The organism is Haloferax marisrubri, from assembly GCF_001469875.2.
Lineage (GTDB): Archaea > Halobacteriota > Halobacteria > Halobacteriales > Haloferacaceae > Haloferax > Haloferax marisrubri.
Genome location: NZ_LOPW02000006.1, coordinates 33461 through 89442, shown reverse-complemented (window position 1 = coordinate 89442; position 55982 = coordinate 33461). Strand labels below are relative to the sequence as shown.

Here is a 55982-nt window from a genome sequence, read left to right as displayed (position 1 = left end):
AGTCGTGAATGACCGGATGTTGCTCGCCGCTGATGACGTGGGTGTCCGCCGGGACCGCCCGGGCGAGCGACCGAGCGATGTCCTGTCGTCGCCGGCCGAGCGTGTCGTTGTGGTCGTTTCGGACGTTGGTCAACACGAGCACGTCGGGGTCGACAAACGTCCGGTTGACGAGCCCCGTCGTGTACTCGGTAATCGCCTGGTTCTCGAAGATACCGATGTCGTCTGGGGCGTAAGCGTCGAGTTCGGGGGCGAACTCGCCGATGACGTTGATGTTCTCGTAGAGCGTCGTCCGCGGACCGAGCCGCGAAATGGGGTAGACTTCGCCGTTGTGGATGACGACGGGGTAGTTACCCGTTATCTTGGTGAACGTGTCGTAGCCCCGGCGGTTGAACACGTCGTCGAGGCGGCGGGTCGTCGATGACTTCCCGCGCGACCCGGAGACGACGATACGGGTGTCGAAGCGGTCGAGTGCCTCGCGGTGGCGGCGGCCGCGGGAGAACTCAGAGAGCAGTTCGCGTATCGACGGCAGGCCGACGCTGACCGGGTCGGGGTCGGCCTGCCAGTCGCGCTCCGCGCCGACCATGAACACCGGAAGCGCGCCCTTCGCGGTCGCGGCGAACCGCGCAGTCGACTCGCGGGCGGCGTCCTCGGAGGGGTACTGCTGGGCGCTGTGTGCGAGCGTCTCGTCGTCAGTCTCCAGTCGCCAGACCCAGTCGTGTCCGTCGGCGGCGTACTCGCCGGCGGCGTCGGGGTAGCGCTCGGTCACGAACGCGGCTGACCGAACTGCCGGTCCCGCGAACGTCGCCGCGGCGTCGCCCTCGGCGACGGCGCTTCTGACGCGGTCGACGGCCATCCGGGCGTCTTTCGAGCGGTCGTAGTGGCTCCCGCAGTGGGCGACCGGTTCGCTCCCGTCTCGGAGCCGCCAACACCAACCGAAGCCGCGGCCGTAGACCTCAAAAGCGGTGTCGCTCACGACCCGTCACCTCCCGAGAGCACCGACGCCGAGAGCACGGCGTCGTCGTCCGGTTGCCGCACGGTCTGGACATACGCGAAGGCGAACGCGCCGAGCGTGACGACGACCCCGGCGGTGACCACCGGCACCGAAAGCGCCTGCGGGAAGCCGTTGGGTCCGGGGGCCGCGAGCGCGCGGACGAGAAGCAGCATCGGGACGAACACGGCGAGTTGGAGCGGGGCGACGAGCTGCCGCTCTTTCGGCGCGGTCGCGTGAGCGTTGTACGCCATGACGCCCGCGACGACGCCGACGAAGAACGCCGCGAGGCCGCGCGAGATAGGGAGCAAAACGGTGAACCCGAGAGTAACGACGACGGCGAACGCCGACCCCGCACCCAGGAGCACCCGCCCGTACCGGAGCGTCCGGCGGTGGACGGCCGTGATGAAGAGATACGACAACGCGGCGACGACGACGTAGAGAACGAACAACCAGCGGCTCTCGACCGTGAACACGGCCACGAGTGCGGCGGCGATAACGCCGGTCCGCACGTCGAACTGTGAGCGAAGCCACTCGGCGGCGAGCATCCCGACGACGAGCACGAACACGAGGCTCTGGCGAGGCATGAGCGACGATTCGGGCGAGTCGGGCACGACCGCCCCGCGGAGGACCGCAATTTCTGAAGTCTCGCTGAACAGCACCGCGGGCGTGAGCCCGCCGACGGCCCGCGCGATTCCCGGCGAAACGAGCGCCGCGCCGACGGTCACGAGGCCGGCGAAGACGACGAGCGTCGCGAGCGCGTCGTTCCGGCGGTGGCCCGGTTTCATCTGGTGGTAGTTGTAGGCAGCCAGCCCCGGCAGGATGCTGCCGACGAAGGCAATGTTTCGAACGTCGCCCGAGAACTGAGAGAGCGTCGCCAACAGCGTCACCGGGATGAGCGTCCCGACGAGAATCGCCGCGAGGAGTTCGCTGCGGCCGTAAATGAGCGTCCGGCGCTTCAAGAAGTCGAGACCGACGTAGGCGAGCAGGGTGCTCAGGAGGAACACCGGGAACATCGCGAAGTTCTTGAGCGTGTAGACGGCGAGCACGCCGAGCGTAATCGTGCCGCCGAGTCGGTAGCCGCGAAGTTGGGTTACGCCGGCGACGATGAGGAAGCCGAACGCAGCGACGAGAGTGGCGATTAGCATGACGAGACACCGTGGTTACGAGCGTGTAGTCGGCTCATGAGAGGATTCGTTCGACGCGGGCGCGCAGTTCGAACGGTCTGAAGGGTTTGGTCACGAAGTCGGTAGCATCGAGGTCGAGCGCCCGGAGCACGTCGGCCTCGCGCCCGCGGGAGGTGAGAACGACGACAGGGAGCGACGCGAGGTCGTCGTCGTCCGCCCCGCGAAGTCGTTCGAGCGTCCCGAACCCGTCGAGTTCGGGCATCATCACGTCGAAGATGGCGAGAGCGGGGTCCGGCGCGTCGTCGTCGGTCAGATACGCCCACGCGGCCTCACCGTCCTCGACGGGCACCACGTCGTACGCCGAGAGCGTCTCGACTATCATCTGTCGCATCGGTTCGTCGTCTTCGGCAATGAGTATCGTGTGTGTCATTCGTCTGGTTTCTCGGAATCAGTCGTCTGCGGCCGTCCCGGCTGCGTCACGAACTCGAACCGCGCGCCGCCCTCGGCCGACTCGGCGAGCGAGACGGACCAGCCGTGGGCGTCGGCGATGTCGCGGACGATGGCGAGGCCGTAGCCGGTTCCCCGCGGCGTCGTGGTGTAGCCGTGGTCGAAGACGCGTTCGCGCGTCTCCTCGGGGATGCCGACGCCGTTGTCCTCGACGTAGAACCCGGTGCGGTCGTCGAGCGCGCCGACGCGGACGGCGAGGGGGTCGTCGGGTGGCCCCGCGTGCTCGACAGCATTCCGAAACAGGTTCTCGAAGAGCCTGAGCAGGCGGCCGTCGTCGCCCTCGACGACGAACAACTCCTCGCGGACGAGCGTCGCGTCGTCGGTGTCGACGAAGCGCCACGCGTGGTCGACGACGCGGGCGAGGTCGACGGGTTTGGCGTCGACCACGGGCGTCCGCTGGCGTGCGAGGTCGAGAACCTCCTCGACCAGTTCGGACATCCGCTCGACCGCGTTGGCGGCGCGTTCGAGATGCGCCCGCTCGCCCGACTCCATCCCGAGGTCGAGGTAGCCGGTGGCGACCGCGAGCGGGTTGCGGAGGTCGTGGGCGACGATGGAGACGAAGTCGTCGAGTCGCTCGTTGGCCGCCGCGAGGTCGGCCTCGCGGTTGCGAAGTTCCTGTTCGCGGACGGTCGCAGAGAGCGCGGTGGCGACCGTGGAGCCGAGGAGTTCGATTAAATCCTCGTCCACGTCGAGGAAGGCGTCGCCGTCGGTCGAAACGACGAGGAGGCCGTGGCTCCCGAGCGGGACGCGCAAGACCGACGACGCCGCCGACCCAGCGGGAAGGAGCCGGTCGTCGACGGCCGCCGCGTCGGCCCGAGTGAGGGCGTCGGACCCGGAATCGACCGACGCGGTCTCGATTCGGCCCGCCGACTCGAACCCCTCGGCAGTCGAAGCGGCCGGCGACAGGCCCCCGCCGTCGTCGGCGAGCCAGATGGCGGCCTCGGTGCCGGGGACGAGTTCGGGGACGACCTCGGCAGCCAGCGTCGCGACCTCCTCGACGCTCTCGGTGAGGATGAGGTCCCGCGTGACCGCCTGTAGCGACCGGAGACCGTCCTCCAACCGGGCGCGGTTGGTGACGTCGATGGCGACGCCGAGGAGCTTCGACACCTCGCCGTCGTCGTCGAAGACGGGACGGTACCACACGTCGTAGACCGCGCCGCGGTACTCGATTCGCGTGTCGACCGCCTCGCCCGACAGGCCGCGGGCGATGGCGTCGGTGGCCGCGGGCGTGTCGTCGTACAGTTCGAAGGCGGACTGCCCGACCACCTGGCCGGGTTCGCGGCCGAGCGACTCCAGTCCGGCACCCTCCGACAGGGTGAACACGCCCTCGGAGTCGAACGCCGAGAGGATGACCGGCAGGTTCTGCAGCAGCGTCTCGAGGCGCTGGTTGGTCGATTCGAGGGCTTGGAGGTAGCGCTTCCGCGTCGTCACGTCGCGGAAGTAGACCGACAGCCCCGACGGCGAGGGGTACGCGCGAACCTCGAACCAGCCGTCGTACTGCTCGGCGTAGGTCTCGAACGTCACCGGCTCTTGGGTCCGCATCGCCTCGTGGTACTTTTCGTACAGTTCGGTGTCGGCGACCGACGGGTAGCGGTCCCAGATGCGCTCGCCGAGGACCGGCTCTCGAACCTCGCCGAAGACGGTTCTCGCGCGGTCGTTGAGGTAGACGAAGCGCCAGTCGGTGTCGAGAGCGAAGAAGGCGTCCGTCATGCGTTCGAGCAGTTCGCCCCGCTGGGTGGTGGCGACCTCGCGGTCGGTCACGTCCCGCGGGATGCCGACGACGCCGGTCACCTTCTCGCCGTCGGCGGCCGGCGAAAGCTGGAGTTCGAACAGCCGCGGGTCGCCCTCGGCGTCGACGAACCGAACGTCGAGGCGCTCGGTGGTGCCCTCCGAGAGGACCCGTGAGACGGCGTTCTGGTACCGGTCGTACTCGTCGGCGGGGAACAGGCCGGCGTCGACGAGCGACTCGAACTGCTCGCCACGGAGCGACTCGGAGGCGCGCCCGGTTATCTCCTCAATTCGCGGGTTCACGTATTCGACGCGGCTGTCCGCGTCGAGGACGAACGCGCCGTCTTCCATCGCCTCGGCGATGACGCGGTGGCTCCGTGTGCCGGGGCGCGAGTCGCCGACGTCCGGGTTCACGAGCGACCGGACAGACTCGACGAGTTCCGCGTGAGAGTCGTCGGCGTCGTCGCGGACCAGATAGTCGTTGACGCCGAGCGAGACGGCGCGGGCGGCGAAGGCCTCGTCGCCGGCGGCGGCGTAGACGACCACCGGGTACTCGGCGCGAGCGTCGTCGGGAGAGACGAGCGTGTCCAAGTCGGTTCCGTCGGGGAGAGCGGCGGCGGCGACGAGGCAGGAGACGGGTCGGTCGGCGAGCGCCGAGCGCGCGGCGTCGGCGCTCTCGGCGCGCGTGACCGGACGCTCGAAGGCGTCTCGGAGCGCTGAGACGACCGAATCGGAGACAACGCCGTCGGCCGCGACGTAGAGAATCGCGCCGGCGGAGGCGTCTCCTGAACTCGGGAGACACATCTTAGATACGATATATTCGGAGAGTCAATAATATCTTGCGGACGAACGGTCGAATTATCGAGAGATAGCAGTCGAAAATGACCGACTAGTCGGTGGTCAAACCGCCGTCGCCGCTTACCCCTGTCCGACCATCCGCTCTTCGTCGTCCCACTCGCGCTTGCGGAGTTCGTACTTCTGAATCTTGCCGGTCGCGGTCTTGGGAATCTCCTCGACGAACTCGAACTCGCGGATGGCCTTGTAGCCGGCGAGGCGGTCGCGGGTGTACTCGGTCAACTCCTCGGCGGTGACGCCGGGGTTCTCCACGTCGCCGTTCGCGGGGACGACGAACGCCTTCGGCGTCTCGCCCCACTTCTCGGACGGCGCGGGGATGACCGCCACGTCGCCGACGGCGTCGTGGTCGAACAGCGTGTCCTCCAGTTCGACCGAGGAGATGTTCTCGCCGCCGGAGATGATGATGTCCTTCTTGCGGTCCTGAATCGCTATCATGCCGTCCTCGTTGACGACGGCGAGGTCGCCGGTGTGGTACCAGCCTTCGAGGCGGTCGTTGAACGCGTCGTGGGTCTCGTCGGGCTTGTTCCAGTACTTCTCCATCACCTGATTGCCGCGGACGACCACCTCGCCGATGGTGGCGTCGTCGCGCGGGACCCGCTCGCCGTCCTCGTCGACGACGCGCAGGTCGGTCCCGAGCGGGGCGACGCCCTGCCGCTGTTTGAGCGAGAAGCGCAGGCCGCCCTCGTCGGGAATGAGGCGGTTCGCGTCCGAGGTCGCGATGAGCGGGCCGGTCTCGGTCGCGCCGTAGAGTTGGGTGAACTCCCAGCCGAACTCGGACTCGGTGTGGCGAATCGTCGCGCTCGGCGCGGCGCTGCCGGCGGCGGTCACGCGGACCGGGTTGTCGCCGGTGTAGGCCGGGTCGTGCTCCTCGGCGTACTCGCGCAGGATGGACAGCACGGTCGGCGCACAGCAGAAGAAGGACACGTCCTCGGTGGCGATGGCGTCGAACACCTGCTCGGCGTCGACCCCGCGGGTGCAGACGTGTTTCGCGCCGCGGCCGGTGACGGCGTAGATGTGGCCCCAGCCGTTGACGTGGAACATCGGGAGCGTCCAGAGGTAGACGTCGTCGTCGGCGATGTGGTGGTGAATCGTCACCAGTTGGGCGTGGAGCGACTCGGTGCGGTGGGTTCGGCAGACGCCCTTCGGGTCGCCGGTCGTCCCCGACGTGTAGTTGATGGTGATGAGTTCGTCCTCGGACATCTCGGGGCGCTCGTAGTCGTCGGCGTCGGCCTCGTCGAGGAACGCCTCGAAGTCGAGCCAGTCGCCGTCGACGGCGGTGGGGTCGTTCGTCACGAACACCTCGGCGGGCACGTCGTCGCGGACGGCCTCGATTTTCCCCGCGTACTGGTAGTCGGCGTAGACCACGCTCGCGCCGGAGTCCGAGAGCAGGTACTCGTAGTCCTCGGTCGTGAGCCGGTAGTTCAGCGGGACGTGGAGCGCGCCGCACTGCATCGCGCCGAAGGCCGCTTCGAGGTGGTAGTGCGTGTTAGGGTCGAGCACCGCGACCCGGTCGCCCTTCTCGACGCCGCGCGATTGTAACGCCGCTGAAAACCTGTCCACCCGCTCGCCGAACTCCGCGTAGGTGAATCGCTCACCGTCGACGCCGACGACAGCCTCGTAATCGCCGTAGTACGTCCGGGCCCGGTCGAGGAAGTCCGTCACGAGTAACTGTTTCTTCATTCATGATAGACCGAGCGGGCGAGCGAACTAAACGCATCACTTCCGGCAACATTTCACAGAATCGACGTGACCACCACAGTATGGCGGGGAACGTCGTCGGCGAGTGGTTCGGACCTTCCGCCGAAGGAGGCGCGGACTCCCCTTCGCGCCTGCGAAACGAACACCTTTGAACCGCGCGGCCCTGACTCCCGGCAGATGACGACGCCGACCCTCCTCGTCGCGGGGACCGCGAGCCACGTGGGCAAGAGCACCGTCGCGGCCGGACTCTGCCGCCTGTTCGCCGACCGCGACCTCTCGGTCGCGCCGTTCAAGGCGCAGAACATGAGCAACAACGCCCGCGCGGTCGCGACCGCCGACGGCGACGACTTCGGCGAAATCGGCGTCTCGCAGTACGTGCAGGCCCGCGCCGCGCGGGTCGCGCCGACGACCGACCACAACCCGGTCCTGCTCAAGCCCCACGGCGACGGCACCTCGCAACTGGTCGTCCACGGCCGAGCGGTCGGTCTCAACTCCGCGGGCGACTACTACGCGACCCACTGGGAGGACGCCCGCAAGGCGGCGGTCGAATCGCATCGTCGGCTGGCGACCGAGTCGGACGTGGTCGTCGCCGAGGGGGCCGGCTCGATTGCCGAGATAAACCTCCACGACCGCGATTTGGCCAACATCGAGACCGCCCGCTTCGCCGACGCCGACATCCTCATCGCGGCCGATATCGAACGCGGCGGCGTCTTCGCCAGCCTGCTCGGGACGCTCGAACTACTCCCCGAGGACGTGCGCGAGCGGGTCGTCGGCGCGGTCATCACGAAGTTCCGCGGCGACCCGAGCCTCCTCGAACCGGGGCTCGACGAAATCGAGGAGCGCACCGGCGTGCCCGTCCTCGGGGTGCTTCCCTACGACGACCCCGGTCTCCCGGAGGAAGACAGCCTCGCGCTCCCCGCGGAGGGCGAGCGCGCCACCGTCGGCGACGACGACGGCATCGCGGCCGAGCACGCGGTCACCATCGGCGTGCCGCGACTCCCGCGCATCTCGAACGCGACGGACTTCGGCCCGCTGGCCGAGACGCCGGGCGTCCGGGTCGCCTACCTCCCGCTCGACGCGACGCTGGACGGCATCGACGGGGTGGTCCTCCCCGGCAGCAAGAACACGGTCGACGACCTGCTCGCGCTCCGTGACGCCGGCTTCGACGGCGAACTCGCCGGCTTCGACGGCCCGGTCGTCGGCATCTGCGGCGGCTACCAACTGCTCGGCGAGACCATCGAGAACGCCGACATCGAGGGGACGGCGGCCGACGAGACGGTCGAGGGGTTCGGCCTCCTACCGATAGTCACGCGCTTTTCCCGCGACAAGCGGGTCGAACCCGTCTCCGTCGAGTTCGACGGCGCGGGACCGCTGGCCGGCGCGACGGGGACCATCGACGGCTACGAGATACACATGGGCGACAGCCGAATCGTCGGCGACGCGACCCCCGTTTCGGGCGACGGCGCGGCGCTCGGGCGGGTCGCGGGGACGTACATCCACGACCTGTTCGCCAACGACTCGCCGCGGAACGCGTTCGTGGACGCCGTGTACGAGTCGGCCGGGCGCGACCGGCCGGCGTCGGAGACGGCCGAAGCCGACGCGGACGCCGGCGCATCGAGCGACCCCTACGACCGCGCCGCCGCGCTCGTCGCCGACAATCTCGACGTGGCGGCGCTCTGCGACGTGCTCGGGCTAGAGTAAGGGGAGTCGCCGGTAGTCGCCGGAAGGGCAGTCACCGCATCGGCGACCTGTCCCCAACGAGCCCGGTAACACGTCTGTAACCACCTGACACCACCGTCAGCGAGCGTTTAACACCCGATAGGCGCTACACACGTTCGTCGGAGCACCCACCGACTCCACCACCACACTCACACATGTCTCAGCAGAAATCTGACTACGCAGACGACGCCGATATCGACGCCGACCTCGACCAGCTCCCCGACGACGAGGTCGTCGAAGCCACCGTCGAGAACCTCGAAGCGAGCGGGTTCGACGTCGTCGTCGTCGATACGGCCGACGAGGCGCTCGAAACCCTGCAGTCGCACATCCCCGCCGGCGTCTCCGTGATGAACGGCCACTCGACCACCCTCGAAGAAATCGGGTTCGACGACTACCTGAGCGAGGGCGACCACGAGTGGGAGAGCCTGCCGGACCAGATTTGGAGCATCGACGACGACGCGGAGCGACAGGCCGCCCGCCGCGACTCCCAGACCGCCGACTACTTCCTCGGCGGCATCAACGCCATCGCCCAGACGGGCGAACTCGTCGCCGCGGACCTCTCCGGGAGCCGCATCGGCGCGTACCCCTTCGCCGCCAGCAACGTCGTCATCGTCAGCGGCGTCAACAAAATCGTGCCGACGCTTCAGGACGCGCTCGACCGCCTCGAGTCCGTCGCGTACCCCCTCGAAAACGAGCGCGCGAAGGAGGCCTACGGCGTCGAGTCGATGATTGCGAAGCAGCTCATCTTCCGGCAGGAAGTCGAGGAGGGCCGCACCACCGTCGTCCTCATCCGCGAGCAACTGGGCTACTAAGTCTGACTCGCCGTTCCCTCGACACGTTCCCACGCTCCTCCGGGGAGCTTCCTGCGCCCGGACAATCCATCACCACCACACCGGGCACCCCACCACAATTCCCCCGGAATCCACCGTTTTGCGGTCCCGCATCGTGAGCCGCATCTGTTGCCGGCGAAACGCTGGCTCGAACTGAATATTCTCGTAGTAGAGTGGCAGTGGCCGTTCGGGTCGCTATGTGATGTACTCGTGTGTCCTGTTTGTACGCCGGATTCAGCACGCTCGCTGAGACCGACTCAAGACCCGAAACCGGTGGCTGAGAGTGATACCACGGTGAAAATCAGGAATGTTCGTCTATCCATTCACAGAAAGCATCGAAATCGTGTGCTCCGGCACTCTCAGCGATGCTTCGGAGCGTCCCGGTACGTAACTCGCTATGCAGCGGGACGGTTACCTGTCGGCGGTCTGCTTCGTTCGTCGGGTGTTCGTAGTACAGTTGAGCGTGGTCACCAGTCGTTCGTCGCCACTCGAATCCGCCGACGTTGACCAGCACTTTCACGACCTCCACCCCTGAAAACGTTCGCCGCCCCATCGATTAGTCGAGGACGTCCGGTGGTTCCTGGTCGCCTGTGGTGTTGTTCGCGGGGTCGATTCCCAGCGCGCGAAGTTCTTCGTCCGTCGGTTCGCGGCCCCGTTCGCCAGTATGGACTGCGACAGCATCGTCGAGGTTGTCCAGGGCTTCTTCTCTGGACTCTCCCTGCGTGGTCACGCCCGTATCGACGTCCCTCGCAATCCACCAGCCATCCTCTTGCCAGAGACGAATCTCGCCTTCGTTGTAATCGCCGTTACGAGTCGAACTGGCCATCTTACCTCTAGTTGCCGGATGAACTGTATAAGCATTCGGCATACCGCTCTCACGGCGAAAATGAAAACGTGATTTGTTCGGGCACCGGTGAGCGTGATGACCGACTTGCGCGCTGTATTCAGCACGGTCTCACAAACTATCTGTGACTGAGGATTTCAACAGAGCCGTTCTCGGGAGTGTCACGGACCGCGATATATCGAACCGTAGAAATGTTCTTACGACTGGAGCCGAATCGTCGGATATGGCCGAATCCACGCATCTGCTCGAATCGTTCGACGAAGAGGACTGCACCTACTGCGAGGGCGACCTCGTGACGGGGAGCTACAAGGACAACGACGCCATCGTCTGCGACGACTGCGGGACGCCCGCGGTCCAACTCTGGTAAGCGGCCGAGCAGACCGAGCGAGGCGGAAGAACCGCCCGTCGGAATCGAGCGGGAGGGAGACAGTCGTCGGGAAGACGAGTCGGCTTAGTTGCCGCTGACGATGTCGGCGACGCGCTCGCGGTCGAACAGTTGCTCGTCTTCGGGGATTTCGGGATAGGCACCGCCGGTGTACTCCGGCCACGCGCCGAACTGGTCGGGGTGGAGCTGTTTGGCCGTCATCTCGGTCTGGAACAGGTTCATAATCGGCCCCTGAACCGGCGTCCCCGAGGGGTAGACGCGGTCGTTCTGGACCGCGCTGAGTTCGCTTCCGACGGGGTGGTCTTCGAGAGTCTCCTGAATCGACGCCACGTCGTAGTAGGAGTCGATACCGTAGCTGTGGAGCAGTACGTCGGGGTCGATTTCGAGCATCGTCTCGAAGTCGTAGGAGGTCTCGAACGTCACGTCGCCGGCCGCGAAGGCGTCGGTGACGCCGAGCGGGCGGATGTGCGAGGTCGCGAAGCCGGGGGCGTTGATTTTCGTCGGGTAGAACGTCTCGTCCATGTAGATGACGACGCCGACGGTCGGCCGCTCCGACTCGGACGGGAGGTCCGACTGAATCGTGTCGAGGAGGTCGCTGTGGACCGCTTCGAGCGCCGCGTAGCGGTCTTCCTCCTGGAACACCTGTCCGACTTTCTCGACGATTTCCCAGAGCGTGTAGTACTGGTAGTCGGCGGCGTACGGCTCGGGCGGCTGGGCGTGCGTGCGACTGTAGGCGTTGCCGAACCACGGCGCGACCTGCTCGCGAATCTCCTCGACGTCCGACTGGTCCCACCCGTCGAAGCCTGCCACGAGCGCCGGGTCGACGAGGTGGAGGTCGGAGTCCAGTTCGTAGACGAGTTCCTTGTCGATGTTGACGCTCCCGGACCCCGAGTTGAGTTGCGCGAGGTCGCTCCGGTCGAACGAGACGCCGTCGAGGCGCTCGTAGTAGGCGTCGAGCGTCCGGCCGCCGGCGTCGCTGTCGAAGCCGAGGGAGTTCACCGCGTCGCCGTGGCCGAAGGCGACCGCCGCGTCGGCGTAGACGAGGTTGTACACCATCACGTCCTCCGGGACCGACTCGAACGTCACGTCGCCGGCCGGGGACATCGACACCGTGTACCCGGTCTGTTCGGCCTCCGTCTCTGTCTCGGTAGACGCTTCGGTCGCATCCGTCGCCGCGGCCGTCTCGGTCGCGTCCGGCGATGATTCCGCGTCGTTCTGTCCGGCACAGCCGGCCAGCAAGCCGCCCGCGAGAAGCGCGCCGCCGCCCTTGAGGTACGCTCTGCGCGTGCGCGTCGCCTGGTCGACGAGGTCTTGGTCCATGGTTTTAGCCAATCCCAGACGGATAAATCCGTTTCGTAATTTCGGCCGGCCTAAATCGGTACGCCTATATGTATTAGGCCGGCCTAAAAATACGATGGCAGACAGCGACGGACCAACGCGCAGGAAGTTCTTGACCTACGGCGGCTCGGTCGCCGCCGGCGGACTGCTCGCCGGCTGTACCGGTTCGTCCGAGTCGGACGCGACGGCGACGGACGCGGCCGCGACGGACACCACCACGACCGCCGAATCGACGGCAACGAGCGAGTCGACCGCGGAGTCGACGGCCGAAGGCGACTCGTACACGGTGTCGATGGCCCCGATGGGCGACGTGACGTTCGAATCGGTCCCCGAGAGCATCTTCACGCGGCTGACCCACCACGCGGGGATGGCGTTCGCGCTCGGCCACGGCGACGCCGTCAACTCGATGCACGCCCCGGACTACTACGACGCGCTGTGGAACCAGTTCACGCCGCGACTCCCCGGCGTCGAACTCGACTGGACCGGCCTGTACTCGTCGTGGGAGCCGTCGAAAGAGCGGCTCTACGAACTCGACAGCGACGTGCACCTCGCCGACCCCGCCAGCGTCTCCGCGCTCGGCAGTTGGAGCCAAGACGACCTCGACGAAATCGAGGAGAACATCGGTCCGTGGTTCGGCAACAGTTTCAGCGCGCGGCATCAAACGCCGCCGACCGAGTGGGCCGACGCCTACGAGTACTACGGCCTCTGGGAGATATTCGCCAAGGTCGCGCAGGTGCTGCAGGAGGAGGCGAAGTACGAGGCGCTCACCGCGGTCCGCGAGGAGCTTCTCGCGGCGATTTCGGCGGACCTCCCCGCGGAGGCCGACCGGCCGACCGCGGTGCTCCTCGGCCCGAGCGACCTCGAATCAATCTACGCCTACAACCTGAGCACGCCGGGCTTCCTGACCGCCCACACCCGCCCGCTGAAGCCGGTCAGCGCGTTCGGCGACGACGTGGAATCCGGCTCGACCGTCGACTTCGAGACGCTCCTCGAAGCCGACCCCGACGTGATTCTTACGCTCGGCGGGATGCACCCGAACACGAGCATGCCCGACATCCGCGCGGGCCTCCGCGACGACCCCGTCGGTGCCGAGATTTCGGCCGTGAAGAACGACCGCGTCTACGCGCAGGGCGGCCGCTATCAGGGGCCGATACTCAACCTGTTCCAGTTGGAGATGACCGCCAAACAGCTCTACCCCGACCGGTTCGGCGCGTGGCCTCAGTACAGCGAGGGACCGTACCCCGAGATACCGGAAGACGAACAGCTGTTCGACCGACAGCGCGTCGCGGACATCATCAACGGGAACCTCTGAGCCGGCGACCGGCGGTTCCGGTACCACCGTCGGCATCGGCGACGCGGTACGCGATGGTTGTTTTTTGCAGTCGGGGACGACGGTCGCCCGTCGGCCTCGGATTCGACGCCCGCAGTTCCGTCTAATGACAGACGAGAGCGCGCCCGTTCAGCCGGAGAGCCCGGCGTCCGCGATGGCCGCGCGAATCGCGCCGAACCGGACGAGGTCGGCCGCGGTCTCCAGTTCGCCGTCGAGGCGACGGTCCTCGTCCAGCGGCGGAACCACGGACCGAATCGCGTCGCGGACGGCCCCCGTGCCGGTCCCGAGTTCGAGGCTCTCGTCGAGGAACTCCGCCGCCTGCGAGCCGCAGAGGAGTTCGACGCCGACGATGGTCGCGACGTTCTCGGCGACCGTGCGGGCGTTGAGGGCGCTCTGGCCGCTCATACTCACGTGGTCTTCCTGCCCGCCGCTGACGGGCGTCGAGTCGATGGAGGGGCGACCGAGCGACCGGCACTCGTTGAGGAGCGCCGCGGCGGTGTACTGCGCAATCATGTAGCCGGAGCGGAGGCCGCTGTGCTCGGTCAGGAACGGCGGGAGGTACGACTCCTGTACGTCCGGGTTGAGCAGCCGGTCGGTCCGGCGCTCGGAGATGGCCGCGAGTTCGGTCAGCGCGCCGGCGGCGTAGTCGAGGCGGAGCGCCAGCGGTTCGCCGTGGAAGTTGCCGGCGGAGACGACGGCGGCCACGTCGGTGCCGGGTGCACGCTCGTCCACCGCGCCCGCCGGGAAGACGAGCGGGTTGTCCGTGACGCTGTTGAGTTCGACCTCGACGGCCTCGCGGAGGTGCGAGACGGCGTCTCTGACCGCGCCGTGGACCTGCGGGAGACAGCGAATCGAGTAGGCGTCCTGCACGCGCTCGCAGTCCTTGTGCGATTCGAGGACGGTCGAGCCGTCGGTGAGGCGGCGAATCGCGGCCGCGCTCTCCTGCTGGCCGGGATGGGGGCGGACCTCGTGGATGGCGGGGTCGCAGTTCGCCGTGGTGCCCATCGTGACTTCGGTGGTGAGCGCGCCCGCGGCGTCGGCCGCCTCGACGGTTCGCTCGGCGTCGACGACGAACAGCGCGGCGAGGCCGACCGTGAGTTGCGTCCCGTTGATGAGCGCGAGACCTTCTTTGGAGGCGAGCGTCACCGGCTCCAAGCCGGCGGCGCGGAGGGCTTCGTCGCCCGGCAGTCGCTCGCCGTCGACGCGGGCCTCGCCCTCGCCGATGAGGACGAGCGCCATGTGCGCGAGGGGTGCGAGGTCGCCGCTCGCGCCGAGGCTCCCGCGGGAACGGACGACCGGCTGGACGCCCTCGTTGAGCATCGAGACGAGCAGGTCGACCACCGAGGGTCGGATGCCCGAAAATCCCTTGGCGAGCGTGTTAGCCCGGCTGACCATCATCGACCGGACCTCCTCGCGGGTGAGTTCGCGGCCCGCGCCGGCGGCGTGGCTGCGGACGAGGTTCGTCTGGAGGCGCTCGATGTCCTCGCGGTCGATGTGCGTCTCCACGAGGTGGCCGAAGCCGGTGTTGACGCCGTACACCGGTTCGCCGGAGTCGAGGACGGATTCGACGCGCTCGCGCGACTCGCGCATCCGCTCGCGCGACTCGGCGGCGAGTTCGACCGGGGCGTCGTGGCGGGCGACAGCCGCCACGTCTTCCGGCGTCAGCGACGCGCCGTCAAGCGTGACCGACTCGGGGAGCGACCCGGCGTCACTCACGGACGACCACCCCCGATTTCAGCACGGTCGAAACGGGGTTCGTGTCGAACCGGTACGAGAGGTGCGTCGCGGTCGGCACGTCGAGGACGACGGCGTCGGCCGGAGCGCCGGTGCGGAGCGTTCCCGTACCGTCGTCGAGGTCGAGCGCGCCCGCGGCGGCGCTCGTGACGCCCCGAATCGCTTCGTGAGGTGTCATTCGCATGCCGACGCTGGCGAGGGTGGCGACGAATCCCATGCTTCGAGCAAAGCAGTTCGGGTTGAAATCGGTGGCGAGCGCGACCTCGTGGCCCGCGTCGAGGAAGGCACGGGCGTCGGCGTAGTCGGCTCCGAGACCGAACGCCGTGCCCGGGAGCATCACGGGGGTCACGCCGGCTTCGACGAGCGTCTCGCGGCCCGCGCCGCCGGTGTGAAGCAAGTGATCCGCGCTGGCCGCGCCGACCGCGGCCGCCACGTCGGTGCCGCCGATGGCGGCGAACTCGTCGGCGTGAATCTTCGGCGTGAGGCCGTGGTCGCGGCCCACGTCCAGAATCCGGCGGGACTGCTCGGCGGTGAACACGCCGCGCTCGCAGAACACGTCGCAGAACTCCGCGAGGCCCTGTTCGGCGACCGCCGGGAGTTGGTCGGAAACGACCGACTCGGTGTACTCCTCGGCGTCCATGCCGCGCGGGACGGCGTGCGCGCCCATGAACGTCGGAATCACGTCCACCGGGTGGTCCGAGCCGGCCGCGTCGATGGCCGAGAGCATCCGCAGTTCGGTCTCGGTGTCGAGGCCGTAGCCGGTCTTCACCTCGACCGTCGTCGTCCCGTGGGCGAGCATCGCGTCGAGGTGTTCCGCGAGGTTCGCCGCCAACTCGTCGTCGGAGGCCTCGCGGACCGCGTCGACGGTGCGGAGGATGCCGCCGCCGTCGGCGAGAATCTCCTCGTAGGTCGCGCCGCGGAGCTTCGCCACGAACTCGTCGGAGCGGTCACCCGCGAACAGCGCGTGGGTGTGCGGGTCGACGAACCCCGGCAGGACCGTCTTGCCGGTCGCGTCGATGGCCGTCTCGGCGTCTTCGACCGGGTAGTCCGCGAGCACTTCGGCCGTGGGGCCGACGGCGACGACCTCGCCGTCGAGCGCGGCGAACGCGGCGTCTTCGAGGACGACGACGCCGGTTCCCTCGTCGGGGCCGACGACCAGTTCGGCCGCGTCGTGGACGACTGTGAGGCCGGCCGTGGAACCCGCGTCAGTCACGGGACGTCACCCCCGCGAGGAAGTGGGCGACCGCACGGGCGGCCGCGCTGACGGTCCGACCGTCCTCGTCGTCCAGCGGCGGCGCGCACTCCACGACCTCGAAGCCGACGACGCGGGGGTCGGCCGCGACGCGGCGAAGCATCGAGAACAGTTCGCGGGTGGTGACGCCGCCGGGGGTCGGCGCGCTCGCGCCCGGCGCGGCCGTCTGGTCCAACACGTCCACGTCGAGGCTGACGAAGACGCGGTCGCAGGCGGCGACGGCGTCGAGGGCGAAGTCCGCCGTCTCGACGGGGCCGCGGCCGACCTCGTCGGCGGTGAGGATGGTGCCACCCGAGTCGCGCAGGAAGTCGGCGTAGGCCGTCGAGGTCTCGAAGTGTCGCGCGCCGACCACGGCGAGGCGGTCGAGACCGGCGTCGAACAGTTGGCGGTAGGGCGTCCCACTCGTCGGCCCGTCGGCGGGGTCGCGGCAGTCGAGGTGGGCGTCGAAGCTCACGACCCCGACCGAGTCGTCGCCGCCGAGAAGCGGCGTGACGTTCCCGACGGTCAGGGAGTTGTCGCCGCCGAGGAAGACCGGGAGCGCGCCGCGCTCGTAGACGGCCGCGGCCTCGTCGGCGACGATGGCCTGTACGTCCGCGACGTGGTTCTCGGGGTCCTCCCCGTCGTTGTACGCCTCGATTGGGAGGTCGCCGAGGTCGGCGACGCCGGCGACCGGCCCCTCGTCGAAGTGGTGGGTCTTGACGCCGGCGAGGGCGCGCCGAATCGCGGCGGGGCCCTCGCGGGCACCGCGCCGACCGATGACTGCCCCGTCGTAGGGTTCGCCCACGAGGACGGCGCGGAAGTCGCCCGCGTCCTCGATTTCGGTCGGGGAGACGACGTGGCCGAACTGCTCGTCGTTCGGGTCCGACGACGTTCCCTCCCACGCGGGCGGGGCGGTTCGGGTCATTCGTCACCTCGGTCGGCGGATTCGCCGGTCTCGGTCGCGTGGCCGCCGTCTTCGGCCGCGCAGTCGGCGCGGTCGGCCGCGTCGTGGTCCCGCATCGGGATGCGGACGTTCGACCGAGTCGCCTCGTCTAGTGCGTCCTCGTAGCCGGCGTCGGCGTGGCGGATGACGCCCATGCCGGGGTCGGTCGTGAAGACGGCGCGGGCCTTCTTCGCCGCGAGGTCCGAACCGTCGAGGACGACGTGGTTGTTCGTGTGCAGCGAGTTGCCGATACCGACGCCGCCGCCGTCGTGGACGCTCACGATGTCCGCGCCCGCGGCGGTGTTGAGGAGCGCGTTCAGGATGGGCCAGTCGGCGACCGCGTCGGTGCCGTCGCGCATCGCCTCGGTCTCTCGGTACGGGCTGGCGACCGACCCGGCGTCGAGGTGGTCGCGGGTGACCACGACCGGCGCGGAGATCTCGCCCGAGGCGACGAGGTCGTTGATTTTCAGGGCGAAGCGGGCGCGCTCCGTGAGCCCCTCGTCGTCGGTGGTGTAACCGAGCCAGCAGACGCGCGAGGGGAGCCCCTGGAACGACACCTGCTCCTGTGCGAGGTCTATCCAGCGCATGAGCGACTCGTGGTCGGGGAACAGCTCTCGAATCGCCTCGTCGGTGCGGTGGATGTCGGCGGGGTCGCCGGAGAGCGCGGCCCACCGGAACGGCCCGCGCCCGCGGCAGAACATCGGGCGGATGTACGCCGGGACGAAGCCCGGGAAGTCGAAGGCGGTCGTCATTCCGCGGTGGTTCTGGACCTGTCCGCGGATGTTGTTGCCGTACTCGAAGGCGATTGCGCCCGCGTCCTGCAGGTCGAGGATGGCCTGCACGTGGCGCTCCATCGTGTCGAGGCTGGCGTCGACGTAGGCCTCGGGGTCGTCCTCGCGGAGTCGGTCGGCCTCCGCGACGGTGTAGCCGCTCGGGTAGTAGCCTTCGAGTTCGTCGTGGGCGCTGGTCTGGTCGGTGACCACGTCCGGAATCTCGTCGCGCGCGAGCAGTTCTTCGAGCATGTCGGCGGCGTTCATCTGGACGCCGACGCTGTAGGGTTCGCCCGCGTCGATGGCTGCCTTCGCGTTTTCGAGCGCCTCGTCCAGCGAGTCGGCGAACTCCATCAGGTAGTCCGTCTCGACCCGGCGCTCGATGCGGTCGGCCTGCACCTCGGCGGCGATGCAGACCCCGTGATTCATCGTCACCGCGAGGGGCTGTGCGCCGCTCATGCCGCCGAGGCCGCCGGTGACGACGAGTTTGCCCCGCAGGTCGGCGTCGTAGTGCTGTCGGGCGAGTTCGGCCAGCGTCTCGTAGGTGCCCTGAATGATGCCCTGCGTGCCGATGTACGCCCACGACCCGGCGGTCATCTGGCCGTACATGATTTTCCCCTCGGCCTCCAGTTCGTGGAAGTGCTCCCAGTCGTCCCAGCGGCCGACGAGATTGGAGTTGGCGATGAGGACGCGCGGGGCGCGTTCGTGGGTCGGGAACTTCCCGACCGGCTTGCCCGACTGGACGAGGAGCGTCTCGTCGTCGTCGAGGTCGCGGAGTTCGGCGAGAATCGCGTCGTAGGCGTCCCACGAGCGGGCGGCGCGGCCGGTTCCGCCGTAAACGACGAGGTCCTCGGGGCGCTCGGCCACCTCGGGGTCGAGGTTGTTGTTGAGCATCCGGAGCGCCGCCTCCTGTCGCCACCCCTTGCACTCGATGTCCGTCCCGGTGGGCGCGCCCTGATACGCGCGCCACTCGTCGCTCGGGTCGCCGAGTCGGTCCCGACGCGCCGACGATTGCTGGTCGTGCATACCACAGACTTCGGGCGCGACACGGGTAGCAATTCCCCCACCGTGTGGTGTGGTGTTTATATATTGTCGGCGAACCACGGTCCGCGTATGTACGAGGCGAGCCTCCGAATCAGGGACGACAGCGCCTACGCGGCGGCGACGGCGGGCAACGCCGCGAGCGTCGAACTGTGGTGCAACGAGCACTGCGACATGCTCCACGTGAGCGGCGGGGTCGGAAGCGACGTGCTCGACCGCGTCGGCGACACCGTCGGCGTGGCGGCGTCGGTCGAGCGCGGCGACGAGTTGGTCGTCGTCACCGCCGACTGTCTCCGAGACCACGAGATAGACCACATCGAAGGCTACGTGCGGAGACACGGCCTGCTCCTCGTGCCGCCGCTTCGCTACCGCGATGGAGCCAAAGTGTGCCGCCTGCTCGCCGTCTCCGCCGACGACCTGACGGCGTGCTTCCGCGACCTCGTGGACAGCGGCTTCGACGTGAGCGTCGAGTCCAAACGCGCGGTGTCGTTCGCCAGCGGGAGCGGCCCGCTTTTGGCCCCCGCCGACGCGATGCCCGCGCTCACCGGCCGCCAGCGCGAGGCGCTCCGACTGGCCCACGCCGGCGGCTACTACGACCTCCCGCGCGGCATCGAGACCGCGACCATCGCCGACGAGATGGGCGTCTCGCGGCGCACCGCCGAGGAACACCTGCGCCGGGCGGAGCGAAAAGTGATGGACTCGGTCGCGCAGTACGTGCTGTGAGGCTCAGTCGCCGTCGGGCGCGGCTTTCAGTTCCAGCGTGTAGCCGAACGGGTCGGTGACGTACACCGCGGGCGCGACGCCCGTCGCCCCGAGAGGTTCGAGTTGGCGGTCGATTTCGACGCCCGCGGCTTCGAGGTGGTCCCGGAGTTCGTCGATGTCGTGGGCGAACTCGATGGCGACGTGGTCGAAGGCGGTCTCAGCCGGCGGTTCGAAGTCCTCGGCTGGGCGGAGGTGGATGACGCTCGCCGGGGTGAGTCGCACGGAGAAGAAGGGCTTTTCGCCCGACTCGAACAGGTCGCGGTTCTCGATGTCGAAGCCGAGCGCGTCGCGGTAGAACCCGACGGCGGCGTCGAGGCCGTCGGCGGGGATGCGGAGGTTCACGTGGTCGATTGCCGTCGCGTCCATGCCCGCACCGTCGCGGCCGCGGGTGGTAAAAATTTGTGCGGCGGCCATCGAGGTCAGAGGGAGCTCCGAACCGAATTGGATAAACTAAATTATGTTTAAAATATTTGGAAACTTTAGAAATTGTAAAATTTGTAAAAATTGTATATTCTGAGTTAGTTTTGTAGCCATTTCACAGCATAGTTCCGTCTCCACGAAATCCGGTAGTAAACTTTATAGAGTTTATTTGCTCCTGGAATCGGCCTTCAGAACCGCGACACCGACAACCGGAACCGACGTTCCGCAATCGTAACCCATTGGTAGCAGGTCGGTGTACGGAGGATGTGAACCAACAGCCGACATCCGACGAGCGCTTGCTTGCGGGCTACCCGGGTCGGATGTTAGTCACCGTGTCGCTGGCGTGGGCGGTCCTCCAGACGGGTCGGTTTCTCCTGTCGCCGCTGCTGCCGACCATCATCGAGGAGCTCCAGATAACGGAGGCGACCGCCGGCATCGCGCTGGCGCTGTTTCAGGGCGTCTACGCCATCACCCAGTACCCCGGCGGCGAGTACTCCGACCGGTGGACGCGGACGACGCTCATCGTCCCCGGACTGGGCATCCTCGTCCTCGGCTTCGCCACGTTCGGCCTCGCCGGCGGACTCGCGGGCTTCGTCGCCGCCGCCGTCGTCACGGGGCTCGGGAAGGGACTGTTCGCCATCCCCTCGCGGGCGCTCCTATCAGACCTGTTCGTCGAACGCCGCGGCCGGGCGCTCGGCCTCTACGCCGCCGGCACCGACCTCGGCGGCCTCGTCTCGTCGGGACTCGCCATCCTCGCGTTGACCTACGCGACGTGGCGGACGCCGTTCCTCCCCGTCGCCGTCGCCCTCGCCGGACTCACCCTCCTCTACGCGTTCTGGTCGAGAGACGGCTACGCCGTGGGGTCGCCCGAACTCCACGTCTCGGGGACGCTCCGACGCCTCTTCGCCAGCGCAGAACAGCGCCGGACGCTCCTCGCGTTCGGGCTGTTTTACTTCATGGTCGGCGGCGTCATCAACTTCTTTCCGACCTACCTCATCGAGGCGAAGGGCTTCGACCAGCAGTTGGCGAGCGCGACGTTCGCCATCGTCTTCGCCGTCGGCATCACCATCAAACCCGTCGCCGGCAGCCTGAGCGACCGGTTCCGCCGCGAGTCGATTGCCGTCGTCGGGATGCTCGTGGCCGCGGCGGCGCTCGCCGTCCTCTCGGCCGTGGAGGCGCGCCCGCTCATCTACGTCTCCGTCGTCGCGCTCGCGGCCGGCTACAAGACGGAGTTCCCCCTCGCGGACGCCATCATCATGGACAACGCGCCCGACGCCGACCGCGGGGCCGACCTCGGGGCCGCGCGGGCGCTGTTCCTCGGCGCGAACGCGATTGGCCCGGCCTACGTCGGCATCGTCGCCACCTACGTGAGCTACGTCGCCGCGTTCGCGGGGCTGGCGGTCTGTCTCGTCGTCGCCGCCGGACTCCTCTACTGGGACGCGCGCAAGCGGTAGCCGGTCGTTCGGAGCGCGAAAATCGTGGAAAACAGCCGTCTCGGAACGGCGTTCGCGGGTGCCTCTGTGCGGTCGTCGGTCGATGCGGCGGAAGCGGTATGACGTGAGCCGAGTGCCCGCTCAGCCGTCGAGTTTCGCCTTCGTGTAGGCTTTCAGTCCTCCCTGTTCGACGAGCGACTGGAGGAACTCGGGGAGCGCCTCCGCCTCGTAGGTCTCGTCTCGCGTGTGATTCGTCACGACGCCCGCGTCGAGGTCGACGTGAATCTCGTCGCCGTCCTCGATGGCGTCCGCGCCGGGGCAGATGAGCACCGGCAGGCCGAGGTTGATGGCGTTGCGGAAGAAGATGCGCGCGAACGACTGCGCGACGACCGCCGAGACGCCCGCGCCGACGAGCGACAGCGGCGAGTGCTCCCGCGACGACCCGCTCCCGAAGTTCTCGCCGGCGACGACGAAGTCGCCGGACTCGACCGACTCGGAGAACTCGGGCCTGAGGTCCTCGAAGGCGTGGCTGGCGAGTTCGTCGGGGTCCGACGAGACGATGAAGCGCGACGGGGTTATCTGGTCGGTGTCGATGTTGTCGCCGAAGACCCACGCGCGACCGGGTTCGGCCGGGTCCGGGCGGCCGCCGTCGCCGGCGAACGCGTCCGTCATGGTAGCACCTCCGCGAAGACCGTGTCGTCGTAGCGTTTCGTCTCGACCTCGCGGGGGTCGGTGATTTCGCCGTACAGCGCGCTCGCGCCGACGGTCGCCGGACTCGACAGGTAGACCGACGACTCCATCGACCCCTCGCGGCCGGGGAAGTTCCGGTTCGCCGTGGCGAGACAGACGTCGCCGTCGCCGAGGACGCCCTGATGATAGCCCGCACAGGGGCCACAGCCGGCGCTCTGGATGACCGCGCCGGCGTCGGTGAGCGTCTGGAAGACGCCCGTCTGGAGCATGTGCTGGTAGACGGACTTCGAGGCGGGGACGACGACCATCCGGACGTTCGGGGCGATGGTCTCGCCCGCGAGGATGTCCGCGACGATTTTGATGTCCTCGTACCGGCCGTTCGTGCAGGTGCCGACGAACAGCTGGTCGACTTCGGTGCCCGCGACCTCGGTCACGTCCACCGCATTCTCGGGGTTCGACGGCTTCGAGACCTGCGGGGCGAGGTCGGCCGCGTCGTAGCTGTGGACCGCCTCGTAGTCGGCGTCGTCGTCGGAGACGAACGCGTCCGCGAGGTCGATTTCGTTCCCGGTCTGGCGTTCGAGGTACGACTCGGTCCGCTCGTCGGGCGCGACGAGGCCCGTCTTACCGCCCATCTCGATGGCCATGTTCGACAGGACGAGGCGCTCGTGAATCGGGAGCGACTCGATGGTGCTCCCGGCGTACTCGGCGGCCATGTAGGTACAGCCGTCGAAGCCCACGTCGCCGATGAATCGAAGGATGAGGTCCTTCGCGTAGACGCCGTCTTGGAGGTCGCCGTCGACCTCGAAGCGCAGCGTCTTCGGGACACGGAACCAGAGTTCGCCCGTCGCGAGCGCGGTTCCGAGGTCGGTCGAGCCGACGCCGGTCCCGAACGCGCCGATGCCGCCGTAGGTCGTCGAGTGGGAGTCCGCCCCGATGACGAGGTCGCCGGGGCCGACGAAGCCCTCCTCGACGAGGACGGCGTGGCAGATGCCGTCGCCCACGTCGAACTGGTTCGCGCCGTGTTCCGCCGCGAACTCGCGGACCGCGTTGTGGTTGTTCGCGGCCTGCACCCCGTCCGCGGGAGCGTGGTGGTCGATGGTAAAGACGGTCCGGTCGGGCGCGAACAGCTCGCCGTCGTCGCCCGTCACCTCGTCGAACGTCTGGAACGCGAGCGGCCCGGTGATGTCGTGGGCCATCGCCACGTCCACGTCGGCTTCGACGTAGTCGCCGGCGCGGGCGTCGGTGCCCGATTTCTCCGAGAGCAGTTTCTCCGCGAGGGTCTTGCCGGACATCTCAGTCCTCCTCCCCGTCGGCCGCGACGGTGTCGAGGACGCCCTCGACGGTGCCGCCCGCGAGGACGTGACTCGTCAGGCCGAGGCCCAGTCGGTCGGACACGTCGTGGGCGGCCGCCTCGATGCGGCCGAAGTCGACGCCGTGGCCGACGCCCATGCGTTCGAGCATCTGGACGAGGTCCTCGGTCGGCGTGTTGCCGACGCCCGACATGTCGCCGGGGAGGACGACGCCGCCGCCGAGCCCGCAGACCGAGGCGTCGAAGCGGTCGACGCCGACGGCCATCGCGGCCAGCGTGTTAGCGAGGCTCATCCCGTTCGTGTCGTGGAGATGTAGGCCCATGTCGAGGCCCGGATGGGCTTCGAACGCGGCGGTGAAGCGCTCCGTGATTTCGACCGGGTTGGCGAGGCCCATCGTCGTCGCCAGCGTCACCTCGTCGACGCCGGATTCGACGACGCTGTCGACGACCGCGAGGGTCTCCGCGGGGTCGATTGCGCCCTCGTAGGGGCAGTAGAAACTCGTCCCCATCCCGGCTTCGACCTCGATGCCGTGGTCGTGGGCGAGTTCGACGATGTCGTCCATCTCCGCGAGCACCTCCTCGCGGGTGCGGTTCTGGTTTTTCCTCGTGTAGGTCTCGCTCACCGTGACGAGCGCGTTCACCTTGTCAACCTCGGCCTCGACGGCGCGCTCCATGCCCCGGAGGTTGGGGACGAGCGCCCGGTAGGTCACGCCGTCGCGGCGGGTGATTCGCTTCGCCACCTCGTCGGCGTCCCGCAGGGTCGGGACGGCCTTCGGGTGGGTGAACGACGAAATCTCGATTTCGTCCACGCCGGTGTCCGAGAGGGCGTCGATTATCTCGACTTTCTCGTCGGTCGGGACGAACTCGTCGAGGCGCTGGAACCCGTCGCGGGGCAGCATCTCGACGACGTGGACGCGCTCCGGAATCGAGTCGAGGAGGCTCATATCACGTCCTCCGCTTCGAGGTCCGAAAGCACCGACTCGTCGTAGCCGAGTCGGTCGCGATAGACCGCGTCGTTGTGTTCACCGAGCGACGGCCCGAGGTGGTCCACCCGCCCCGGCGTCTCCGAGAACTTCGGGAAGGCGTTCTGGACGACCGCCTCGCCGAGGTCCGGGTCGTCGACCGTCAGGAACGCCTCGCGCGCCGCGTAGTGCTCGTCGTTGAGGATGTCCTCGACGTTGTACACCGGCGCGAGCGTCGCGTCGGCCTCCTCGAACGCCGCGAGCACCTCCTCGCGGCTGTGGTCGTCCATCCAGTCTTGGATGATGGCGTCGAGTTCGTCGACGTGTTCCAGTCGGTCCTCGTTGGTCTCGAACCGCGGGTCGTCTTTCAGGTCGGGGCGGCCGATGGCGTCGAACGTCCGTTCCGCGAGCGGTTGCGCGCTCGCGGAGATGGCGACCCAGCGGTCGTCGCCCGTCCGGTAGACGTTCCGCGGGGCCGACGAGGTCGAGCGGTTGCCCGACCGCGACTCGATTTCGCCGAGTTGGTCGTAGCGGAGCGGTTGCGGGCCGAGCAGGCCGAAGATGGGTTCGATGAGGCTCGTGTCGATGTACTGGCCGCCGCCGCCGTGGACGTCGCGGTGATAGAGCGCGAACATCACCGCGAACGTCGAAAACAGCGCCGCGATGTTGTCAGCGAGGCCGGTCGGCGGGAGCAACGGGGGCGAGTCGGGGAAGCCGTTGAGGTAAGCAAAGCCGGACATCGCCTCCGCGAGCGTCCCGAAGCCGGGGCGCTCGGAATACGGGCCGGTCTGTCCGAAGCCGGACATCCGAAGCATCACGAGGTCGTCGTTGACCTCGGAGAGTCGCTCCCAGCCGACGTTCCAGCGTTCGAGCGTGCCGGGTCGGAAGTTCTCGATGAGGAGGTCGGCCTCGCTCACGAGGTCCTCGAACACCGCCGCGCCCTCGTCGGTGGAGATGTTCAGGGTGACAGACTGCTTGTTCCGCGAGAGGTACTTGTGCCAGAGGCCGACGCCGTCTTTCTGTGGACCGAAGCGGCGGATGTGGTCGCCGAACGCCGGGTGTTCGATTTTGATGACCGTCGCCCCGAAGTCGGCCATGAAGCGGCCGACGGTCGGGCCGGATATCATCGACCCGGCTTCGAGGACGACGAGGCCGTCGAGTGGTCCGTTCGTGTCGTTCGTCATGTCGTGTGTGTCTTCTCGTTCTGTGTCGCGTGTGGTGGTCGTCTGGTGGTGCGTGTGGGTGGCCGTGTGCCCGGTCGGCTGTGGCCGGTCAGTCCGCGTTGTTAGTGGGGCGGCGGGTCGGGTCGCTGGCTCACACCGGGCGGTCGATGTGGGTTCCGTGCCCTTTCGTGCCGACTATCTCGCCGTCGTCGTAGGCGAGTTCGCCCTTCACGACGGTCTGAGTCGGCCAGCCGGTGACGTCTCGGCCCTCGTAGGGGGAGTAGCCGCTGACGCTGTGTAACAGTTCCGGCGTCACCGTCTTCGTCTCGTCGAGGTCGACGACGGCGAGGTCGGCGTCGCTGCCGACTCTGACCGTCCCCTTCTTGGGGTAGAGATTGAACGCCTTCGCCGCGTTGGTGCTCGTCACCTCGACGGCGCGTTCGAGCGAGATGCGGCCCTCGTTGACGCCCTCCGAGAGGATGAGCGGGAGCATCACGGGCGTCGAGGGGAACCCGAGCAGGCTGTCGCGGATGCCGTCGCCGAACTTGTTCTCCGCGAGGTTGGCGCAGTGGTCGGTGCCGATAGTCGAGATGGTGCCGTCGGCGAGGCGCTCCCAGAGCGTCTCTTGGTCTTCTTTCGACCGGACCGGCGGGTTGACTTTCATGCGCTCGTCGCACTCCTCGGTGGTGAGCGCGAGGTAGTGGATGCACGTCTCGCCCCACGCCCGGTAGCCCGCGTCGTGGAGCGCGGCGAGTTCGTCGGCCGTCCCCCCGGCGGAGATGTGGACCGCGTAGAAGCGGTCGTCGTAGCCGTGGACCTTGGCGAGCGCGGCCCCGGCGACCATGCTCTGCGTCTCGGCGTAGCCGGGGAACTCCTCGACCATCACCTCGTAGCCCTCGTCGGCGTCGGCGTCGGTGTCGTCGGACTCGGAGGTGACGTAGACGTTGCCGCCGGCGAGCGCGTTCGTGATTTCGACGTTCTCGGAGTGGTAGCCGAGCGTCGTCGGCACGTCCTGTTCGGCGAGTTTCCGGACGAACGCGTCGCCGAAGTCGTCGTGCATGTCGCAGTCGACGCCGAACTTCTCGCGGGCGGCGTCCTTGTAGTTCATGTACCACTTGAACGTCGTGATGCCGAACTCCTCGATGATGGTCGGAATCTCCTCAATATGCTCCATCGAGAGCAGGCCGAGCGAGAAGAAGTAATCGTGGTAGTAGTTCGGCTCCGCCTCGTCGAAGTAGCCCGGCATAATCTCCTCGTAGGCCCCGGCCCGCCGGAAGTAGTTCCCGATGGTGGTCACGCCGCCGACGAGGTCGGACTTGGACTCGGACTCGGCGTCGGCCTCCAGTCCGCGGTAGATGCCGTGGTGGGTGTGCGGGTCGATTGCGCCCGGGAGCACGTGCTTGCCCGTCGCGTCGATTTCCGTCTCGCCCGAGAGCGTGCCGGGCGAGGCGATGGCCGAGATGGTCTCGCCGTCGGCCGCCACGTCGGCCTCGAAGGTGCCGTGTTCGGGGGTGACGACGGTGCCGTTCGAGATGACGAGGTCGTGGGTCATAGCGTCTCGACCCACTCCTCGACCGCCTCGGTCTCCAGTACCTCGGCGTACTTCATCCACAGGTCGAGGAGGCCGATCTTGTGCGACGCCTCGATGCGGTCGAAGATGCACTCCTGCGGCAGAATGACGCTGAAGCCGTTCTGCTTTGCGTCCACCGCGGTGGCACGGACGCACCCGCTCGTGGAGTTGCCGACGATGATGACCGAGTCGTGGTCGCCGCGGACGAGCCGCGAGAGCAGGTCGGTCCCGTAGAACGCCGACGCGTAGGACTTGTCGACGACGGCGTCGCCCTCCTCGGGCGCGACCGGGTCGACGATGTCGAGGTCGGGGTGGTCGGGGTCGTCGTAGCTCGACGGGACGACCCGCGTGTACGTCACCGGAAGCCCCTGCTCCCGCGCGAAGTCGAGGAACGGGTCGATGTGTTCGATGGCGTCCCACGCGATGTCGCCCATCGCGGTGCGATACTCCTCGATGGCGTCGAGGATGGGGGCGTTCTCGCCGACGATGAGCCGCTGCATGTCGATGACGAGAACCATCGGGTTCTCGCCCATGCCGCGGGACTCCCACGACGAGGCGCCCTCCTTGTCGTAACCAGCCTTCGTGATGACCTGTTTATCCTGTTCAGATAGCAGGTCCTCCCAGATACGGTCTGTCATGACTCGCTTCGCTTGAGATGCGGTGGCATCCAGCATAAAAGTACGGCACGGTTCGGCGAGGTCATGTTACGGGGCGAACACCTCCAGCGTCCGCGCCACCCACTCGCGGTCGACGCCAGCGGGCGCGCGGACGACCGGCAGGTCGACGCCCATCTCGCGGAGTTCGCCGAGTCGCCCCCGCACGTCGTCGGGTGTGCCGACCAGCGCCACGAGGTCGAGGAAGTCGGCCGAGAGTTCGCGCGCCCCGGCCTCCGTCGTCGGCGCGGCCCGAACCGCTTCGACTTCGTCGCCGAAGCCGGCCTGCTCGGCCGCGCGGTCGTAGTAGCCCGGCACGTCGCGCAGGTAGTAGGCGACGTGTTCGGCCGCCGCCCGGCGCGCCTCGTCGGCGTCGTCGTGGACGGCGGTGAGGACGTACATCGCCACGTCCACGTCGCTCGCGTCGCGCCCGGCGCGGTCGGCCCCCGTATCGAGCCACTCCAGCGCCTCCTCGAACTGCGGGCGCGGGTAGAGGTTCGGGAGCCAGCCGTCGGCGACCTGCCCGGTGAGTCGGACGTTCGCCGGGCCGAGCGCGCCGTTGTAGATGGGTATCTCCTCGCGGACGGGTTCGAAGGCGTCCCAGAAACTCGTGCGCTCGGGCGAGAAGAACTCCCCGTCGAAGGAGTCGGCCTCGCCGCGGAGGTAGCGCCGGACGAGTTCGACGTACTCGTGGAGGCGCGAGAGCGGGCGGTCGAAGGGGACGCCGTGGAACGTCTCGACCACGCCGGGGTGGGCGACGCCGAGGCCGAGAATCGCGCGCCCGTCGGAGTGGTCGTCGAGGGTCGCCGCGGCCGCCGCGAGCGCCGCCGGCGTCCGCGAGAACACGTTGACGATGCCGGTCGCGAGGCCGATTTCCTCGGTGTGGACGGCCCAGCGTTCGAGCTTTCCGAAGGCGGTCTTGCCCTGTCCCTCGGCGGCCCACGCCGACTCGTAGCCAAGTTCCTCGGCGCGGACGACGAGCGAGGGGTCGTCGCGGAGCGCGAAGAGGACCGCGGTTCGGTCGCTCATTCCTCCGCCGGGACTGCGGGCGCGTCCTCGACCGGAACGACGCCGTCGACCGCGAGGTCGTTCCAGATGTCGAGGCGCTCGATGAGGCCCCGGCGGACGACGTAGATATCGACGTAGCGAACGTCCGAAAAGTCCGCGCCGTCGTTGTCGGCCCCGTAGAGCGACCCGACGCTCACGACGGTGTCGCCCGCCTCTATCCAGCGGTCGAACTCCTTTGCCGCCCACTCGTAGCGCGGTTCGAGGTGCGCGAGGAAGTCGTAGGCCGCGGTCGGTCCCTCGAAGGTCGCTCCCGGGAGGGTGATGACGGCGTCCTCGGCGAACAGGTCGCCGACGGTGTCCCTGCGGTCGTCTTCCATGCGGTCGAAGAACTCCTCGACGATGTCTCGTGGCGAGTCCATGCGGTATGGGTGTTCTCGACACACATAGTTTTTCACACCGACGTTTCAGACTGTCTGCCGTTCCTGAACGTCCGGGTCGGGACGACGACAGACACGCCCACAGGAGCGACGGGGAATTGTTCTCACGCACGCGCTTCCGAAACCGGCGGACGTGGCGGTGACGCGGAGGGGTCGCGGTGGTGCCGACACCGCCGGATGCGGTAGTTTTACGATAGAGTCTACCTAGCAGAGTGCATGGACGAACTAGCCCGGCGGACGCCGAGCGACGGCGTCGCCGAAGTCGTCTCGGTCGACGACATCGAGTGGGACATCGACACGGACGTGCTCGTCGCGGGCGGCGGCGGCACCGGCCTCGTCGCCGCGCTCGCGGCCAGCGAGAACCCCGACGTTCGCGTGACGGTACTGGAGAAAGCGCCCGAGTGCGGCGGCAACACCTCGCTTTCGACGGGGATGGTCCCCGCGGCGGGGACGCGACTCCAGCGCGAGGCCGGCATCGAGGAGACGCCCGCGGACATGGCCCGCGACATCTTGGAGAAGAACGACTACGAGGCCGACGAGGAGCGCGTGCAGTACCTCTGCGAGGAGAGCACGAACCTCATCCACTGGCTCGTCGACGACTGGGACGTCACGCTCCACATCGTTGACGACTTCAAGTATCCCAAGCACTCCGAGTACCGGATGCACGCGCCGGAGGGTCGAAACGGCGAGAACATCGTCGCCGAGCTGGTCGAGCGCGTCGAGTCGACGCCGAACATCGAACTCCTGACGAACGCGCCCGTGAAGCGACTCGTCGCCGACGACGGCGCGGTTCGGGGCGTCGTCGCCGGCCTCGGCCACGACGAGGCCATCGAGGCCGAGAAGGTCATCCTCGCCACCGACGGCTTCGCCGGCAACCGCGAGATGGTCACCGACTACTGCGAGGAAGACATCGAGCGGGCGCTGTACTTCGGCGCGGACGGCAACACCGGCGACGGCGTCCGCTTCGGCGCGGAACTCGGCGGCGAACTCGCCTGTATGGACGCCTATCAGGGCCACGCGACGGTGGCGAGCCAGACGGGGATGCTCTCGACCTACGCGGTCACGATGAACGGGGGCATCCTCGTGAATCAGGACGGCGAGCGCTTCGGCGACGAGTCCGCGGGCTACAGCGAGTTCGCCATCTCGGTGCTCAAACAGCCCGGCGGGCAGGCGATTCAGCTGTTCGACGAGCGCATCTTCGAGCGGCTTCGCGGGCAGTTCGAGGACTTCGACGAGGCCATCGAGCAGGGGACCTACCACAGCGCCGACTCGGTCGCCGACCTCGCCGAGCGCCTCGGTGCCGACGGCGAGCGCGCCGCGGAGACGGTCGCCGACTACAACGAGGCCGCCACGGCGGGCGACCCCGACGAGGTGGGCCGCGTCGACGGCGCGAACCCGCTGGAAGCGCCCTTCTACGGGACCAAGGTCACCGGCGCGCTCTTCCACACGCAGGGTGGACTCGTCGTCGACGAAGACGGTCGCGTCCTCCGGACCGACGGGAGCATCGTCGAGAACCTCTACGCCGGCGGCGGCACCGCCTGCGGCATCAGCGGCCACGGCGCGGGCGGCTACCTCTCCGGCAACGGGCTGACGACCGCCCTCGGCTACGGCCGCCTCGCCGGCATTCACGCCCGCGAGTCGCTCGACTGACGACGGTGGACTGACGACGGAGAACTCGCCCGTTTCCCGACCGGAGCTATCGTCTCGAACCGGTTCGACGCGGGAATATCTTCGGAACGTGACAACACGAGTACGATAGCATTTATTACAATAGGCACCAACCTCGTGACTGATTGCCATGGGTAAGACTCTCAAGTCTTCGACGAGCAACAGGCGGCGCTTCCTCAAAGCAACGGGCGCGAGCGTCGCGGCATTGACATTAGCTGGCTGTGCGAGCGACGACGCCGGAAACGGCGGCAGCGATTCGGGCGGCGACTCCGGCGGTGACTCGGGTGGCGACTCCGGCGGCGACACGGGTACCACGACGGGGACGCCCGAGCAGTCCGTCGACGAGGTCATCATCGGTTCGAACCACCCGCTTTCGGGCAGTCTCGCCGCGACGGGCGTCGGGATGAGCAACGCCATCAAACTCGCCGCGATGCGGAAAAACGAGGAGGGCGGCATCGAATCGCTCGACGGCGCGGAAGTGACCGTCATCGAGGGCGACAACCAGGGCGCACAGGAACTCGGCGGACAGGTCAGCGAGGAACTGCTCAGCGAGGGCGCGCACGTCCTCACCGGCTGTTACTCCTCGCCGGTGACGACGGCGGCGACGCAGGTCGCGGAACGACAGGGCGTCCCGTTCGTCATCTCCATCGCGGCGGCGGACAACATCCTGCAGGGCCGGGACTTCAACTACGTCTACCGGCCGCAACCCCCGGCGCGCCGACTGGCGAGCGACTACGCGGACCTCGTGCCGACGGTCATCCGCGACGGCGGCGGCACCATCGACACGGCGGGGCTGTTCTACATCAACAACAGCTACGGGCAGGCGATTCGCGACAGCCTCCGCGAGTTCCTCCCCGAGCAGAACGTCGAAATCGTCGAGGAGACGGCCATCGAGTTCGGCGCGTCGAACGCCAACACGCAGGTGTCGCGGCTCCGGAGCGCCGACCCCGACACCATCATCGCCACGACGTACGTCGCCGGCGGCGTCCTGCTCGCGCAGGCGTTGCAGGACCAGGACTACCGGCCGCCGTACCTGACCGCGTCCGCGTCCGCGACGTTCACCGACGACGACGCCGTCAGCGACATCGGCGAGTTCGCGAACGGCGTGCTGGACAACAACTACGCGCTGAACCCGACGGTCGACAAGACCGCCGAGGTCCGCTCGCAGTTCCTCGACAACTACGACCAGGAGTTCTCGGCGTCGGTCGGGATGGCCTACACCGCGGCGGAGGTCATCATCCAGGCGGTCGAGGAGGCCGGTAGCGTCGAACCCGACGACATCAACGAGGCGCTCAAGGGCCTCAGATACGAGGACCACATCTCCGCGATGGGCGCCATCGAGTTCGACGACCAGGGCGAGAACATCAACGCGCTCGGCCCGGTGAACCAGGTCCAAGACCTCTCGGTCAGAGTCGTCTACCCCGAGGAGTACGCGGAGGCCGAACCACAGGTCTAACCGCTACCCGCGTCCGCCGTCACGTCAACGAACCGTCTCGAACGATAGCCACCTTTTATGGGGGTTGCCAACAATTCCCGAGCGTAGAAACCGCATGGGACACCTAGTCACATCGGTCGCGCCGCTGCCGCTGCAGGGCGGTGGCCTCGGCCGATTCATCGACCCGTTCGTACAGTTCCTGACCGACATCACCAATCTGGAGCCCGTCCTCCTGCAGTTGCTCGCGTTCGGCCTCCTGCTCGGGGGCGTCTACGCGCTGACGGCGCTCGGGCTGACGATGATATTCGGCGTGATGGACGTCATCAACTTCGCCCACGGCGTCTTCCTCGTCGTCGGGATGTACTCGGTGTGGTTGGTCTCCGAGATGGCGGGTATCAGCCCGTTCCTCGGCATCCCCATCGCCGCCGCGGTGTTGTTCGTCCTCGGGGTAGTGGTCCACGTGCTCACGGTCGAACCCATCATCGAGGCCCCCCAGCAGAACCAGCTCATCGCCACGCTGGGCGTCCTCTTTATCATCCAGTCGGCCATCGAAATCGTGTTCACGCCCGACCCCCAGCAGGTCGAACTCTCGCTCGGTTCGATACAGGTCGGCGGCGTCTTCATCCCGCTCGGGCAGTTCTACGCGCTCGTCATCGCGCTCGGGACGATGCTCGCCGTGCGGGCGTTCCTGAACCGGACCGACCTCGGCCGGAAGATTCGCGGCACGGCCGACAACCGCGACGGCGCGCGCTACGTCGGCATCAACGTCCGCCGCATCAACTACCTCACCTTCGGCATCGGCGCGGCGCTGGCCGGCGTGGCCGGCGGCTCCATCGCGCTGTTCCAGCGATTCGACCCCTTCACGGGCGAGACGTACCTCATCAACGCCTTCGTCATCGTCATCCTCGGCGGCCTCGGCTCGTTCCCCGGCGCGTTCGTCGGCGGCCTCATCGTCGGGATGATTCAGGTGTTCGGCGGCTACTACCTCCCCGGAACCACCGCGCAGGTGCTCATCTTCCTGCTTTTCATCGGGACGCTCCTCGTCAAGCCCGAGGGACTCTTCGGAGGTGCTGAGGCGTGAGCGCCATCGAGTCCGTCCGCGACCGCTACCGGACGTTCGACGAACAACGGTACGCCCCGCTGGTGAAGGGCGTCGCGCTGTTCGGCCTGCTCGCGGCGCTCCCGGTCATCATCGAAATCGACGTCGCCGGGATGGAACTCGCGGCGCTGTTGAGCCTGAAAGTGCTCATCCTCACGGTCATCTACGCCTACACGGCCCAGTCGTGGAACATCATGTCCGGCTACACCGGGCAGTTCTCCTTCGGGCACGCGGCGTTCTTCGGCATCGGCGCGTACGCGACCCAGAAACTGCTCGTCGACTTCGCGGTCAACCCGTGGGTCGGAATGCTCGTCGCGGGCGTCCTGGCCGCGGGCTACGGCCTCGTCATCGGCGCGCTCTCGTTTCGCTTCAAACTGCAGGGCCACTACTTCGCGCTGGCGACGCTCGCGTTCGCGGAACTGCTCCGCTTCGTCGTCACCAACATGTCGGAACTCCGCGGGGCCAACGGCTACTTCAAGCCGTTCCCGCGGGACTACGGCGCGGAGTACGGCCTCGTGGCCTTCCAGTTCCAGAACGACCTGCCGTACTACTACCTCATCGTCGGCTTCCTGCTCGTCGTGACGCTCGTCTCGTGGGTCATCAAGAACTCGTGGGTCGGGCTGTACTTCTTCGCCATCCGCGAGGACGAGCGGGCCGCCGCCAGCGTCGGCGTGCCGAGCTTCCGGTACAAGCTCATCGGCGTCGCCGTCAGCGCCTTCTTCACCGCCCTCGGCGGTGCCTACTGGTCGATGTACTTCAACACCATCCGCCCGGACACCGTGTTCGCGCTGTTCAAGAACGTCGAACTGCTCCTCCCCGCCGTCGTCGGCGGACCGGGGACGCTTCTGGGGCCCATCGTCGGCTCGTTCATCGTCACGCCCGTCAGCGAAATCGCGCGGACGACGTTCTCCGACATCAACGGCCTCGACCGCATCATCTACGGCGCGTTCCTCGTGGCCATCGTCATCTACTCGCCGCGCGGCGTCGTGAGTTGGCCGAGTCAGGCACGCGCCCTCTGGAAGCGCGTCCGCGGTGACGAGGAGGTGAGCGAGTGATGTCGGCAGACGAGACGAACGCGCCCGACGCCGACGCGGAATCCGCGGACGTGCCGGACGCCGACGCGCCGCGGAGCGACTCGCCCGACGCCGACATCGACCGCGACGGCGAGCAGATTCTGTCGGTCGAAGGCGTCGGCAAGCGCTTCTCCGGCCTGCAGGCGCTCGACGACGTGGATATGACCGTCAACCGCGGCGAGATTATCGGCCTCATCGGGCCGAACGGCGCGGGCAAGACCACGCTGTTCAACTGCATCAGCGGGGCGTTCCCGCCGACGAGCGGGACCGTCAGACTCGACGGCGAGGTCATCTCCGGCCTCCCGGCGCACAAAATCGCGCGGGCGGGGCTGGCGCGGACGTTCCAAATCACACGCCCGCTGGAGGAACTGACCGTCGTCGAGAACGCGATGGTCGGCGCGCACATCCACACGCGCCGCCGGAGCGAGGCGCGCGAAATCGCCATGGAGAACCTCGAATTCGTCGGGCTCGCGGACAAGGCCGAAGAGGAGGCGGGCGAACTCACCGTGGGCGCACAGAAGCGCCTCGAACTCGCTCGCGCCATCTCGACGCGCCCGGAAATCCTGCTCCTCGACGAGATTATGGCGGGGCTCACCCCGTCGGAGTCGAAGCAGATGCTCGACCTGTTCCGCCAACTGCGCGAGCGCGGGACGAGCCTCCTCATCATCGAACACGACATGAAAGCCATCATGAACATCTCGGACTACGTGAAAGTGCTGGACCAAGGGAAGGGCATCGCCTTCGGCGCACCGGAGACGGTGGTCGAAGACGACCGGGTCATCGAGGCCTACATCGGGGGGTTCGACGTCGATGCTTGAACTGAGCGGCGTCCGCGCCGGCTACGACGACATCGAAGTGCTCCACGGCGTCGATATGCACGTCGAAGAGGGCGAAATCGTCGCGCTCATCGGCTCGAACGGCGCGGGCAAGACCACGACGATGCGCACCATCTGCGGCATCCTCTCGCCGAGCCACGGCGAGATTACCTACCGCGACGAGGCGATTCACTCGAAGGCGTCCCACGAAATCGTCGAGCGCGGCATCGTGCAGGTCCCGGAGAACCGCGACCTGTTCACCAACATGACCGTCATCGACAACCTGCTTCTCGGCGCGCAGACCGAGGAGGCGAAGGCGCACCGCGAGGAGAACCTCGACGAGATGCTGGAGCTGTTCCCCCGGCTCGCGGAGCGCAAGAACCAGCGCGCCGGCACCATGTCCGGCGGGGAACAACAGATGCTGACCCTCGCCCGCGCGCTCATGGGCGAACCGGACCTGCTCATCCTCGACGAGCCCTCCATCGGCCTCGCGCCGCACCTCGTCCAAGAGGTGTTCGACGTCATCGAGGACATCCACGCGCAGGGCATGACCGTCCTCATGGTCGAACAGAACGTCCAGCAGACGCTCAAACTGGCCGACCGCGGCTACGTCATGGAGAACGGCCGCATCAGCATGACCGCCGACGGCGACCAACTCCTCGAAGACGAGGGCGTCGTCGAGGCGTACCTCGGGGTCTGAGATGACCGACGAAGCGCTCGCGTCGTTCGTCGCCGACCTCGACCGGGCCGACCTCCCCGCGTCGGTCGCAAACCGCGCGTCCCTCGTCGTCGCCGACACCATCGGGGCGGTGCTGGGCGGCGCGTCGGACCCCGCGGTCACCGCGTTAGCGCGCCGGTGGGCCGACGAGAACGGCGGCGAATCGACCATCATGGGGACCGCGGGCGAGCGGACCACCGCGTACCGCGCCGCGTTCGTCAACGCGGCCGCCGGGAGCGTCCTCGAACTCGACGAGGGCCACCGCTTCGCGGCCGGCCATCCGGCGATTCACGTCCTGCCCGCGCTCCTCGCGGACGGCGAATCGGCCTACCGAAGCGGCGACGAGTTCCTGACGGCGTTCGTCGCCGGCTACGAGGCGGCGGTCCGCACCGCCGAGACGGTGGTCCCGCTCGCCGACGGCCTCCACCCCCACGGCGTGTGGGGCGGCGTCGGAACCGCCGCGGCCGTCTCCCGACTCCGCGGCCTCGACGCCGAGACGACGCTCGACGCGATGCGCATGGCGGCGAACTACGCCCAGCACACCCGGTTCGAGGCGGCCACCGAGGGCGCGACCGTCAGGAACGGCTACGTCGGGATGAGCAACCTCTCGGGCCTGCTCGCGGTCGATCAAGCCGAATCCGGCTTCACCGGCCTCGACGACGGCGTGGCCCGACACCTCGAACCCGTCGCCGCGGACGGTCCCGACCGGAGCGCCCTCGCCGACGGACTCGGCGAGCGCTGGGAAATCGAGCGCGGCTACTTCAAGGTCCACGCGGCCTGCCGCTACACCCACGCCGCCCTCGACGCCGTGGCGCTCCTCGTCGAGGAGACGGGCGTCGGCGCGGCCGACATCGAGTCGGTCACCGTGGAGACGTACCCCGCCGCTGCCGCGCTGTCGGAACCCGCGCCCGAGAACGCCCTGCAGGCGAAGTTCTCGGTTCCCTTCGCCGTCGCCTCGGCGCTGACGGCCGGCGAGACCGGCAAGGACGCGTTCACCGACGAGGCGCTGACGAAGGCCGCCCTCGGGTTCGCCCGCCGCGTGGACGTGGTCGCCACCGAGGAGTTCGCGGCCCGCACACCCGACGAGCGCGGCGCGCGCGTCACCGTCGAGACGACCGACGGCGAGCAGTACGCCCGCGAGGTGCGCGCCGCCCGCGGCGGCGAACACGACCCCTTCACCGAATCGGAACTCAGAGCGAAGTTCGACGGACTCGTCGCGCCCGTCATCGGCGACGGCGGCGTCGACGGACTCTGGACCGCGGCGACCGAACCCGCCGCCCCCCGCGTGCTCTGCGCCCTCACTCGGGCCTGAGCCGCCCTTCGACCACGTATTCAGACCATGATTTCACAGGAACCAGTCCGCGACTGGGAACGACAGGTGTACGGCTTTCTGACCGACGAGCTACCCGACGACGTGCGCGCCGACGGGGAGCGAATCGTCGCGGACGTGCTCGCGGCGACCGTCGCGGGCGCGGCCGCCCCACAACACGCGGGCGTCTTCCGCGACGCGTCGCTCGCCGACGGTCCGGCGTCCGCCCTCGGGACCGACCGCCGCGTCGACCCGGCGCAGGCGGCGCTGTTGAACGCGACGGCGGCGATAACACAGGAGATAGAGGAGGGTCACAACCGCGGCGGCCACGTGGGCGCGAGCATCGTCGCGGGCGCGGTCGGCGTCGCCGAGGCCCACGACATCGACGGCGAGTCGTTCGTGGACGCCTGCGTCCGCTCGTACGAACTCTGCGCGCGCTTCGAGTACGCCATCTTCGCCATGAAGGCGCGGATGAACGAGGCGATTCCGTGGCTCGTTCGCGACCCGCACTCCACGTGGACGACGCTCGGCCCGGCGCTGACCGCCGCCGTCTGTGCGGGGCAGTCGCCCGACGAGGTGCGCGAGACGGTCCGCACCGCGCTGAACCTCGCGGTCGTCTCCATGCACGACCCCTTCGCTGAGGGCGCGCCGTCGCGGAACGTCACCGCCGGGTTCTCCGCGCAGGCCGGCGTAAGCGCCGCGACGCTGGCCGCCGCCGGCCTCCGCGGGTCCCCCGCGGCGATGGAGGCCGTCTACGACCCGTTCGCAACGCTCCTCGGAGACGGCGAGTTCGCCGCCCTGTTCGACTCGCTCGGCGACGACTGGTGGATTACCGAGGCCTACCAGAAGCCGTACCCGTCGTGTCGCTACACCCACGCCCCGCTCGACGCCCTGCGGGACGCCGGCGCGGACGAACTCGCGCCGGACGACGTAGACCGAATCGACGTGTACACCTACCGCAACGGCGTCGATATGAGCCACGCGCGGCCCGAGACGCTCACCGCGGCGAAGTTCTCGACGCCGTACGTCCTCGCCCGCTGGGTCGCGGACGGGAGCGTCGAACTCGGCGACTTCCTCGACGACGCGCTCGGTGACGAGGCCGTGCAGTCGCTCTCGGAGCGCGTCCACCTGCACGCGGACGAGGCGTTCGAGCGGGCCTTCCCTGACGACTGGGGCGCACGCGTCGAAGTGACCGCCCGCGACGGGAGCCGCTACGTCGGCGAGCGCGAGTACCCCCGCGGCGACTACCGCGACCCGCTGTCGGAGTCCGACCTCGCCGCGCGCAACCGCGACCTGCTCGCGTTCGGCCTCGGCGAAGACGCCGCAGATGCGGCGCTCGACGCGCTCTCGTCCGTCGGTTCGAACCCGGTCCGCGAGACCGTCGCCGCGCTGACGCGGCGATAAACCGAACGTTCGTTCGGCCCACCCGAACGAAACGCCAACAATTATTACCTCACTCTCTGATTGATAACTATGAACACGGACGGGAACAATGCGGCGGGAACAATCGGCGCTACGAAAACCTCGTTCGGCATCGTCGAACACATCAGAGACCACGACGCGAGCGGGGTGTCGGAGATAGCGAACGACCTCGGTATCTCGAAGAGCACGGCCCACAACCACCTCAAGACGCTCGCGGAACTCGGCTACGTCGTCAGGCAGGGCGACGAGTACGCGCTGGGTCTGAAGTTCCTCGACCTCGGCGACCACGCCCGGACGCGACACGCGCTGTATCACGCCTCCATCGGCGAGATGGACGACCTCGTCGAGGCTGTCGGCGAGCGCGGGCAGGTGATGGTCGAGGAGAACGGCCGCGGCGTCTACATCTATCAGGTGAAGTCCGAACAGGGCCTCCAGACCGACTCGCACATCGGCACGACAGTCGACCTCCACACCACGTCGGTCGGCAAGTCCTACCTCGCGTTCTGCGACGAGGAGCGCCGAAACGAGATTCTCGACGGCGAGCTGACGCGCCTGACGACGAAGACGATAGACGACCGCGACGCCCTCGAAGCCGAGTTGGCGACGATTCGCGAGCGCGGCTACGCCTTCAACGACGAAGAACGCATCACCGGCATGCGGGCGGTCGGCGCGCCGATTCTCTCCGACGACGAGACCATCCTCGGTTCGATCAGCGTCTCGGGGCCGACCACCCGGATGAAAGGCGAGTGGTACCACACGGAGGTCCCGGAGATGGTGACGCAGGCCGCCCGCGTCATCGGCATCCGCGCGACCTACTCGTGAGCGTCTCGTCGTGAAGAACGCTCGTTCGGCTGTGCTGGATTTCAGGTGATATTTGACGACTCGCGTCCCGCTCTCGAAGCCATCCGCACTCGAACCGAGTACCGCCAAAAGATGACAAAGATAGATGTGTAATTCTACGTCAGACCGGGGCGAACAGTTCGTGACACAGATATGGCTGTCACGCGATTCGACTGGCTCCGAGCGAGTTCGTCACTAAACCTATCAAAATATTGTATGCACCTTGAAGATTGATAATTCGTCGCCACGGAACCGTACGAGAGAGACGAACCCACTTCGATGGCCGAGGTTTGCCACCCATAGTTCGAACTCGTCGGCGAGGGTCAGAAACAGACGAACGATGCGTTTTCGCGCCGATAACGCGTTCATTCGAGCTAAATACCGGTGTTCGAAGAGACAATCGAGGTCGGCCAGTCGGTCCGTGTCGGGTCCGACGACTGGATATTTCGATTCGTCTCGGGACTATCTATCGGTTGGTCTGAAATGATAGCAATTGTAAATAAGTGTGTAAATACTACTGGATTTGAAATATTATTCGGGCGACGCCGCCGGCGTGTCAGCGCGAACGCCGTCGCTCGGCGAGGACGCGGTCGCCGGCGTGGCGGTCCGCGTCGTCTCGCACCGTGTCGCGTCCGGGGTCGGCTCCCGACTTCCGGAGTCAGTCGGCCATCGGGGCCTGCAACTCGCGTTCGGCCTCCTCGTCGACTTCGACGGGACCCTCGGCGAAGACGACGCCGTGCGCGCCCTCTCGTTCCTTCGCGCTCGCCGCGACGCGGACGAACGAAGCCTTCTCGCGGGCGTCCGCGATGGTGTGGCCGCCGCAGTAGCTCACGCCGGAGCGAATCCCGCCGAGGAACTCCTCGACGAGCGGTTCGACCGGCCCCTTGTAGGGCGTGAGCGCCTCGACGCCCTCGCCGGCGTCCACGTCGCTCTGTTTGTCCCCGCGGTCGTCGGCGGCCTCCGTGGAGGCCATCCCGCGGGAGCGCTTGTACGTCTCGCCGTCGACCTCGACGACCTGACCCGGTGCCTCGTCGGTCCCGGCGAAGAAGCTCCCCATCATGACGGTGTCCGCGCCGGCCATGAGCGCCTTCGCGGCGTCGCCGGAGGTGCGAATCCCCCCGTCGGCCATGACGTGGATACCGAGGTCGTGCGCCCGCTCGGCGCACTCCGAGACGGCCGTGAGCTGTGGGTAGCCCGCGCCCGCGACCTCTCGGGTCGTGCAGTGCGACCCCGGCCCGACGCCGACTTTCACGCAGCCCGCGCCGGCCTCCCAGAGGTCTTCGACGGCCGCCGGCGTGACGACGTTACCCGCGACGATTTCGGGGTCGAACTCGTCGCGAATCCGTTCGACGGCGTCGAGACACCGCTCCATGTGCCCGTGGGCGATGTCCATGACGATAGCGTCCGCGCCGGCGTCGAGGAGCGCCTCGGTCCGGTCGAGGTAGTCTTCGTTGATACCGACCGCGCCCGAGACGGTCCCGCCCGCGTCGGCGACGCGGCGGACCTGTTCGGCCTGCTCGTCCACGTCGAGGAAGCGGTGGACGACGCCGAGGCCGCCGAGGCCGGAGAGCGTCTCCGCGAGGTCCGCTTCGGTGACGGTGTCCATGGCCGCGCTGACGAGCGGCGTATCGAGGCGCAAGCCCGGCGTCACGTTGGTCGAGAGGTCCACGTCGCTCCGGCTGTCGACCGGGGAGCGCTGTGGAACCAGCAATACGTCTCCGTAAGAGAGTCCTGTGCGAATCTCCATCGTAACCCTCCACAGCCGAAGAGTGGGACGGTAATAACGCCGACGAACGCGGTTCCCGTCGCCGCGGAACGAAACTATTACACGCTGGCGTTCGTCCGTTCACTAACACACGGCGCCGCGTCTCGTGCGAATCTCCAACCTATCGTAACCCCAACGCATTCGCCGTTCGCGGGCCGTGTGGTTCGAACCGTCCGCGAGCGACTGTGCCGCGCGGAAGCCAAGTGTCGGACTCGAATCCGGCGCGGAGTTCGCAACCATTTTGTCAGACTGATAGTGACAGACAGATGCCGTACCGACCGTTCCACCTCGAGTCGGTGCCGGTAGGTGGATCAGAGGCAACCCACAACGTCGCGATTGGTCCCCTCCTCGGTACTTCCCGGACCGAAGACATTTCTTCCGCGCAGCCCCTTACAGAGGTATGCAGACCGTCATTCTCGCCGCCGGTCGCGGCACCCGGATGCGTCCGCTCACGGACCGACGACCCAAGCCGATGCTCCCCGTGGCCGACCGACCGCTCGTCGCGCACACCGCCGACGCCGCCGTCGCGGCCGGCGCGACGGACATCACGCTCGTCGTCGGCTACGAGGCCGCTGACGTGCGCGACTACTTCGGCGACGAGCGCGGCGGCGTCCCCGTCGGCTTCGCCGTCCAGTCGGAACAGCGCGGGACGGCCGACGCGGTCCGCGCCGCGGCCCCGCATCTCGACCCCGACGAGCCGTTCGTCGTCCTCAACGGGGACGCGCTGTACGATGTGCCGTCGCTTTCGACGCTGTACGAGGGGACGCCCGCCGTCGGGTCGTTCCGCGTCGCCGACCCGAGTTCCTACGGCGTCCTCGACACCGACGACGAGGGCTTCGTCACCGGCGTCGTCGAGAAGCCCGCGGACCCGCCGTCGGACCTCATCAACGCCGGCGCGTACGTCTTCCCGGCGGAGGCCCACGGCTGGCTCGACGTGGACGAGAGCGACCGCGGCGAACTCGAACTGACCGACGTACTCGCGGCGACCTGCGAGGCCTACGACGTGCGCGGCGTCGCCTTCGACCGCTGGCTCGACGTGGGGCGACCGTGGGAACTCCTCGAAGCCAACGAGTGGAAACTCGGCGAACTCGAACCGCGAATCGATGGCGACGTGTCCGAGCGCGCCGAACTCGACGGGCCGGTCGTCGTCGAGGAGGGTGCGACGGTCCGCTCCGGCGTGGTCATCGAGGGGCCGGTCCTCGTCCGCAGCGGGGCCACCGTCGGACCGAACGCCTACGTCCGCGGGCACACGCTCATCGGCGAGCACGCCAAGGTCGGCCACGCCGTCGAGGTGAAAAACAGCGTCCTGATGGAGGGCGCGACGGTCGGCCACCTCTCGTACGTCGGCGACAGCCTCCTCGGCCGCGACGTGAACTTCGGCGCGGGGACCAAAGTGGCGAACCTCCGCCACGACGGCGAACCGGTCCGACAGATGCTCAAGGGCGAACTCGTCTCCTCGGGCCGTCGGAAGTACGGCGTCGTCCTCGGCGACGAGGTGAAAACCGGCATCAACGCCTCGCTGAACGCGGGCGTCAGAATCCCGACCGGCGGCACGGTCAAGCCCGGCGAGTCCGTCCTCTACGACCGCATCGACGAGCGCGGTACCGCGGACGACGAGGCGAACGGCGACTCCGCAACCGGCGGCGACAACTGACCGAGACGCCGTCAGACCCGCTCGACTCGGCCGGTAATGGCATCTGAAAAACACTTAATCTGCCAAACAGTTATCAAACACAACGTCGAAGTTGTACGAAAGTGCATGGACGAGACCGAGGGGGAGTCGTCGGCGATACGCGTGCTCTACGTCGACGACGACGAGGGGCTGTTGGCGCTGACCAAGCGGTTTCTCGAATCGACGGGTGACGGCGTCGAAGTCGTGACGACCGACTCGCCGAAGCGGGCGCTGATGCTCCTCGCGTCGGGGTCGTTCGACGCGGTCGTCTCGGACTACCAGATGCCGGAGATGTCGGGGCTCGAACTGCTGTCGGTCCTCCGCGACGAGCGCGGCTCCGACATCCCCTTCGTCATCTTCACCGGACGGAGCCGCGAGGAGGTCGCCATCGAGGCGCTGAACCTCGGGGCGGACAGCTACCTCCAGAAGGGCGGCGACCCGTCGGCGCAGTACGGCGTCCTCCTCCAGACGCTCGTCCGCATCACGGAACACCGGCGCGCGGAACAGCGGCTCCGCGAGCGGGAGGCGTACCTCCGCGTCACGCTCGACTCCATCGCCGAGGGCGTCGTCGCCACCGACGCCGACGGGACGGTCGCCCAACTGAACCGGACCGCCGAGGAGATAACCGGCTACGACGCCGACGCCGCCGTCGGCGAACCGCTTTCGGACGTGCTCCACCTCATCGACGGGGAAACCGGGGAACGCATCGACCCGATGCGGCGCGTCGCCGACGCGGGCGAGTCGGTCGAACTCGCCGCGGGGACGAAACTCGTCACGAGCGACGGCGACGAGCGGTACATCGAAGACAGCATGTCGCCCATCAGGACCGACGACGGAACGGTCGAAGGCGTCGTCACCGTGTTCCGCGACGTGACCGAGGCCTACCACGAGCGGGAGCGACGAGAGCGCCAACAGCGGGCGCTCATCGACCTCGCGACCGACGAGGCGGTCATCGGAGGCTCGTTCGAGGACGCCCTTCCGCGAATCACCGAGTCGATGGCGACGGTGTTAGACGTCGAGCGGGCGAGCGTCTGGCTGTTCGACGACGCCGAAACGCTCCGCTGTGTCGACCAGTACGACCGGTCGTCGGGCGAGCACAACGCCGGGACGACGCTGACCGCGTCGAACTACCCGTCGTACTTCGAGGCGCTGGAGACGAATCGGTCGCTCGGCGTCGACGACGTTCAGACCGACCCCGCGACCGCCGAGCTACGGAACGGCTACCTCGAACCGAAGGGTATCACGTCGATGCTCGACGCGACGGTCCGGTCGGGCGGCGAGGTCGTCGGCGTCGTCTGTCACGAACACGTCGGCGAGCCGCGGCAGTGGCGGACCGACGAACTGCGGTTCGCCGCGGAGGTCGCCGACAACGTGGTCATCGCGCTGATGCGGGCGACCGACGTCGAGGCGCTCCCGGCGAGCGCCGACGGGAGCGGAACGGACGAGACGCGGGCGGAACGAAACGAGGAGTGAACCGACCGCCGCGCGAGACGATTCGGTCGGAGCGGTCGGCTCCGGGTCTACTTTTCGTCGGGTCGGAGGCCCAACCGGTCAGTTCTCGTGACCGAATTCGAATATCGAACTACCGATGCGGTTCGGGAGTTGAAAAACGTCGATTCCGCGCCGAATCCGGCGAAATCGGCGCACCACCGTGAAATCTAAAATGCCCGTAGCTCCAAAGAACGTGTATGTCGAACAGCAGCCGATTCGTCGTCGCGACGCACGTGCTGACTAACTTGGCGGTGCAGAGCGACGAGCGGCTGTCTTCCGACCGCCTCGCGTGGAGCGTCAACACGAACCCGGTGGTCATCCGCCAGCTCCTGTGTTCGCTCCGGGAGGCGGACCTCGTCGATTCCAAGCGCGGCCCGACCGGCGGCTTCACGCTGGCCCGCGAGCCGGACGCCATCACGCTTCGCGACATCTACGAGGCGGTGGAGGACGCCGAGCCGTTCTGCTTCCACACGAACGAACCGAACGACGAGTGCACCGTCGGCGAACACATCCAACCGGTCCTCGGCGAACTGCTCGAACCGGCGATTCAGGCGATGCTCGACGAACTCGACTCGGTCACCGTCGCGGAAGTCCACGAGGAGATTTTCGAGACGGCGGAGGGCGACCCGCTCGAAGTGTGAGAAGCGGCGCTCAGGCCGTCGACTGGATCGTCTCGGCCTCGGCCGACTCTTCGTGCTCGTCATCGAGCCACTCGGTGGCCCACTCCTGAATCTCGTCGAACACCGGGCACAGCGAGACGCCCTTGTCGGTCAGCGAGTAGTACGTCGCGACCGGCGCGTCCTCTTCCATCCGGCGGTCGACGAAGCCGTTTTCCTGTAAGTCGTCGAGGACGCGAGAGAGCGTCCGCGAACTCGCACCGGTCGAGCGCTTCAGTTCGTTGAACCGCTTTTCACCGTCTTGGAGGTCGTGGAGGACGATGAGACGCCACTGCGACCCGATTTGCTTCAGCGAGTCGATGATGGGGCAGGGGGCGTCGTCGAGATTCATATCCGTGGCCATACCCCTTCCTCGGTTCCGACCCTCTTTAGCGGTTCGGTTAGTTCACCTGCTTTCGAAACGTTACCTGATTCGCCACCGGACCGACAGACCGACAGACTGACCGACGGCTACCAATCACCGACCGACTGCCCGCTCAGGCGAGCAGTCGGGAGAGGAGGAGGAACACGCGCTTGAGGTTCTTCGAGAGGCTCGACTGGTTCTCCGAGTAGAGTGTCACCTCGTCGTCTAGCGCGTGAATCTGCAGGCACCGGCCCCGGTCGGACAGGTCCTTGAGTTCGACTCCGCGGACCGAGTCGATCGGGACGATGAGGTAGCGGTACTCCTCGTCTTGGATGTCGGCGTTACAGTGGTCGCCGTAGACGTGGATGCTCCGCTCCGTGACCGCGAGTTCGTAGCCGATGTAGCTCATCCCGGCGATTTCGGCCCCGGCGCGACCGCCCTTGACCTTGCCTTTCAGGTGCGAGGCGTCGAGGAGGATTCCGTCAACCATACCGCCCGGTTCCGGGCGGACGTTCCTAAGTATTCGCGCCCAGTTCTCCGAATTGATTCTCGCCGGGGAAGCCGAACCGTCGGAGTCGGATTAACGTCCGTATTTCGGTCTGACGGTTACTTGACGACGGTCGAACCCGTCGCCGCCCGAGCCATCGGATTCGATAATCGAGTACGACGAGACGAGGTGGTTGACGATGTAGTCCACCGTCGAGGGGTCGTACGTCCAGAAGCCGGTGAACCCGAACCCGGGTTCGGTCTCCTCGGCGACGAGGGCGCACTTGTAATCGCCAACGCCGTTGCCGTCGTAGGCGACGAACCAGGAGCGCCGAATCTCGTCGGAGCGCGCGAGGTGCAGTTGGAACTGGTCGGCCTGCGGGACCTCGCCGTTCGGATAGATGTACGCGTGGACCGAGAGGTCGTCGCGGCTACCGAGGCGGCGGTACGTTTCGAGTTGCGGGCGGAGGTTCTCGCCCGACTGGAACCCCGAGTGGAGTTGGCCCGCGCCGACGCGCCACGCGCGGTCCTCGATTTCGCGGGTGGCGTTGAGCATCTGCTGGCGGTCGTAAGAGGTAAACAGCGTCTCGTCGAGGTGGTCGAGGACCGGCGCGTACGAGTCGCGTTCGAAGCCCGGTTTGACGTCCTCGGGGCGCGCGAGGAGGTCGTCGACCGAGACGGCCGTGTGGAACTTATCGCCGGTACCCAGCACCGCGTAGTTCGAAGGACCCTCGTCGGAACTCGCAGACTCCACCGAGACGTTTCGGTCCGCAAAGTGCTCGGCGAGTCGCTCGACGACGCCGGGCGTCGGATTGAACACCGTCAGTGTTCGCTCCGAGGCGGCGACGCCGGAGATGAGTTCGCTGAGAGACATTATCGATTACACAGAACGCTACAACAGGTTATTATTCTTTGCAATAATGTGGTGTGTGAGATTCGACGGTTCAGTACGCAAAACCGAGTGACTCGCGGAGAAGGGAGTCGCTACCGCGACGTAACAGATTCCTAACTATCCCCCACAAGCGTGTACATTCAGTATGATTTCCGACGCGCCCCACTCTCGGTCGTCCGCGGGAGTCGACGACGAACTCGGGACGGAAGATAGCTCGTGGTTCACCGCCGAGGTCCCCGACATCGTGGAAGGTCTCGCGTCCTCGCAGTCTATCGGCCCCCTCACCGCCGCGACCGCCCGCGAACTCATCGCGGTCGGTCGTGCGAAAGACGCGCTCGCGCTCGTCCTCGGCGAGGTCGACGGGTCGTGGCGGCGATAGGACAGCGCGGCGAGCGACCCCGAATCGACGGTCTGCGGACTACTTCTCTCGGGAACTCGTGTCTCTGACGTACAGTTCCACGAGCGAGTCGAGCAGGTGCGGAGCCAGTTGGAACCGAACGTCCACGCTGTTTTGCTCGCGGTCGTACGCGAGCTGTTGAACGTCTACCGCGGCCAGAAGCGTGCGCATCGCGTCGACGACGTAGTTGCTCGACCCCGCCTCGACGCGGAGGCTGTCGCCGAGGTGAATCGAGAGGCCGTCGACGGCCGTCTCGTAGCACGTCTTGCTCGGCGCGTCGACTCGCTGGGTCCGTTCGACCAGTCCGAGACTCGAAAGCGTCTCGAGCCGACGGTAGATGGTCGATTCGGAGACCTCGCAGTTCTCGGCCAGTTCCTCGGCTGTCATCGGCGCGCGGTTGCACGCCAACAGCACGTCCCGGGAGACCTCGTCACCGAGCGCGTCGAGGAGGTCGTCGTCGGACGATCCGGGGGGGACGTCGGTCTCGTCTGTCGCCGCGGCGGCGTCGGTCTCGTCTGTTAGTGGGCCCGCCGGCTCGTCCGAGGCCGAGAGCACGTCGTCCACGAGGTCGCGTCGGGTCATCGCGTGTTACCTGACGCGGGCAGGTAATATGTAATCGGTGCCTACAGTCGAGATAATCTTCGCTTATCACCGAACGTTCGCGGACGCCTGAAAATAGCGGGGCCGACGCCGAAATCGAACGGCGACGGCGGATTAACGGGACCGAAAACCGGAGCTGCGGCGGTGACGCCCGCCGCGACCGCACCGCCGGCTCACTCGACGGTGACGCACTTGGCGAGGTTGCGCGGCTTGTCGATGGGCCGTTCGAGCAGGTCCGCGGCGTGGTACGCGACGAGTTGGAGCTGGACGTTGGCGAGGACGCCGGCGATGTCGGGATGCGTGTCCGGAATCCGGAGCACGTGGTCGGCGAACTCGGTCACCTCGCCCGAGCGGTCGCTCGTGATGGCGATAACGGGCGCGCCGCGAGCTTGGACCTCCTTGACGTTGCTCAGCGTCGCCTCGTCCTCGTGGCCAGTGAAGATGGCGAACACCGGCGACAGCGGCGTGACGAGCGCCAGCGGGCCGTGTTTGAGCTCCGAGGCGGCGAACCCCTCGGCGTGTTCGTAGGATATCTCCTTGAACTTCAGCGCGCCTTCGAGGGCGACGGGGTGGGCGACCCCGCGGCCGATGAAGAAGTACGCGTCGCTGCCCTCGTACTCGATGGCGATTTCGCGGGCCATCGAGGTGTCGAGCACCTCCTGCACGTCGCCGGGGAGCCGCGACAGCGCCTCCATCAGGTCGCGCGCGACGGGCGACTTCGCGCCGGTCACGTCCTCGACGATGCGCTCCGTGAGGAGCGTCAGCGCCGTCACCTGCGACGAGAACGTCTTGGTGGCCGCGACGCCGATTTCCGGACCGGCGCGGATGAGCAGTTCGTCGTCGCACTCGCGGGTTATCGACGAGCCGACGACGTTCGTGACCGCGAGGGTCCGCGCGCCGGAGGCGCGGGCGCGGCGCACGGCGTCGAGGGTGTCGGCGGTCTCACCCGACTGGCTGACGGCGACGACGAGCGTGTCGGGCGTCACCGGTGGCTTGATGACCGAGTACTCGCCGGCCATGAACGCGTAGGCGGGGATGCCCCGGGAGTTGAGTAACGACGCCGCGTACATCCCGGCGTGGTGCGAGGTGCCCATGGCGAGGAGGTGGACCTGCTTCACGTCGGCGAACGACTCCGGCGGGAACTCCTCTAATTCGACGCCGCCGGCGTGGGTGTTCAGCCGGCTCTGGGTGGTCCGCCGGAGCGCGCCGGGCTGTTCGTGAATCTCCTTGTACATGTAGTGCTCGTAGCCGCCCTTCGTCGCCGTCTCGGGGTCCCACTCGACGTGTTCGACGGGGCGGTCGACCGCGCGGCCGGCCGAGTCCGTGATTTCGTAGCCGTCGGACCGGGTGACGACGAAGTCGCCGTCGTGGAGGTAGATGACGCGCGCCGTGTGCTGGATGAACGCGGGCACGTCGCTGGCGAGGTAGTACTCGCCGTCGCCGACGCCGAGGACCAACGGCGACCCGGAGCGGGTCGCGAAGATGGCCTCCTCGTCGCCGATGATGGCCGCGAGGGCGTAGCTCCCCGAGAGGCTGCCGACCGCGGCGCGGAAGGCTTCCTCGGGGGTCGCGCCGTCGCGGAGGTTCTCCTCGATGAGGTGCGGGACGACCTCGGTGTCGGTCTCGCTACTGAAGACGTGCCCGCGGGATTCGAGGTCGCTACGGAGCGACTGGAAGTTCGAGATGATGCCGTTGTGGACGACGGCGATGCGGCCCGACTCGTCGGTGTGCGGGTGGGCGTTGCCGTCGGTGACGCCGCCGTGGGTCGCCCAGCGGGTGTGACCGATGCCGTAGTCGCCGGCGATGGGGTTCCGCTCGACGGCCGCGACGAGTTCGGAGACCTCGCCGACGCGCTTCGTCAGCGAGATGCCCGAGCCGTTTTTCACGGCGATACCGGCCGAGTCGTAGCCGCGGTACTCCAGCCGCTGGAGGCCGTCGACGAGCGAGTCCACGGAGTTGTCCGCGCCGATGCAGGCGGTGATTCCGCACATCAGTGAGTCACCTCCACGCGCTCGCGAACGTCGCCGTGTAAGACCGTGCCGGCCCCGACGACGGCCTCCGCGCCGACGCGACTGCCCGGCGTGAGCGTCACGTTCGCGCCGACCTCGGCGCGGTCGCCGATGATGCTCCCGAGGCGGCGGTCGGTGTAGAGCCGCCCTTCGAGGATGACGTCCGCCCGGCCGCCGGGCGAGACGACGCCGTCGCCGACGGTCGCGCCGGGGCCGACGACGGAGTCACGGAGGACGACGCCCGCGCCGACCCGCGCGTCGGTCGAGAGGATGGAGCGCTCGATGACGCTGTTCGCGCCGACCGAGACGTTGTCTTGGAGGCACGAGCCACCGCTGACGACCGCGCCCGGCCCTACGTCGCAGTCCTCGCCGACGACCACGTGGTCGTCGACGAGCGCGCGCTCGTGGACCCGAGCCGACTCGGCGACGGCGGAGTCGTGTCTGCGCGCGAGGAGCGTCTCGGTCACGGAGAGGAGCCCCCACGGGTGCGAGGGGTCGAGCCAGCCGCCGTTGACGAGGACGGACGTGACGTGCCCGTCGAGGTAGTGAACCACGTCGGGAAGCCGCGTCTCGCCGTCGTGCGGCGGGATGCGCCGGAGCGCCTCGAAGACGGCGTCGTCGAAGACGTAGACGCCCGCGTTGACGAGGTAACCCTCGCTATCGACGGCGTGCTCGTCGATGTCGGCGATGCGGCCGTTGTCCTCGACGACGACGCCGTACTCCTCGGGCGTGTCCGACTCGGCGACCGCGATGGTCGCCACCGAGTCGGTCGTCGAGAAGCGTTCGAGCGCCTTCGAGACGATGTCGGCGTCGACGACGTTGTCGCCGTTGCAGACGACGAACGGGCCGGAGACGAGTTCCTCGGCGAGGAGGAGCGCGTGACCGCTTCCGAGTCGGGTATCCTGGTGGACGAACTCGATGTTCGCGTCGGGGTAGGTCGCAGAGAGGTGTGACTGGATGCGGTCGGCGCGGTGGCCGACGACGACGACGACGCGCTCGATGCCCGACTCGAACAGCGCGTCGAGGACGTACTCGACGACCGGCCGGTTTGCGACCGGGAGCATCGGCTTCGGTTGGAAGGTGGTGAGCGGGCGGAGCCGTCGCCCCTCGCCGGCCGCGAGGACGACCGCCTCGGTGATACGGTGGTTCATTTGCGCCCTCCCGCGAGCGACGGGCGTTCAGAACGTGACCGTGACGGTGAGTAAGTCATGAAAGGAACAGGGAGGGCGATGGGGATTGTTATACAGACGGTTCCTCGAAGCGGTCGCGCGTTAGGGTCGCGTGTGAGACTGTTGCAAACGGCGAAAGCAAGCTTAAATCGGGGGAACGCGGGTTCGGACGCACCTAATCGGTGGCGCGTTCTCCCGGCGGGGTCGCGGCGCGCCGAAGCCGCCACGTCGGTCGCACGGTCTGCGAATCACACCCGCGGGTCGAGAGCGAGAACGTGAGAGCGAGGAGCGAAGCCGAGGCGGGGGAGTAAGAGAGAACCGAGAGTGACGGGAGAACGGCGACCGAACGCTGCGGCTGTTCGAAATCGGAACGAGATAAAATCCGGATGCGTTCGTGAGACCGTTCGGCGGGCGCGCGTGGAGACCGACTCAGAGGTCGAGGCGGTCCTTGTACGACTCCATCGCGGTGATGGCCATGAGCGTCGCGGTGCTCAGCACGGCCCAGCCGGCGGCCGGAACCTGTTCGAGTCCGGGGACGCCGAGCAGTCCGGCGGAGACGGTCGCCGCCACGCCGGCGGCGATAGTGAGGTTCCGCTTCGGCGACGAGACGGGCGACGCCGACTGTTCGGCGTCGTCCTCGGTGCTCACGATGTCGCCGTCGAGGTACTGGTCGAGCTGTTTCGCGGTGTCGAGAAGCGTGATGTCACCGCGGTTCTTCTCGAAGTCGACGATGCCGGCCGAGTCCATCTTCGGGAGGTGACATTGGTACAGACCGATGTACACCCGCTTTCGCTGGCTCGACGACAGCGCCTTGATCTCGATGCCGTTTTCCTTCGCGGCGATGAACTCGGCCATGTCGCCGAGCTTCGCCTCGCCGTCGTTTTCCTTCAGGAACCGGAGCGCGTCACGCCGGCGTTGGTTTTTCAGAATCTCGAAGACGATGTCCTTCGAGAGCGCTTCGATTTCGGGTTGTTGTTGCTGCTGCTCGGAAAGCGCGTGAGAACCACCAGTCTCCGCGAGTTGTTCGTTCGTCGTCTGGTCAACAACATCGGTGTCGGCTTGTAGTGAATCGGTAACCATTGTTCCTTCCTCCCCCACTGTGTAGTCGGGTGCTACCGAATGCCGTGGTCGGTCGAGAGGGGAGACCACGGAGCGTTTGCACAGACCACAACCTTTGGATGCGCCCCACCAAGCGCGCCCCAGATTCAGAGGGTCAGCGAGTTAATAGGTTAAACAAGGATATATACTTGTCTGAGAATCCCACACTCTGATTTCTCCGACTGTTAGGCTCGCAAAATCTGCAAGTAAAGTGGTTGTAACAATCTATACTAACTCAGACTTTCAATATAGTCGACAGTAAGAGAATCCTACCAAAGGACGGAGACGTACGCTGTTTTTCGCCTCGTAGGAGCCGCCTTCGAGGAAGAAATAAAATCAGGATAGCAGTTACATCCGCGAACACGGCCGTTCAGTAGTAGCATCGACTGAGAATGACGCGGGCGGTTCGAAGCGGATATTTCCGCAGTCCTCAGCACCGGGTTTATTCCGTGGTTATTCCACGAGCGCCTCGAAGGCGTCGGCGGAGGTGCCTTCTTGTCTCTCGGAGAGGTACTGCGCGAACACCAACACGAGGAGGGCCGCGGAGACGAACACCGCGACTGCGCTCCACGAGACGAGCACGAACCCGGGGAGGCCGGCCCACAGGCCGAGAATGAGCACCCAACTGAGCACGCCGAGAAGCGCGTAGTACCGACTCCACGACTGGCCCGCGTCGGGTTGCATCCAGAAGAACCCCCGCCTGGCGACGTTCGGGACGAGCTCGACGGAGCGCTCCTCGTCGTCGTAATCGACCAATCCGGCGCTTTCGAGTTTCGGAAGATGCGTCTGGTACAGCGAGATGTACACGCGCTGTCGCTCTTCGTCGGTCACGTCCTCGACCGCCGTCCCGTTCTCGCGAGCCGCGACCATCGCCGCGAGTTCCTTCAACGAGATTGCCTCGCCCGCGCGGTGGAGGAAGTAGAGAATCTGCCTCCGACGCGAGTTACTGAGGATGCGAAATAGCTCGTCTTTTGATAGTGTTGTCATCGTCGTGTGCGGGGGCGGTTCTCGCATGCGATGCGAAAGAAGACCAGGCCCGGTTGAGTCGTAATACACCACAACCAACCTTTGTTATCGTGACGTTTCCGGGAGGCACCGACCGAGTTTCTAACGAGAATTAAGCTCATCTTCACGGGATATTTACTGGGCTACAGACGGTCAGCGGGAGGGAGTTATCTCGGTCTCGGAGATGATTACGTATCTCGGCCATTTCGAGAAAAGTCTCCGCGCCGAAACGGGAGCAAACTCTCGACAACGGCGGTAAGGAACCCAATTGTCCAGTATAGAGGTGGCTAACAATACCCGATGGCGGCGATACTTAGATTCGAGACTACAATGTTCGAATTGACTGGCTTCCAGCGCGACCTGCTGTACGTGATTGCCGGCGCAGAGCGCCCGTCCGGGCAGGAGATTAAAGAGATGATCAGCAAGGACGTCGGGGAGGTGAACCACGGTCGGCTCTACCCGAACCTCGACGCCCTCGTCGAACAGGGGTACGTAAACAAGGGACAGCACGACCGTCGGACGAACTTCTACGAGATGTCCGAGAAGGGTCGCGAGTCCATCGTCGAACGCCGAGACTGGGAAGACCGACACGTCGGATTCCTCGGATAGCACCCCGCCGCCCTCACAGCGGAGAGACGAACCGTCCGTTCGAACACCCGCGGGCGCGAGTGGGACGCTCGCCCCGGAAGAAACCGAAGACGAGAACGGCTCGTCGCTGGTGGCCGCATCGGTCCCCGCGGTCTCGTTGGCCCCCCTCCTCCTCCTTCCGCCGCCGATTCGACCCGAGCGACTGCATCGAGCCGAAGCCGGGAGCTGACCGCACTCGACGACACACCAGTACATGGCGACACACCAACACGTATCGATACGTCGGCGCGTGGCGACAGACCGACACCTAGCAGCGCACCAACACGTATCGATACGTCGGCGCGTGGCGACAGACCGACACCTAGCAGCGCACCAACACGTGGTGACGCGCCAACACCGACGCTCGACCACACCCTCACGACCGACGATGCTCGACGCCGAGCGCCCCGTCCCGCCGGGCCGGGTTTCGGGGTGTGAGGCGACGTGCGGGCCGCGGACAGCCCGGATGCGACGCACACCGTCGAGAATCATATCAGAAGTTAGTACACTCAGGGGTCGCCAAAAATATCAGATATCATATGGTCGAATCGACGCCACGAATTCGAGATTAATGCACCCATAAGAAACGGATTAATTCGAGAATAAATGACCGCTGTCAAGCGTTTTTGGCCGCGATACAAATCGTCGGAACTCGTCGGTGATTCGAACAGTAACGCGACCAAGAATATCATCGGTAGACATTCATGTATTCCTACTAATGTAATTATCGCAACATTTATGGGTGTAATCCGCAACCCCTGAGACATGGTAAGAGAACGGTCCACCGGGCAGGACCCAGAAACGACGACTGACGACGACGTCGGTAGACGCAAATACCTCGCGCTGTGCGGATCGGTATCGACCGCTGGTGCGCTCGCGGGGTTCTCTGGGCTCGGCGCGGCGACAGAAGAGGCAGACGAGACGGCCGACGACGACGGGCACACGCTCGTCGTCGCCGGTACCGGCTCCGTCTCTTCGTTCGAAGTGACGGTCAGCGGCTCCATCTCACCGCTTCAATCGAACGGCGCGCTCAGCACGACCGGAACGGTCGGTCCCGCCGCCGAGGGAACCGTCAGCGACGACTCGCGGCGCTACCAGTTCGCGGGCGACATCACCAACTTCCAGTCGACCGACGCGGTGTCGGTCTACGTCGACGGCGTCCGCGTCCCCGATAACTCGTTCTGAGCGCCGCCGAGCGTTTCGTTGTTTTCCACCCGACCGACAGCGACGGCGCTACGAGCGCATGTAGCCCCGGAGCCACTCGGGCGTCACGTCGTCGAACACCACGGTCTCCCCGCCGTGTTCGGCGACGAACTCGTCGGCGTCCGCGTCGGACGAGAACGGAATCAGGTCCGTACCCATCCCGCCGAGCACCTCGCTTTCGACGACGTAGGTCATCTCGGTGGCGTCGCCGAACGTGTCCGCGCCGGTGTGCGTCGAGATGAACGTGTCGCCGCCCTCGGTCGAGAGCTCGTAGTCGACGGTCGAGTAGTCCGTGACGTACACCGCCGTCGCCTCCCAGCCCTGCTCTCGGTGTTCGAAGTAGTACGGGAACAGCCCCATGCTGAGGGTGTGGAACCACGCCGGGTTGTCGTGGCCCTCGGGCGCGTTGTCGCGGTAGAAAATCTGTCCGTTCGGACCGGCGTGGAGGCCGATGACCATCCCGCCTTGGTCGTCTTCCTTCCCGCCCGAGAGGTCGACCGGTTCGGGGGTCGGCTCCGCGTTCGAACCGCCGCCGAGACAGCCCGCGAGGGCCGCGAGCGCGCCGAGAGAAACGGCTTTCGTCGCGGCACGGCGCGTGAGCGAGCCCATCGAGGAGTCGTGCGGGGGAGAGTCGTCGTGCATCGTCGCTCTGTGCGGAGGTCGGGCGTCACCGTACATAAACCGTGAGAACGGT

Annotated in this window: 52 protein-coding genes (1 of these 52 cut by a window edge); 21 read left to right on the top strand and 31 right to left on the bottom strand. The window is 67.1% G+C overall.

Annotated elements, in window-relative coordinates:
* From AUR65_RS06380 to AUR65_RS06360, 5 genes are all read right to left on the bottom strand, one after another.
* On the bottom strand, positions 1-973 hold the 5' portion of the coding sequence (locus tag AUR65_RS06380) for a folylpolyglutamate synthase/dihydrofolate synthase family protein (protein WP_084816378.1). 665 nt of this gene lie to the left of the window's left edge; the window shows 973 of its 1638 coding nt (coding positions 1-973); its start codon is at positions 971-973; the stop codon falls past the left edge of the window.
* On the bottom strand, positions 970-2136 hold the full coding sequence (locus tag AUR65_RS06375) for a poly-gamma-glutamate biosynthesis protein PgsC/CapC (protein WP_058566049.1): 1167 nt from the start codon (positions 2134-2136) through the stop codon (positions 970-972). The genes AUR65_RS06380 and AUR65_RS06375 overlap by 4 nt, the downstream gene beginning before the upstream one ends.
* 34 nt (positions 2137-2170) lie before the next feature.
* Complete coding sequence (locus AUR65_RS06370; RefSeq protein ID WP_008093966.1) at positions 2171-2545, bottom strand: response regulator transcription factor; 375 nt, start codon at positions 2543-2545, stop codon at positions 2171-2173.
* Positions 2542-5154, bottom strand: a complete 2613-nt coding sequence (locus AUR65_RS06365; protein WP_058566048.1) for a PAS domain-containing protein — start codon at positions 5152-5154, stop codon at positions 2542-2544. The genes AUR65_RS06370 and AUR65_RS06365 overlap by 4 nt, the downstream gene beginning before the upstream one ends.
* 114 nt (positions 5155-5268) lie before the next feature.
* Positions 5269-6885: a long-chain-fatty-acid--CoA ligase gene (locus tag AUR65_RS06360; protein ID WP_058566047.1), complete on the bottom strand. Its 1617-nt coding sequence runs from the start codon at positions 6883-6885 to the stop codon at positions 5269-5271.
* 195 nt (positions 6886-7080) lie between these two features.
* On the opposite strand from AUR65_RS06360, the gene AUR65_RS06355 reads away from it, so the two are divergent.
* Both AUR65_RS06355 and AUR65_RS06350 read left to right on the top strand, forming a co-directional pair.
* Entirely contained in the window at positions 7081-8604 is a 1524-nt protein-coding gene (locus tag AUR65_RS06355; protein WP_058566046.1) for a cobyric acid synthase, read from the top strand.
* A gap of 173 nt (positions 8605-8777) precedes the next feature.
* On the top strand, positions 8778-9434 hold the full coding sequence (locus AUR65_RS06350; RefSeq protein WP_058566045.1) for a lactate utilization protein: 657 nt from the start codon (positions 8778-8780) through the stop codon (positions 9432-9434).
* A gap of 319 nt (positions 9435-9753) precedes the next feature.
* On the opposite strand, the gene AUR65_RS06345 is transcribed toward AUR65_RS06350, so the two are convergent.
* Complete coding sequence (locus AUR65_RS06345) at positions 9754-10005, bottom strand: type II toxin-antitoxin system HicA family toxin (RefSeq protein WP_084816377.1); 252 nt, start codon at positions 10003-10005, stop codon at positions 9754-9756.
* Between the two features lie 3 nt (positions 10006-10008).
* Positions 10009-10278, bottom strand: a complete 270-nt coding sequence (locus AUR65_RS06340; RefSeq protein WP_058566044.1) for a type II toxin-antitoxin system HicB family antitoxin — start codon at positions 10276-10278, stop codon at positions 10009-10011.
* Between the two features lie 241 nt (positions 10279-10519).
* Here AUR65_RS06340 and AUR65_RS19885 point away from each other — a divergent pair, with 241 nt between their 5' ends.
* Positions 10520-10663: an HVO_A0556 family zinc finger protein gene (locus AUR65_RS19885; protein ID WP_199180570.1), complete on the top strand. Its 144-nt coding sequence runs from the start codon at positions 10520-10522 to the stop codon at positions 10661-10663.
* A gap of 84 nt (positions 10664-10747) precedes the next feature.
* Here AUR65_RS19885 and AUR65_RS06335 read toward each other — a convergent pair whose 3' ends face one another.
* On the bottom strand, positions 10748-12001 hold the full coding sequence (locus AUR65_RS06335) for an ABC transporter substrate-binding protein (protein WP_058566043.1): 1254 nt from the start codon (positions 11999-12001) through the stop codon (positions 10748-10750).
* 94 nt (positions 12002-12095) lie between these two features.
* Between AUR65_RS06335 and AUR65_RS06330 the strand changes: the two genes are divergently transcribed.
* Entirely contained in the window at positions 12096-13331 is a 1236-nt protein-coding gene (locus tag AUR65_RS06330) for an ABC transporter substrate-binding protein (RefSeq protein ID WP_058566042.1), read from the top strand.
* A gap of 147 nt (positions 13332-13478) precedes the next feature.
* On the opposite strand, the gene hutH is transcribed toward AUR65_RS06330, so the two are convergent.
* The 4 genes from hutH to hutU are packed head-to-tail and all read right to left on the bottom strand — an operon-like array spanning position 13479 to position 19053.
* Positions 13479-15065, bottom strand: a complete 1587-nt coding sequence (hutH, locus tag AUR65_RS06325) for a histidine ammonia-lyase (protein WP_058566041.1) — start codon at positions 15063-15065, stop codon at positions 13479-13481.
* A complete protein-coding gene (hutI, locus tag AUR65_RS06320) occupies positions 15058-16296 on the bottom strand; it encodes an imidazolonepropionase (protein WP_058566040.1) in 1239 nt (412 codons plus the stop codon). The genes hutH and hutI overlap by 8 nt, the downstream gene beginning before the upstream one ends.
* Positions 16289-17239: a formimidoylglutamase gene (hutG, locus tag AUR65_RS06315; RefSeq protein ID WP_058566039.1), complete on the bottom strand. Its 951-nt coding sequence runs from the start codon at positions 17237-17239 to the stop codon at positions 16289-16291. The genes hutI and hutG overlap by 8 nt, the downstream gene beginning before the upstream one ends.
* Positions 17236-19053 carry a urocanate hydratase gene (gene hutU, locus AUR65_RS06310; protein ID WP_058566038.1) on the bottom strand — a complete coding sequence of 606 codons (1818 nt, stop codon included), beginning with the start codon at positions 19051-19053 and terminating at the stop codon, positions 17236-17238. Before hutU ends, hutG begins: the two co-directional genes overlap by 4 nt.
* An 87-nt stretch (positions 19054-19140) precedes the next feature.
* Here hutU and AUR65_RS06305 point away from each other — a divergent pair, with 87 nt between their 5' ends.
* Positions 19141-19791 carry a helix-turn-helix domain-containing protein gene (locus tag AUR65_RS06305; RefSeq protein WP_058566037.1) on the top strand — a complete coding sequence of 217 codons (651 nt, stop codon included), beginning with the start codon at positions 19141-19143 and terminating at the stop codon, positions 19789-19791.
* 3 nt (positions 19792-19794) lie between these two features.
* Here the strand turns inward: AUR65_RS06305 and AUR65_RS06300 are convergent, their stop codons facing one another.
* On the bottom strand, positions 19795-20196 hold the full coding sequence (locus tag AUR65_RS06300; protein ID WP_058566036.1) for a VOC family protein: 402 nt from the start codon (positions 20194-20196) through the stop codon (positions 19795-19797).
* A 374-nt stretch (positions 20197-20570) separates the two neighbouring features.
* Here AUR65_RS06300 and AUR65_RS06295 point away from each other — a divergent pair, with 374 nt between their 5' ends.
* The gene (locus tag AUR65_RS06295) at positions 20571-21704 is read left to right on the top strand and encodes an MFS transporter (protein WP_058566035.1); all 1134 of its coding nucleotides are present in this window, start codon (positions 20571-20573) and stop codon (positions 21702-21704) included.
* A 120-nt stretch (positions 21705-21824) separates the two neighbouring features.
* Here AUR65_RS06295 and AUR65_RS06290 read toward each other — a convergent pair whose 3' ends face one another.
* The 8 genes from AUR65_RS06290 to AUR65_RS06255 all read right to left on the bottom strand — a co-directional run bounded on the left by AUR65_RS06290 (position 21825) and on the right by AUR65_RS06255 (position 29457).
* Positions 21825-22355 carry a 3-isopropylmalate dehydratase small subunit gene (locus AUR65_RS06290; RefSeq protein ID WP_058566034.1) on the bottom strand — a complete coding sequence of 177 codons (531 nt, stop codon included), beginning with the start codon at positions 22353-22355 and terminating at the stop codon, positions 21825-21827.
* Positions 22352-23665: a 3-isopropylmalate dehydratase large subunit gene (locus AUR65_RS06285; RefSeq protein ID WP_058566033.1), complete on the bottom strand. Its 1314-nt coding sequence runs from the start codon at positions 23663-23665 to the stop codon at positions 22352-22354. Before AUR65_RS06285 ends, AUR65_RS06290 begins: the two co-directional genes overlap by 4 nt.
* 1 nt (position 23666) lies before the next feature.
* A complete protein-coding gene (locus AUR65_RS06280; RefSeq protein ID WP_058566032.1) occupies positions 23667-24626 on the bottom strand; it encodes a hydroxymethylglutaryl-CoA lyase in 960 nt (319 codons plus the stop codon).
* Positions 24623-25828: a CaiB/BaiF CoA transferase family protein gene (locus tag AUR65_RS06275; RefSeq protein WP_058566031.1), complete on the bottom strand. Its 1206-nt coding sequence runs from the start codon at positions 25826-25828 to the stop codon at positions 24623-24625. The genes AUR65_RS06280 and AUR65_RS06275 overlap by 4 nt, the downstream gene beginning before the upstream one ends.
* Positions 25829-25958: 130 nt before the next feature.
* Entirely contained in the window at positions 25959-27359 is a 1401-nt protein-coding gene (locus AUR65_RS06270; protein ID WP_058566030.1) for a dihydroorotase, read from the bottom strand.
* Positions 27356-28015: an isochorismatase family protein gene (locus AUR65_RS06265; RefSeq protein ID WP_058566029.1), complete on the bottom strand. Its 660-nt coding sequence runs from the start codon at positions 28013-28015 to the stop codon at positions 27356-27358. Before AUR65_RS06265 ends, AUR65_RS06270 begins: the two co-directional genes overlap by 4 nt.
* Positions 28016-28081: 66 nt before the next feature.
* Positions 28082-29059, bottom strand: a complete 978-nt coding sequence (locus tag AUR65_RS06260) for an LLM class flavin-dependent oxidoreductase (RefSeq protein WP_058566028.1) — start codon at positions 29057-29059, stop codon at positions 28082-28084.
* On the bottom strand, positions 29056-29457 hold the full coding sequence (locus tag AUR65_RS06255) for a nuclear transport factor 2 family protein (protein ID WP_058566027.1): 402 nt from the start codon (positions 29455-29457) through the stop codon (positions 29056-29058). The genes AUR65_RS06260 and AUR65_RS06255 overlap by 4 nt, the downstream gene beginning before the upstream one ends.
* A 234-nt stretch (positions 29458-29691) precedes the next feature.
* Here AUR65_RS06255 and AUR65_RS06250 point away from each other — a divergent pair, with 234 nt between their 5' ends.
* The 9 genes from AUR65_RS06250 (at position 29692) to AUR65_RS06210 (ending at position 39836) form a co-directional block, all read left to right on the top strand.
* Complete coding sequence (locus AUR65_RS06250) at positions 29692-31125, top strand: FAD-dependent oxidoreductase (RefSeq protein WP_058566026.1); 1434 nt, start codon at positions 29692-29694, stop codon at positions 31123-31125.
* Positions 31126-31273: 148 nt separating this feature from the next.
* Complete coding sequence (locus tag AUR65_RS06245; RefSeq protein ID WP_058566025.1) at positions 31274-32599, top strand: ABC transporter substrate-binding protein; 1326 nt, start codon at positions 31274-31276, stop codon at positions 32597-32599.
* 94 nt (positions 32600-32693) lie between these two features.
* The gene (locus AUR65_RS06240) at positions 32694-33659 is read left to right on the top strand and encodes a branched-chain amino acid ABC transporter permease (protein WP_004978186.1); all 966 of its coding nucleotides are present in this window, start codon (positions 32694-32696) and stop codon (positions 33657-33659) included.
* A complete protein-coding gene (locus AUR65_RS06235) occupies positions 33656-34732 on the top strand; it encodes a branched-chain amino acid ABC transporter permease (RefSeq protein WP_058566024.1) in 1077 nt (358 codons plus the stop codon). The genes AUR65_RS06240 and AUR65_RS06235 overlap by 4 nt, the downstream gene beginning before the upstream one ends.
* Positions 34732-35568, top strand: coding sequence for an ABC transporter ATP-binding protein (locus AUR65_RS06230; RefSeq protein WP_233194323.1), 837 nt, complete (start codon positions 34732-34734; stop codon positions 35566-35568). The genes AUR65_RS06235 and AUR65_RS06230 overlap by 1 nt, the downstream gene beginning before the upstream one ends.
* The gene (locus AUR65_RS06225) at positions 35561-36265 is read left to right on the top strand and encodes an ABC transporter ATP-binding protein (RefSeq protein WP_058566023.1); all 705 of its coding nucleotides are present in this window, start codon (positions 35561-35563) and stop codon (positions 36263-36265) included. Before AUR65_RS06230 ends, AUR65_RS06225 begins: the two co-directional genes overlap by 8 nt.
* A 1-nt stretch (position 36266) precedes the next feature.
* Positions 36267-37595, top strand: coding sequence for an MmgE/PrpD family protein (locus tag AUR65_RS06220; protein ID WP_058566022.1), 1329 nt, complete (start codon positions 36267-36269; stop codon positions 37593-37595).
* Between the two features lie 27 nt (positions 37596-37622).
* Entirely contained in the window at positions 37623-38996 is a 1374-nt protein-coding gene (locus AUR65_RS06215) for an MmgE/PrpD family protein (protein ID WP_058566021.1), read from the top strand.
* A 69-nt stretch (positions 38997-39065) separates the two neighbouring features.
* Positions 39066-39836, top strand: coding sequence for an IclR family transcriptional regulator (locus tag AUR65_RS06210; protein WP_058566020.1), 771 nt, complete (start codon positions 39066-39068; stop codon positions 39834-39836).
* A 676-nt stretch (positions 39837-40512) separates the two neighbouring features.
* Here AUR65_RS06210 and AUR65_RS06205 read toward each other — a convergent pair.
* The gene (locus tag AUR65_RS06205; protein ID WP_058566019.1) at positions 40513-41601 is read right to left on the bottom strand and encodes a guanosine monophosphate reductase; all 1089 of its coding nucleotides are present in this window, start codon (positions 41599-41601) and stop codon (positions 40513-40515) included.
* Between the two features lie 418 nt (positions 41602-42019).
* On the opposite strand from AUR65_RS06205, the gene glmU reads away from it, so the two are divergent.
* The 3 genes from glmU to AUR65_RS06190 all read left to right on the top strand — a co-directional run bounded on the left by glmU (position 42020) and on the right by AUR65_RS06190 (position 45423).
* Entirely contained in the window at positions 42020-43273 is a 1254-nt protein-coding gene (gene glmU / locus AUR65_RS06200; protein ID WP_058566018.1) for a bifunctional sugar-1-phosphate nucleotidylyltransferase/acetyltransferase, read from the top strand.
* Between the two features lie 105 nt (positions 43274-43378).
* The gene (locus tag AUR65_RS06195) at positions 43379-44764 is read left to right on the top strand and encodes a response regulator (protein WP_058566017.1); all 1386 of its coding nucleotides are present in this window, start codon (positions 43379-43381) and stop codon (positions 44762-44764) included.
* Positions 44765-44979: 215 nt separating this feature from the next.
* The gene (locus AUR65_RS06190; RefSeq protein ID WP_058566016.1) at positions 44980-45423 is read left to right on the top strand and encodes an Rrf2 family transcriptional regulator; all 444 of its coding nucleotides are present in this window, start codon (positions 44980-44982) and stop codon (positions 45421-45423) included.
* 10 nt (positions 45424-45433) lie between these two features.
* On the opposite strand, the gene AUR65_RS06185 is transcribed toward AUR65_RS06190, so the two are convergent.
* The 3 genes from AUR65_RS06185 to AUR65_RS06175 all read right to left on the bottom strand — a co-directional run bounded on the left by AUR65_RS06185 (position 45434) and on the right by AUR65_RS06175 (position 47162).
* The gene (locus AUR65_RS06185) at positions 45434-45802 is read right to left on the bottom strand and encodes a winged helix-turn-helix transcriptional regulator (RefSeq protein WP_058566015.1); all 369 of its coding nucleotides are present in this window, start codon (positions 45800-45802) and stop codon (positions 45434-45436) included.
* Between the two features lie 133 nt (positions 45803-45935).
* A complete protein-coding gene (locus AUR65_RS06180) occupies positions 45936-46292 on the bottom strand; it encodes a hypothetical protein (RefSeq protein WP_058566014.1) in 357 nt (118 codons plus the stop codon).
* Between the two features lie 90 nt (positions 46293-46382).
* Positions 46383-47162, bottom strand: coding sequence for a DICT sensory domain-containing protein (locus AUR65_RS06175; RefSeq protein ID WP_058566013.1), 780 nt, complete (start codon positions 47160-47162; stop codon positions 46383-46385).
* A 163-nt stretch (positions 47163-47325) separates the two neighbouring features.
* Between AUR65_RS06175 and AUR65_RS06170 the strand changes: the two genes are divergently transcribed.
* Positions 47326-47559: a hypothetical protein gene (locus AUR65_RS06170; protein WP_058566012.1), complete on the top strand. Its 234-nt coding sequence runs from the start codon at positions 47326-47328 to the stop codon at positions 47557-47559.
* A gap of 39 nt (positions 47560-47598) precedes the next feature.
* Here AUR65_RS06170 and AUR65_RS06165 read toward each other — a convergent pair whose 3' ends face one another.
* From AUR65_RS06165 to AUR65_RS06145, 5 genes are all read right to left on the bottom strand, one after another.
* Positions 47599-48159, bottom strand: coding sequence for a helix-turn-helix domain-containing protein (locus AUR65_RS06165; protein WP_058566011.1), 561 nt, complete (start codon positions 48157-48159; stop codon positions 47599-47601).
* Between the two features lie 191 nt (positions 48160-48350).
* Positions 48351-50168, bottom strand: coding sequence for a glutamine--fructose-6-phosphate transaminase (isomerizing) (gene glmS / locus AUR65_RS06160; protein WP_058566010.1), 1818 nt, complete (start codon positions 50166-50168; stop codon positions 48351-48353).
* Positions 50168-51337, bottom strand: coding sequence for a sugar phosphate nucleotidyltransferase (locus tag AUR65_RS06155; protein WP_058566009.1), 1170 nt, complete (start codon positions 51335-51337; stop codon positions 50168-50170). Before AUR65_RS06155 ends, glmS begins: the two co-directional genes overlap by 1 nt.
* A 447-nt stretch (positions 51338-51784) precedes the next feature.
* Positions 51785-52435 (bottom strand): DUF7344 domain-containing protein, encoded by a 651-nt coding sequence (locus AUR65_RS06150; protein WP_058566008.1) that lies wholly within the window; start codon positions 52433-52435, stop codon positions 51785-51787.
* Positions 52436-52906: 471 nt separating this feature from the next.
* Positions 52907-53440, bottom strand: coding sequence for a DUF7344 domain-containing protein (locus AUR65_RS06145; RefSeq protein WP_058566107.1), 534 nt, complete (start codon positions 53438-53440; stop codon positions 52907-52909).
* 348 nt (positions 53441-53788) lie between these two features.
* Here AUR65_RS06145 and AUR65_RS06140 point away from each other — a divergent pair, with 348 nt between their 5' ends.
* Entirely contained in the window at positions 53789-54067 is a 279-nt protein-coding gene (locus AUR65_RS06140; RefSeq protein ID WP_004978148.1) for a PadR family transcriptional regulator, read from the top strand.
* Positions 54068-54850: 783 nt separating this feature from the next.
* Complete coding sequence (locus AUR65_RS06135; protein ID WP_058566007.1) at positions 54851-55270, top strand: hypothetical protein; 420 nt, start codon at positions 54851-54853, stop codon at positions 55268-55270.
* Between the two features lie 48 nt (positions 55271-55318).
* Here the strand turns inward: AUR65_RS06135 and AUR65_RS06130 are convergent, their stop codons facing one another.
* Positions 55319-55930: a nitrous oxide reductase accessory protein NosL gene (locus AUR65_RS06130; protein ID WP_058566006.1), complete on the bottom strand. Its 612-nt coding sequence runs from the start codon at positions 55928-55930 to the stop codon at positions 55319-55321.
* Between the last annotated feature and the right edge of the window lie 52 nt (positions 55931-55982).

Excerpts from the sequence above, each read along its gene's own strand:
- AUR65_RS06375 (WP_058566049.1), bottom strand. The coding sequence starts at position 2,136 with ATGCTAATCGCCACTCTCGTCGCTGCGTTCGGCTTCCTCATCGTCGCC.
- AUR65_RS06370 (WP_008093966.1), bottom strand. The coding sequence starts at position 2,545 with ATGACACACACGATACTCATTGCCGAAGACGACGAACCGATGCGACAG.
- AUR65_RS06365 (WP_058566048.1), bottom strand. The coding sequence starts at position 5,154 with ATGTGTCTCCCGAGTTCAGGAGACGCCTCCGCCGGCGCGATTCTCTAC.
- AUR65_RS06360 (WP_058566047.1), bottom strand. The coding sequence starts at position 6,885 with ATGAAGAAACAGTTACTCGTGACGGACTTCCTCGACCGGGCCCGGACG.
- AUR65_RS06355 (WP_058566046.1), top strand. The coding sequence starts at position 7,081 with ATGACGACGCCGACCCTCCTCGTCGCGGGGACCGCGAGCCACGTGGGC.
- AUR65_RS06350 (WP_058566045.1), top strand. The coding sequence starts at position 8,778 with ATGTCTCAGCAGAAATCTGACTACGCAGACGACGCCGATATCGACGCC.
- AUR65_RS06345 (WP_084816377.1), bottom strand. The coding sequence starts at position 10,005 with ATGGGGCGGCGAACGTTTTCAGGGGTGGAGGTCGTGAAAGTGCTGGTC.
- AUR65_RS06340 (WP_058566044.1), bottom strand. The coding sequence starts at position 10,278 with ATGGCCAGTTCGACTCGTAACGGCGATTACAACGAAGGCGAGATTCGT.
- AUR65_RS19885 (WP_199180570.1), top strand. The coding sequence starts at position 10,520 with ATGGCCGAATCCACGCATCTGCTCGAATCGTTCGACGAAGAGGACTGC.
- AUR65_RS06335 (WP_058566043.1), bottom strand. The coding sequence starts at position 12,001 with ATGGACCAAGACCTCGTCGACCAGGCGACGCGCACGCGCAGAGCGTAC.
- AUR65_RS06330 (WP_058566042.1), top strand. The coding sequence starts at position 12,096 with ATGGCAGACAGCGACGGACCAACGCGCAGGAAGTTCTTGACCTACGGC.
- hutG (WP_058566039.1), bottom strand. The coding sequence starts at position 17,239 with ATGACCCGAACCGCCCCGCCCGCGTGGGAGGGAACGTCGTCGGACCCG.
- hutU (WP_058566038.1), bottom strand. The coding sequence starts at position 19,053 with ATGCACGACCAGCAATCGTCGGCGCGTCGGGACCGACTCGGCGACCCG.
- AUR65_RS06305 (WP_058566037.1), top strand. The coding sequence starts at position 19,141 with ATGTACGAGGCGAGCCTCCGAATCAGGGACGACAGCGCCTACGCGGCG.
- AUR65_RS06300 (WP_058566036.1), bottom strand. The coding sequence starts at position 20,196 with ATGGACGCGACGGCAATCGACCACGTGAACCTCCGCATCCCCGCCGAC.
- AUR65_RS06295 (WP_058566035.1), top strand. The coding sequence starts at position 20,571 with ATGTTAGTCACCGTGTCGCTGGCGTGGGCGGTCCTCCAGACGGGTCGG.
- AUR65_RS06290 (WP_058566034.1), bottom strand. The coding sequence starts at position 22,355 with ATGACGGACGCGTTCGCCGGCGACGGCGGCCGCCCGGACCCGGCCGAA.
- AUR65_RS06285 (WP_058566033.1), bottom strand. The coding sequence starts at position 23,665 with ATGTCCGGCAAGACCCTCGCGGAGAAACTGCTCTCGGAGAAATCGGGC.
- AUR65_RS06280 (WP_058566032.1), bottom strand. The coding sequence starts at position 24,626 with ATGAGCCTCCTCGACTCGATTCCGGAGCGCGTCCACGTCGTCGAGATG.
- AUR65_RS06275 (WP_058566031.1), bottom strand. The coding sequence starts at position 25,828 with ATGACGAACGACACGAACGGACCACTCGACGGCCTCGTCGTCCTCGAA.
- AUR65_RS06270 (WP_058566030.1), bottom strand. The coding sequence starts at position 27,359 with ATGACCCACGACCTCGTCATCTCGAACGGCACCGTCGTCACCCCCGAA.
- AUR65_RS06265 (WP_058566029.1), bottom strand. The coding sequence starts at position 28,015 with ATGACAGACCGTATCTGGGAGGACCTGCTATCTGAACAGGATAAACAG.
- AUR65_RS06260 (WP_058566028.1), bottom strand. The coding sequence starts at position 29,059 with ATGAGCGACCGAACCGCGGTCCTCTTCGCGCTCCGCGACGACCCCTCG.
- AUR65_RS06255 (WP_058566027.1), bottom strand. The coding sequence starts at position 29,457 with ATGGACTCGCCACGAGACATCGTCGAGGAGTTCTTCGACCGCATGGAA.
- AUR65_RS06250 (WP_058566026.1), top strand. The coding sequence starts at position 29,692 with ATGGACGAACTAGCCCGGCGGACGCCGAGCGACGGCGTCGCCGAAGTC.
- AUR65_RS06245 (WP_058566025.1), top strand. The coding sequence starts at position 31,274 with ATGGGTAAGACTCTCAAGTCTTCGACGAGCAACAGGCGGCGCTTCCTC.
- AUR65_RS06240 (WP_004978186.1), top strand. The coding sequence starts at position 32,694 with ATGGGACACCTAGTCACATCGGTCGCGCCGCTGCCGCTGCAGGGCGGT.
- AUR65_RS06230 (WP_233194323.1), top strand. The coding sequence starts at position 34,732 with ATGTCGGCAGACGAGACGAACGCGCCCGACGCCGACGCGGAATCCGCG.
- AUR65_RS06225 (WP_058566023.1), top strand. The coding sequence starts at position 35,561 with ATGCTTGAACTGAGCGGCGTCCGCGCCGGCTACGACGACATCGAAGTG.
- AUR65_RS06220 (WP_058566022.1), top strand. The coding sequence starts at position 36,267 with ATGACCGACGAAGCGCTCGCGTCGTTCGTCGCCGACCTCGACCGGGCC.
- AUR65_RS06215 (WP_058566021.1), top strand. The coding sequence starts at position 37,623 with ATGATTTCACAGGAACCAGTCCGCGACTGGGAACGACAGGTGTACGGC.
- AUR65_RS06210 (WP_058566020.1), top strand. The coding sequence starts at position 39,066 with ATGAACACGGACGGGAACAATGCGGCGGGAACAATCGGCGCTACGAAA.
- AUR65_RS06205 (WP_058566019.1), bottom strand. The coding sequence starts at position 41,601 with ATGGAGATTCGCACAGGACTCTCTTACGGAGACGTATTGCTGGTTCCA.
- glmU (WP_058566018.1), top strand. The coding sequence starts at position 42,020 with ATGCAGACCGTCATTCTCGCCGCCGGTCGCGGCACCCGGATGCGTCCG.
- AUR65_RS06195 (WP_058566017.1), top strand. The coding sequence starts at position 43,379 with ATGGACGAGACCGAGGGGGAGTCGTCGGCGATACGCGTGCTCTACGTC.
- AUR65_RS06190 (WP_058566016.1), top strand. The coding sequence starts at position 44,980 with ATGTCGAACAGCAGCCGATTCGTCGTCGCGACGCACGTGCTGACTAAC.
- AUR65_RS06185 (WP_058566015.1), bottom strand. The coding sequence starts at position 45,802 with ATGGCCACGGATATGAATCTCGACGACGCCCCCTGCCCCATCATCGAC.
- AUR65_RS06180 (WP_058566014.1), bottom strand. The coding sequence starts at position 46,292 with ATGGTTGACGGAATCCTCCTCGACGCCTCGCACCTGAAAGGCAAGGTC.
- AUR65_RS06175 (WP_058566013.1), bottom strand. The coding sequence starts at position 47,162 with ATGTCTCTCAGCGAACTCATCTCCGGCGTCGCCGCCTCGGAGCGAACA.
- AUR65_RS06170 (WP_058566012.1), top strand. The coding sequence starts at position 47,326 with ATGATTTCCGACGCGCCCCACTCTCGGTCGTCCGCGGGAGTCGACGAC.
- AUR65_RS06165 (WP_058566011.1), bottom strand. The coding sequence starts at position 48,159 with ATGACCCGACGCGACCTCGTGGACGACGTGCTCTCGGCCTCGGACGAG.
- glmS (WP_058566010.1), bottom strand. The coding sequence starts at position 50,168 with ATGTGCGGAATCACCGCCTGCATCGGCGCGGACAACTCCGTGGACTCG.
- AUR65_RS06155 (WP_058566009.1), bottom strand. The coding sequence starts at position 51,337 with ATGAACCACCGTATCACCGAGGCGGTCGTCCTCGCGGCCGGCGAGGGG.
- AUR65_RS06150 (WP_058566008.1), bottom strand. The coding sequence starts at position 52,435 with ATGGTTACCGATTCACTACAAGCCGACACCGATGTTGTTGACCAGACG.
- AUR65_RS06145 (WP_058566107.1), bottom strand. The coding sequence starts at position 53,440 with ATGACAACACTATCAAAAGACGAGCTATTTCGCATCCTCAGTAACTCG.
- AUR65_RS06140 (WP_004978148.1), top strand. The coding sequence starts at position 53,789 with ATGTTCGAATTGACTGGCTTCCAGCGCGACCTGCTGTACGTGATTGCC.
- AUR65_RS06135 (WP_058566007.1), top strand. The coding sequence starts at position 54,851 with ATGGTAAGAGAACGGTCCACCGGGCAGGACCCAGAAACGACGACTGAC.
- AUR65_RS06130 (WP_058566006.1), bottom strand. The coding sequence starts at position 55,930 with ATGCACGACGACTCTCCCCCGCACGACTCCTCGATGGGCTCGCTCACG.